This window comes from Pedobacter paludis, from assembly GCF_003173575.1.
GTDB classification, from domain to species: Bacteria; Bacteroidota; Bacteroidia; order Sphingobacteriales; family Sphingobacteriaceae; genus Pedobacter; species Pedobacter paludis.
In genome coordinates this window covers 230687-288357 of sequence record NZ_QGNY01000002.1, presented here as the reverse complement: position 1 = coordinate 288357, position 57671 = coordinate 230687, and the positions used below count along the sequence as shown (strand labels likewise).

The 57671-nt window shown below is 36.8% G+C and carries 43 protein-coding genes, 1 tRNA gene and 2 pseudogenes; 23 read left to right on the top strand and 23 right to left on the bottom strand.

The genetic code is table 11. The features are described 5' to 3' along the window. Positions 1-208: 208 nt before the first annotated feature. The 10 genes and pseudogenes from DF947_RS05770 to DF947_RS05725 all read right to left on the bottom strand — a co-directional run. On the bottom strand, positions 209-955 hold the full coding sequence (locus tag DF947_RS05770) for a hypothetical protein (RefSeq protein ID WP_109928756.1): 747 nt from the start codon (positions 953-955) through the stop codon (positions 209-211). A 1-nt stretch (position 956) separates the two neighbouring features. Beyond that, entirely contained in the window at positions 957-1574 is a 618-nt protein-coding gene (locus DF947_RS05765) for a hypothetical protein (protein ID WP_109928755.1), read from the bottom strand. A gap of 25 nt (positions 1575-1599) precedes the next feature. Beyond that, a complete protein-coding gene (locus DF947_RS05760; protein ID WP_109928754.1) occupies positions 1600-2262 on the bottom strand; it encodes a hypothetical protein in 663 nt (220 codons plus the stop codon). A gap of 19 nt (positions 2263-2281) precedes the next feature. Then, a complete protein-coding gene (locus DF947_RS05755) occupies positions 2282-2743 on the bottom strand; it encodes a GyrI-like domain-containing protein (RefSeq protein ID WP_109928753.1) in 462 nt (153 codons plus the stop codon). Positions 2744-2833: 90 nt separating this feature from the next. Beyond that, a complete protein-coding gene (locus DF947_RS05750) occupies positions 2834-3493 on the bottom strand; it encodes an XAC2610-related protein (protein WP_109928752.1) in 660 nt (219 codons plus the stop codon). A 5-nt stretch (positions 3494-3498) separates the two neighbouring features. Continuing rightward, positions 3499-4380, bottom strand: coding sequence for a DUF6694 family lipoprotein (locus DF947_RS05745; protein WP_109928751.1), 882 nt, complete (start codon positions 4378-4380; stop codon positions 3499-3501). Between the two features lie 33 nt (positions 4381-4413). Beyond that, the gene (locus DF947_RS05740; RefSeq protein ID WP_158526234.1) at positions 4414-5169 is read right to left on the bottom strand and encodes a DUF2931 family protein; all 756 of its coding nucleotides are present in this window, start codon (positions 5167-5169) and stop codon (positions 4414-4416) included. 72 nt (positions 5170-5241) lie between these two features. Further along, positions 5242-5481, bottom strand: coding sequence for a hypothetical protein (locus DF947_RS05735; RefSeq protein ID WP_109928749.1), 240 nt, complete (start codon positions 5479-5481; stop codon positions 5242-5244). Positions 5482-5600: 119 nt separating this feature from the next. Continuing rightward, on the bottom strand, positions 5601-5948 hold the full coding sequence (locus DF947_RS05730; protein ID WP_109928748.1) for a zinc-ribbon domain-containing protein: 348 nt from the start codon (positions 5946-5948) through the stop codon (positions 5601-5603). 26 nt (positions 5949-5974) lie between these two features. Beyond that, a pseudogene (locus DF947_RS05725) lies at positions 5975-7129 on the bottom strand (YifB family Mg chelatase-like AAA ATPase); the annotation flags it as partial. A 261-nt stretch (positions 7130-7390) separates the two neighbouring features. On the opposite strand from DF947_RS05725, the gene DF947_RS05720 reads away from it, so the two are divergent. Continuing rightward, on the top strand, positions 7391-8389 hold the full coding sequence (locus DF947_RS05720) for an IS110 family transposase (protein WP_109928747.1): 999 nt from the start codon (positions 7391-7393) through the stop codon (positions 8387-8389). Between the two features lie 135 nt (positions 8390-8524). Here DF947_RS05720 and DF947_RS05715 read toward each other — a convergent pair. Beyond that, positions 8525-8908, bottom strand: a pseudogene (locus DF947_RS05715) (magnesium chelatase domain-containing protein); the annotation flags it as partial. Positions 8909-9032: 124 nt separating this feature from the next. Between DF947_RS05715 and DF947_RS05710 the strand changes: the two are divergent. After that, positions 9033-9461, top strand: a complete 429-nt coding sequence (locus tag DF947_RS05710) for an energy transducer TonB (protein ID WP_109928746.1) — start codon at positions 9033-9035, stop codon at positions 9459-9461. 65 nt (positions 9462-9526) lie between these two features. Here DF947_RS05710 and ffh read toward each other — a convergent pair whose 3' ends face one another. Further along, complete coding sequence (gene ffh / locus DF947_RS05705; protein WP_109928745.1) at positions 9527-10864, bottom strand: signal recognition particle protein; 1338 nt, start codon at positions 10862-10864, stop codon at positions 9527-9529. Positions 10865-11251: 387 nt separating this feature from the next. Between ffh and DF947_RS05700 the strand changes: the two genes are divergently transcribed. After that, complete coding sequence (locus DF947_RS05700; RefSeq protein ID WP_109928744.1) at positions 11252-13669, top strand: DUF5916 domain-containing protein; 2418 nt, start codon at positions 11252-11254, stop codon at positions 13667-13669. 798 nt (positions 13670-14467) lie between these two features. On the opposite strand, the gene DF947_RS05695 is transcribed toward DF947_RS05700, so the two are convergent. The 7 genes from DF947_RS05695 to ruvX all read right to left on the bottom strand — a co-directional run bounded on the left by DF947_RS05695 (position 14468) and on the right by ruvX (position 19425). After that, positions 14468-15475, bottom strand: coding sequence for a DUF3078 domain-containing protein (locus tag DF947_RS05695; protein ID WP_109928743.1), 1008 nt, complete (start codon positions 15473-15475; stop codon positions 14468-14470). An 85-nt stretch (positions 15476-15560) separates the two neighbouring features. Next, a complete protein-coding gene (locus tag DF947_RS05690) occupies positions 15561-15893 on the bottom strand; it encodes a hypothetical protein (protein WP_109928742.1) in 333 nt (110 codons plus the stop codon). Continuing rightward, positions 15890-16642 (bottom strand): hypothetical protein, encoded by a 753-nt coding sequence (locus DF947_RS05685; RefSeq protein ID WP_109928741.1) that lies wholly within the window; start codon positions 16640-16642, stop codon positions 15890-15892. The genes DF947_RS05690 and DF947_RS05685 overlap by 4 nt, the downstream gene beginning before the upstream one ends. Before the next feature lie 48 nt (positions 16643-16690). Beyond that, positions 16691-17548, bottom strand: coding sequence for a glucosaminidase domain-containing protein (locus DF947_RS05680; RefSeq protein ID WP_109928740.1), 858 nt, complete (start codon positions 17546-17548; stop codon positions 16691-16693). 57 nt (positions 17549-17605) lie between these two features. Further along, positions 17606-18280 (bottom strand): glucosaminidase domain and LysM peptidoglycan-binding domain-containing protein, encoded by a 675-nt coding sequence (locus tag DF947_RS05675; RefSeq protein ID WP_109928739.1) that lies wholly within the window; start codon positions 18278-18280, stop codon positions 17606-17608. 81 nt (positions 18281-18361) lie between these two features. Further along, positions 18362-19000: an O-methyltransferase gene (locus DF947_RS05670; protein WP_109928738.1), complete on the bottom strand. Its 639-nt coding sequence runs from the start codon at positions 18998-19000 to the stop codon at positions 18362-18364. A gap of 8 nt (positions 19001-19008) precedes the next feature. Then, positions 19009-19425: a Holliday junction resolvase RuvX gene (gene ruvX / locus DF947_RS05665; protein WP_109928737.1), complete on the bottom strand. Its 417-nt coding sequence runs from the start codon at positions 19423-19425 to the stop codon at positions 19009-19011. 275 nt (positions 19426-19700) lie between these two features. Here ruvX and DF947_RS05660 point away from each other — a divergent pair, with 275 nt between their 5' ends. From DF947_RS05660 to DF947_RS05650, 3 genes are read left to right on the top strand one after another with little or no spacing between them, the layout of a single operon-like run. Beyond that, the gene (locus DF947_RS05660) at positions 19701-20849 is read left to right on the top strand and encodes a DNA polymerase III subunit (protein ID WP_109928736.1); all 1149 of its coding nucleotides are present in this window, start codon (positions 19701-19703) and stop codon (positions 20847-20849) included. Positions 20850-20851: 2 nt separating this feature from the next. Then, positions 20852-22363 carry a PSP1 domain-containing protein gene (locus tag DF947_RS05655; protein WP_109928735.1) on the top strand — a complete coding sequence of 504 codons (1512 nt, stop codon included), beginning with the start codon at positions 20852-20854 and terminating at the stop codon, positions 22361-22363. Beyond that, complete coding sequence (locus tag DF947_RS05650) at positions 22332-22823, top strand: gliding motility lipoprotein GldH (RefSeq protein WP_109928734.1); 492 nt, start codon at positions 22332-22334, stop codon at positions 22821-22823. Before DF947_RS05655 ends, DF947_RS05650 begins: the two co-directional genes overlap by 32 nt. A 90-nt stretch (positions 22824-22913) precedes the next feature. Here DF947_RS05650 and DF947_RS05645 read toward each other — a convergent pair whose 3' ends face one another. Further along, complete coding sequence (locus tag DF947_RS05645; protein WP_205940745.1) at positions 22914-24215, bottom strand: UDP-N-acetylmuramoyl-tripeptide--D-alanyl-D-alanine ligase; 1302 nt, start codon at positions 24213-24215, stop codon at positions 22914-22916. Between the two features lie 85 nt (positions 24216-24300). On the opposite strand from DF947_RS05645, the gene DF947_RS05640 reads away from it, so the two are divergent. The 11 genes from DF947_RS05640 to DF947_RS05590 all read left to right on the top strand — a co-directional run bounded on the left by DF947_RS05640 (position 24301) and on the right by DF947_RS05590 (position 48210). Then, complete coding sequence (locus DF947_RS05640) at positions 24301-26796, top strand: M14 family metallopeptidase (RefSeq protein ID WP_109928733.1); 2496 nt, start codon at positions 24301-24303, stop codon at positions 26794-26796. Between the two features lie 176 nt (positions 26797-26972). Next, complete coding sequence (locus tag DF947_RS05635) at positions 26973-30122, top strand: SusC/RagA family TonB-linked outer membrane protein (RefSeq protein ID WP_109928732.1); 3150 nt, start codon at positions 26973-26975, stop codon at positions 30120-30122. A gap of 21 nt (positions 30123-30143) precedes the next feature. Beyond that, a complete protein-coding gene (locus DF947_RS05630; protein WP_109928731.1) occupies positions 30144-31697 on the top strand; it encodes a SusD/RagB family nutrient-binding outer membrane lipoprotein in 1554 nt (517 codons plus the stop codon). 521 nt (positions 31698-32218) lie between these two features. Continuing rightward, a complete protein-coding gene (locus DF947_RS05625; protein WP_109928730.1) occupies positions 32219-35401 on the top strand; it encodes a SusC/RagA family TonB-linked outer membrane protein in 3183 nt (1060 codons plus the stop codon). An 18-nt stretch (positions 35402-35419) separates the two neighbouring features. After that, on the top strand, positions 35420-36883 hold the full coding sequence (locus tag DF947_RS05620) for a RagB/SusD family nutrient uptake outer membrane protein (protein ID WP_109928729.1): 1464 nt from the start codon (positions 35420-35422) through the stop codon (positions 36881-36883). Positions 36884-37364: 481 nt separating this feature from the next. Next, the gene (locus DF947_RS05615; RefSeq protein ID WP_109928728.1) at positions 37365-40538 is read left to right on the top strand and encodes a SusC/RagA family TonB-linked outer membrane protein; all 3174 of its coding nucleotides are present in this window, start codon (positions 37365-37367) and stop codon (positions 40536-40538) included. 26 nt (positions 40539-40564) lie between these two features. Continuing rightward, positions 40565-42085, top strand: a complete 1521-nt coding sequence (locus DF947_RS05610) for a RagB/SusD family nutrient uptake outer membrane protein (RefSeq protein ID WP_109928727.1) — start codon at positions 40565-40567, stop codon at positions 42083-42085. Positions 42086-42503: 418 nt separating this feature from the next. Further along, the gene (locus DF947_RS05605) at positions 42504-45533 is read left to right on the top strand and encodes a SusC/RagA family TonB-linked outer membrane protein (RefSeq protein ID WP_109928726.1); all 3030 of its coding nucleotides are present in this window, start codon (positions 42504-42506) and stop codon (positions 45531-45533) included. Positions 45534-45542: 9 nt separating this feature from the next. After that, positions 45543-46982, top strand: a complete 1440-nt coding sequence (locus DF947_RS05600; RefSeq protein WP_109928725.1) for a RagB/SusD family nutrient uptake outer membrane protein — start codon at positions 45543-45545, stop codon at positions 46980-46982. 12 nt (positions 46983-46994) lie between these two features. After that, positions 46995-47498, top strand: coding sequence for a hypothetical protein (locus tag DF947_RS05595; protein WP_146202874.1), 504 nt, complete (start codon positions 46995-46997; stop codon positions 47496-47498). 43 nt (positions 47499-47541) lie between these two features. Beyond that, complete coding sequence (locus DF947_RS05590) at positions 47542-48210, top strand: hypothetical protein (protein ID WP_109928723.1); 669 nt, start codon at positions 47542-47544, stop codon at positions 48208-48210. A gap of 76 nt (positions 48211-48286) precedes the next feature. Here the strand turns inward: DF947_RS05590 and DF947_RS05585 are convergent, their stop codons facing one another. After that, on the bottom strand, positions 48287-48694 hold the full coding sequence (locus tag DF947_RS05585; RefSeq protein WP_109928722.1) for a DoxX family protein: 408 nt from the start codon (positions 48692-48694) through the stop codon (positions 48287-48289). A 2-nt stretch (positions 48695-48696) separates the two neighbouring features. After that, positions 48697-49596, bottom strand: coding sequence for a S66 peptidase family protein (locus tag DF947_RS05580; RefSeq protein ID WP_109928721.1), 900 nt, complete (start codon positions 49594-49596; stop codon positions 48697-48699). A 41-nt stretch (positions 49597-49637) separates the two neighbouring features. Between DF947_RS05580 and metG the strand changes: the two genes are divergently transcribed. The 3 genes from metG (at position 49638) to DF947_RS05565 (ending at position 52735) form a co-directional block, all read left to right on the top strand. Beyond that, entirely contained in the window at positions 49638-51746 is a 2109-nt protein-coding gene (metG, locus tag DF947_RS05575; protein WP_109928720.1) for a methionine--tRNA ligase, read from the top strand. Between the two features lie 70 nt (positions 51747-51816). Next, a tRNA-Arg gene (locus DF947_RS05570) sits at positions 51817-51888 on the top strand. A gap of 157 nt (positions 51889-52045) precedes the next feature. Beyond that, positions 52046-52735 carry a hypothetical protein gene (locus DF947_RS05565; protein WP_109928719.1) on the top strand — a complete coding sequence of 230 codons (690 nt, stop codon included), beginning with the start codon at positions 52046-52048 and terminating at the stop codon, positions 52733-52735. Between the two features lie 74 nt (positions 52736-52809). On the opposite strand, the gene DF947_RS05560 is transcribed toward DF947_RS05565, so the two are convergent. Continuing rightward, complete coding sequence (locus DF947_RS05560) at positions 52810-54621, bottom strand: glycoside hydrolase family 2 protein (protein ID WP_109929195.1); 1812 nt, start codon at positions 54619-54621, stop codon at positions 52810-52812. 250 nt (positions 54622-54871) lie between these two features. On the opposite strand from DF947_RS05560, the gene DF947_RS05555 reads away from it, so the two are divergent. The 3 genes from DF947_RS05555 to DF947_RS05545 all read left to right on the top strand — a co-directional run bounded on the left by DF947_RS05555 (position 54872) and on the right by DF947_RS05545 (position 57627). Beyond that, positions 54872-55477, top strand: a complete 606-nt coding sequence (locus DF947_RS05555) for a GIN domain-containing protein (RefSeq protein WP_109929194.1) — start codon at positions 54872-54874, stop codon at positions 55475-55477. 179 nt (positions 55478-55656) lie between these two features. After that, the gene (locus DF947_RS05550; protein WP_109928718.1) at positions 55657-56661 is read left to right on the top strand and encodes an aldo/keto reductase; all 1005 of its coding nucleotides are present in this window, start codon (positions 55657-55659) and stop codon (positions 56659-56661) included. Between the two features lie 69 nt (positions 56662-56730). After that, the gene (locus DF947_RS05545) at positions 56731-57627 is read left to right on the top strand and encodes a helix-turn-helix domain-containing protein (protein WP_109928717.1); all 897 of its coding nucleotides are present in this window, start codon (positions 56731-56733) and stop codon (positions 57625-57627) included. The last annotated feature ends 44 nt before the right edge of the window (positions 57628-57671 follow it).

Genomic DNA, 57671 nt, shown 5'->3' with positions numbered 1-57671 from the left:
TGAATACGCCATAAAATAGGCAAAAACAAAATGTTAACTGCAAGAATAAGTTAAGTGCTCCTACAAATGAAAACTGATCTTCCCGAATATATTCTGGCAATAAGTAGTCGGCAAAATTGTAAAAAATTAGAATTGCAAATGCTAAAATCAGTAATCTGATTATACAATAAGTTCCTGCCCTTAATTTTGAATTTTGTACGTTCATTGATTATTTCACCCCGTTTACATCAAAAGCCTTGATCACAATATCTTTAGGATTGCTGTTTTCAAAAAGGACCGTTCCAATTTTATACTTCTTGGTTTTGGTTTCGCTAGGCATATCTTCTTTCATTGTATTGGTATTAGTTTCTTTGTAAATTCCCTTCAAAATATCCAAATCTAATTCAGTATGTCCGCCAGCTCCCATGCTGTAGCTGTTTATATTTATCAGCATCAATTTATTATCGATGTACTTATAGCTGCTAAATAGATTTCCGGATGGGCCGACGCCATACATTTGAAATGTTAAAGTGCCTAGGCTATCTATGTCAACATCTTCAGTTTCGTAAATTTGATAACCATCTGCTGTATATTTTGGCTCAACTGCAGCGAAAGATTTTTGATCGAGTTTATATGTGTTATCCTGTTGCTTTAACAGAATTAACGTAACCCTTTTGTCGGTTGTATCCGTTTTATTGATCAATACAATAACTTTATCCTTTAAATTATCATGATTTAAATCGCCCTCTGTTTCCAAATCTATTTTGTAATTGTTGGGTACAAAATGCTGTGCATCTACACCTGTAGAAGGAAATTTTGGATCGCCTGTTTCTATAGTTTTTGATCCATTTAATAAAGCAGAATCGGTTTTAACAACTGTTGTAGTTTCTGCGTTGGCTGATTGCTTTTTCTCGTTTCTACAAGCCGAAACAATCATTATTATAGCGAATAAAAGAATTGTTATTTGTGTTTTCATTTTATTTCTTTAAAAATTCATCTTCATTTTTGATGCTGTTAAATTCTTTTTTATCCTCATTCCATAAATAGGCTAGGTAATAAACTTTTGTAGATTCTGGCTTTTCTTTGCAGATGCTGGATATAAATAGCCGACTGTTTGTTTTGCATATGGCTCTATCTTCGGCAAATGAGCAGGAGTTTTCTTCGCCTAGTGGCAAATCGTAAATTTTTCCATCTCTTACATCTACCATGAAGCCCATTATACAGCTTGCGCCACATCCAAATCTTGCCAAAACATAATTTCCCGCAAAACTGACTTCATTTGATGTATAGGCCTCTGTAATTCGTGTTTTAAAATCTTTTGCCTCTGGATAGCTCGACCAATCGATAGGCGCTTTAACTGTGCTTGGTTTTGCATCAAGGGCAAATTTTTCGAAATTAACACTATCAGCATGATAAATCTCTTCGTTATTATTTGAGTCTGAAGGATCAATTGTCGAAGTATCTTTAACTATTGTTGTACTGGTGATAACGGTATCTTTTTTTAAAGAATCATTTAATGGGTGATCGAGTTTAGACTTGTTTTTGCAACCGAATACACACAGTGTAAGTATGATTATGGCTTTATTGATTTTCATGTTTTGAGAATTATGGTAATGATGGTTAATAGTAAAAATATTTCTTTGAGTTCGGAATTTTGATCTCTGTTTTGCCTGCAGTAAATCCATCCATTTTTGGAATTGATTTGAATGGGTATTTAAATTTTAATTGGCTGTCTTTGGGGATGGGCGTATTATCATCACAATCGCCAAAAGTATAATCTACAAAGACCTGCTTGGTCGAAAAATTAATGTCGTATTTAAAATCGAAATCGCAGGTATCATAATCATTATAGCAGGAACCTATAACATACCAATCTCCATTTTGATAGCGAAAAATATTACGATTGGTACTGTAATGCCTAGAATTATGTTGAAACGTTTGCGCTATAATTATCCTGTTATTTTTAATATTTAGAGATAGATTTACGCCTTCATCCAGGCAAAAACCACAATCATTACTATTCCAAAGAACCGACGAATTTTGTTTCCAAAGCTTGAGTGAACCGCCAAAAATTTTATAGATGCATAATTCTCTTTTAAACCCTATGCTGTCGTTTTTCTTATTGGTATTATAGGCTATAACCACTTCATTTATTCCATCCTGATCTAAGTCGCCGGTTGCTTCTAAAATTTTTGTATAACCCACAGGCGCAACAAGCTTTTTCGATATTTGGGCAGAAGTATTTAAAGAGAAAAATAAGATGAGCACAGGAAGTAGTTTCATTACGGCTTTCAGTATTTAGTTAATCAAAATTATTTATTGCGATAAATATTTCTACCATCGCATCTTCTGGATTCTGGGATTTTTCATCATACACCTCGAAATCGGCAGTGTAAGCCCTATTCAAATCCATAGTCCAAATTTTTTCCCATTCTTGGTATACCACGCCCTGCATTAAATTCCCTTTCGCTTCAAATTTTTGGTACAAACCGGCATCAATTTTTTTACCGACCATTCCCTCTGGAATTTCATCTAAATTTTTTACTTCACAACCAAGTATTGTGGTGTACGGCTTTGTATAATCGAGTTCGTAATCGGTGTAAATGCCATAAACCGTAGTTGATGTTTTATTCGGGATCTTCGCTAAAATATTATCTGTCATAAATGTTGTCCACATGGCCTGAATATCTTTTCCAGCTTGTCCATTTTCGTTAGTGGTTCTAACAGCAATACCGATTACGTAAAATGATTTTAGTTGTAGCATATTCTTATATGTTTTTTTTCATAAAAGTAGTTTGGTATGTTGACAGCCCTATGTCAAGGCTTTGTATTACGTATTAAAAAATTGGGTAAATTATTTATTATATCTGTTCAAAATTTTAGTGATTTCTTTATCTAAAACATCAGCATTGCTCTCAAAAGTATCTTCAAAACTTTTACCAATTTGGTAGACTTTATGGTCTTTAGAAATTTTATATATGCTGTAATTATTTGTTCCCGATAAACCATAAGCGACAATAACCTTATGCTTTTTATTGTACTCCGGATTAACAACATTTTCGAAATCCTTTACACGGTTTATCGTTTTATTTTTGGCATCTACCAGATATAAATAACAAAAGGAATTTCCGCCTCGGCCTCCAGTTTCAGAAAAAATGAGAATGTCTTTAATGCCATCACCATTAAAATCCTTAAAGTCTACAAAATCATTTTGAATTTTGATGAATAGGCTATCTTTTAAAAACACCTGTTTTCCCTTGCTAAACGTAATTGTTGCATTATGTTCTAACTCTTTATACCTTTCAGGGCAATTTTTTATTGTAACCACATAATTCGTATCTGCAAAGGGGTGATAATTTTGAAAAACACAATTTGTATCCAATTGATTAATAGTTTTTGCTGATGCTTGTTTTTTTGGAATGGCATCTGCTTGTTGTATGTTTTTTTTCCGTAGAGCATTACCTCTACAAGAAAAAATGATTAATAAAATAAATATGGAGAAGAAGATTTTCATAACATTTACGGTGTTAATTCCAGCTCATCTAAGGTGCCTTCGGTTTTGTTTAGCTCAATCAATTGTTGGTTTAGTTCTTTGATTTCTTTCTCTAAATCTGCCAGGTTTTTTGGGCGTTCCAATGTCCCTTCTTTCGTGGTAAGTTTTACCGGATAAGCCTTAACAACCAAATCAAATTTTGATAAATCTGTTGTTGGATACTTAACCGATTTCCATAAAGTACTGTGGGCAATTGCTTCACTTAATAAAGGTTGGTGATAAAGATCTTCTTCATTGGGATTTACTCCAGCTCCTTCATTAAAACCGCCTCCTTGTTGCTGTGATGCAATTAACTTTCCGGTGGCTTTCGAATAAATATCGATTTGATACATGTAATCGCCAATAATTTTTCTTCCGGTTTGATTTAAAAAAGTTAAATCTAAAAAAGGTGTTGGTCCAAAGAAATCGTCCTCACTAATGCTGATTTTGGTCAGCTTAAATTTATCCAGATCTTTTGTTTTAGCTTTGAGCTGTATTAACTCCTTATTTAACGAATCAAGCTCTTTTTTTCCGTTTGTTATTTTTTCTTCTTTGTCTTCCTTCAGAAAATCTTCGGCAAATTTTACAATACCAGAATAGGTTTTACCATCAATCATTTTTAGCGAAATGGCATCGAAAGATTTTCCCTTATAGCGTTCATCGGTTGAATGATTCCATTTTTCTTTCATGGCTTTTAACACCACAATGCGTAAAGCTTTTTCCAGATTTTCTTTTTCAGCTTTGCTTAATTTCTCTTCCATTTTTGCTTTGGAAGATTTGAAAGAAGCTTCGTCCTTTCCCGAGATTTTGGGGCCACAACTACTGAGCAGAATGGTGCAGATAAATAAGATTAAAATGTTGTTTTTCATGGTAATTTATAGGTTAAGGATCGATTTCTTTTATCAGTCTATGTATTTGTTTTTCTTTTGATATTCCCAGAGTTTCCGGTTCTTTTCTATGTAATATGTCGGACTATCGATGTAATTTACTTTTGCATCGAAGCCACTGTTTAGCTTAGTTTTAACGCTATCTGGTAAATCCTCGAACATCTTTTTTAAGTACGCAGCCTTTGGCAAACGTTTCTCAAAATAGGTTTCGTCACCTTGTGGTTCATGTGGTTTTATCTTTCCCTTAAAAATTACTTTTTCAAGAAATACGCCTCTTAACCAAACGATGATGTTTCCATCATTTGCAATACCGACCAAAAAATTTAGTCCTTTTTTAACCATTCCGCCACCAGAAGAAAAGGCGATTGCTGTCTTGTTTTTCAAGGCAGATTTAAAAATATTCAAAATCTTTTTTTGAGGTAAGTCCAAGGTATCGCTATAAAATTTCTGATCGCGGTAGGAGGCATATTGCAAAACCAATTTGGTTGGTAATCTTAATCGGTCGCGTGCCTCTTGACTGTAATATTCTTCGCCCCACTTGGACGTAAAGTTTTTTACATCTTCGAAATTTATCCAGGCAAAATCGTCCTCACCCTCTCCGGTAAGGAAATAAGCATCATGAATGGCAATTGGATAGTTTTGGGGTGCACAAATGCTTGTAAAATAATAAAACCGTTCCCAGCCTTTATAATTTAAAATCTTAATTATGGTTGCCACAACCAATGTAATGGAAAGCACAATATAGATTTTATTTAATCGGTTTATTTTCATCTGCTTAGTTATGAAAAGCATGTGCCAAGCCTGTAGCCATAATTAACAGGGCCAAAAAGCCCAAAGAAACAATTAACGAGAGGGCAAATAGCCATTTTCCCCACCTGTAATCTTTGCCATGTAAGTAAAAGCAAATCCACCCAATAAAAAGGTTAAACTCCCCGCTAACCAAACATAATTGATATAGGTTTGATCTTCGCTGTTATCGGTTACGTTTGCATAAAGTAGAGCCAAAAAAACATTAACAACAATAAGGACAACCGTAAGGCCACTATTTCTCTTCTTTTGAATTTCAACTGAATTTTCTTCCATAAGCGATAAAAATTTAAGCCAAATTTTCTTGTCAATTTTACTTCATAATAAAAATACAGTTAACTAAGCTAATAGTTTTGTTTATTGTTTTCATTTAAATACCCCATTTATAAGAATTTCTAGTGCGTAATTTTAGCAATTATGCCAATAAGTATAGGCACTGCTATACAAACTCCAATAATCATAAGTCCAGCGAATTGCCAAACTGGAGTTTTGGCCTTTGCAGCCTGATCGGCAATGGCTATCCTATATTCTTGAGGCATTTGATTTATTGATAAAGTTTGCTTGCAATGATTACAAACCGTATACGTGCTTTTGCCTATTGGAAACATCGGAATCCAAAAGAAATGGAAATATCTTGAGCTGATTACTAGATACATTCTCTGTTCGCCGCAATATTGGCAGGATAAATTGGGCACAAGTTCTGTAAGTACCGATGTAGCTCTGGTTCCAAAAAAGAAAATCATAATATATTTTTATTTAAGTTTTATTATTAACCCGCCCAGCCATCTCTATCTAAGCTTCTATAATTAATAGATTCGGCTAAGTGTTCTAATTCTACGTTTTCGCTTCCATCTAAATCTGCAATTGTTCTGGCTACCTTTAATATCCTATCATAGGCTCTCGCCGATAAACCCAAGCGTTCCATGGCAGATTTTAAAAGTGTTGTTCCATCATCGCTAATCTGGCAAACCTTGCGAACCATTTTAGGACTCATTTGCGCATTATAATGTAAGTCTTCTTTATCCGCAAAGCGATGATCTTGAATCTCTCTAGCTTTAATTACCCTAGCTCTGATTAGTTCGCTTTTTTCCGCTTCGCGGGTTGAGGCCAGCTCTGAAAAATTAACGGGCGTAACCTCTACATGTAAATCTATTCTATCCAACAGCGGGCCAGAAATTTTGCTCAGATATTTTTGAACCACACCCGGAGCACAAACACATTCTTTTTCAGGGTGATTATAAAAACCGCAGGGACATGGGTTCATAGAGGCTACAAGCATAAAACTTGCCGGATATTCTACCGAAAAACGAGCTCTTGAAATGGCCACTTTCCGATCTTCCAATGGCTGACGCATTACTTCTAAAACTGTGCGTTTAAATTCTGGTAACTCATCCAAAAAGAGCACTCCGTTGTGTGCCAGGGATATTTCGCCGGGAGCCGGGTTCATGCCCCCGCCAACCAAAGCAACATCGCTAATGGTATGGTGGGGCGATCGGTAAGGGCGAATCGTCATCAACGCATCAGCTGCAGAAAGTTTGCCGGCTACAGAATGAATTTTGGTGGTTTCTAAAGCTTCGTAAAGGTTTAATGGGGGAAGTATTGTTGGTAAACGCTTGGCCAACATGGTTTTGCCTGCGCCTGGCGGACCGATTAAGATTACATTATGACCACCGGCGGCCGCAATTTCTAAGGCTCGCTTTATATTTTCCTGTCCTTTAACATCCGAGAAATCGTGTTCGTAATTTCCAATATTTTTTAAAAATTCTTCTTTTGTATCAACTTTTGTAGGCGCTAGTGTTTCTGATTTATTGAAAAAGCGAATAACCTGTGCTAAATTTTCTACACCATAAGCAGTTAGTCCATCAACAATGGCTGCTTCCCTAACGTTTTGTTTGGGTAATATAAATCCGGTAAAGCCATCTTGCTATTACCTTCGTGGTAATCAATTCGCTTCAGTGCTAGTATGATTTGAAACTCGTAATTCTTGATGTTATTAAATAATTTTTTAAAGATTTTGGCGTGAAACGGGGTGAACTATCCATCTTGCTAGGTTTAAAGACCTTATGTGCAGTATTAGTCCCTGTTTCAGCCTTAAACGTTGCCAAAAGACCAGTTAGAATTTTAGGCGAAAGGGCCTTGTAATAGTTTTAGTCTCGCAACACTTTATAACCAATAAACAACCAATATGCATTACACAACTTTTATTGGAATTGACGTATCGAAGGCAACAATTGATGTCTATGTACACAAAACCAATCATCACAAAAAATTCCAGAACGGCAGACGCGGTTTTGATTCAATGATCAGTTGGATTCAGAAAATAGATCCTGATCTCAACTTGAACAACATGCATGTCACATTCGAGCATACCGGTCTGTATTCGCTTCATGTTGCACTTTTCTTAGAAGAGATCAATATTGATTATTCAATGATGAGTGCTCTTCAGATCAAACGGTCATTAGGTATAACCCGTGGCAAAAACGATAAAATAGATGCCAGGCGGATAGCAGAATATGGCTATCTGTATCGCGAAACGTTACAGCTTACCAAGTTCCCCTCACGGCAGATTATGCAGCTCCAACCATTGCTTGCCCTTCGTGATCGTCTGGTAAGGCAACGAGGTGGCTTTGAGGCCACCCAGGGCGAACAGGCACGATTTCTGGATAGAACAGCTGCGTTAGATATGTCTGATGTTTATCAACAGGTGATTAATACTTTAAAAGAACAAATTCGCCGCATTGATGACACAATGAAGCTTATTATTGATAGCAATCCGGAATTGAAGCTCAACTATGATCTGGTAACCACCATTAAAGGCATTGGAAAGACCATAGCAATTCATCTGATCGTTTTTACGCACAATTTTAGCAGGTTTTCTAACTGGCGAAAGTTTGCATGTTATGCTGGGATCGCACCATTTGAGAACCAGTCTGGAACAACATTTCTCGGCAAGACAAAAGTAATTTCACTGGCCAACAAGCAAATGAAGAAAATGCTCCATTTGGCGGCTCTGTGTGCTTCCTTGCATGACACCGAAATGCGGTCCTATATGGCTAGGCGTGTTCAGGGCGGAAAGAGTAAAATGTCCGTTATGAACATAATAAGGAACAAAATGCTTGCTCGGGCGTTTGCCGTTGTGGCTAGAAAGACCCCGTATGTCGATATAGTCAAATATGCGGCGTAGCTAGCATTAGGTTGGCAAATATCCAAATCAACGTCATCATGATTTTTGACGTAGGGGTTTGTAATGCCTTTATTTTCTACCTGTAATTGCTTTTTTTTCATAAAAAAATAAAAATGTTGTAAAAGTCTTAGAATACTGCGCTTGAATTGCGATAGGCAATGCACCTTTAATGGGTTGAATGTTTCCATCCAATGAAAGCTCGCCCATGATGAAATATTTATCGAGTTCTTCTGAAGGAATTTGCCCCGAGGCCGCTAAAATTCCAATAGCGATGGGCAAATCATATGCAGAACCTTCTTTTCTAATATCAGCTGGTGCCAAGTTTACAACAATTTTTTGCCTTGGCATTCTAAAACCCGAAACATGAATGGCACTTTCTACGCGTTGCAAACTTTCTTTTACGGCGTTATCTGGCAAACCAACCATAAAGTATTTATTTCCCCCACTAATGTTAACCTCAATTGTTATAGTAAGTGCATTTACCCCGAATACAGCACTTCCGTATGTTTTTACAAGCATTAAAAAAAATCGTTTCTAGAAAATTAAAGCGGGATGTTGGTTTATTCTGGGATGAATAATTGGTTTTATGCTAATATAAGAATATGATTCTTAATCCATATTTTTAGTTTAATATTTAAAAATTATGTTTAAAACGCTTTTAGTTATATTCTTCTTATTGTTAAACACACAATCTTATTCCCAGATAAGAACTCAAGATGTTGTAGTTGATTGGAAGAAAGCAAAAAAGAATCATGTTTATAATAGCAATGAAGTTGACGAGAGGGCTCATTTTCCCCATGGAGAATCTGCTTGGAGAAAATATCTTTTAGATAAATCCAGATATCCCAAAATGGACAAAAAGTTTCAAGTTAAGGGAAAAGTATATTTATCAATGGTGGTAGAAAAAGATGGAAGTATCACCGATCTCGTAATCTGGAGAGGTTTAAATTCCCAATGCGATGAAGACGCACTTTGGTTGATAAAATCTTCCGGAAAATGGATACCTGCAGTTTTAAAGAAAAAAATGGTGAGATCAAAAGTACATCCTGCAATTAATTATGGCTCCATTTAAACAAAAAATCCCAACCATTGCGGATCGGGATTAGAATATTTAAATTATTTTATTTTCGCTTAAGCTTATCTTCCAAATGGCATTTTCGGCATACCTTTCATCATTGCGGCTGCTGCTGCCGGATTAGAAAACTGCTTCATCATTTTGCGCATATCTTCAAATTGTTTAATCAGCTTGGTTACTTCTTCTACCTTGCTGCCAGAACCTTTTGCAATACGCAAACGGCGGCTTTGCTGAATGCTATCTGGATTTTCTTTTTCGAAAGGCGTCATGGAATTGATAATTGCCTCGATAGATTTAAACGCATCATCCTGAATGTCTACATTCTTCATCATTTTGCCAACACCAGGAATCATGCCCATCAAATCTTTCATATTTCCCATCTTCTTAATCTGCTGAATCTGGTTATAGAAATCGTTAAAATCGAATTTATTCTTGCGGATTTTTTTCTGTAATTCTGCAGCCTCTTTCTCGTCGAACTGCATCTGAGCACGTTCTACAAGTGAAACCACATCACCCATACCTAAAATACGCGATGCCATACGATCTGGATAGAAGACATCCAATGCTTCCATTTTCTCGCCAGTACCAATAAATTTAATCGGCTTGTTTACAACCGATTTAATAGAAAGCGCCGCACCACCACGGGTATCGCCATCTAACTTGGTTAAAACAACACCCGTAAAATCAAGGCGATCGTTAAATACTTTTGCGGTATTAACAGCATCTTGCCCAGTCATCGAATCGACAACGAATAAAATTTCGTGCGGTTGGGTTTTGGCTTTAACCTCCGAAATCTCGTTCATTAAAGATTCATCGATTGCTAAACGCCCGGCGGTATCAATAATAATTACGTTATTTCCATTTTGCTTACCATGAGCAATACCTTCTAAGGCAATGGCAACAGGGTCTTTTGATTCGCGGTTTGCGAAAACAGAAACCCCAACCGAAGTACCCAAAACCTCCAACTGATCTACCGCTGCAGGGCGGTACATATCGCCAGCTACCAATAAAGGTTTTTTGCCTTTGCCCTTTAAATGCAAAGCGAGCTTGCCGGCAAAAGTAGTTTTACCCGCACCGTTTAAGCCCGCAATTAAGATAATTGTTGGGTTTGCTTTCGTATCTAATTCGGTAACCTCGCCACCCATTAAGGCAGCAAGCTCATCGTTCATTATTTTGGTGAGCAATTGCCCAGGCGAAACGGCTGTTAATACATTTTGCCCCAATGCTTTTTGCCTTACATCATCTGTAAATGCTTTGGCGGTTTTATAGTTAACGTCGGCATCTAATAATGCTTTACGAATTTCTTTCATGGTTTCTGCCACGTTGATTTCCGTAATGCTGCCTTGTCCTTTTAATACTTTAAATGCTCTGTCTAGCTTGTCCTGTAAATTATCAAACATGTTTTTTTAAGCTATAAGCTATTACCAATGGTAAAAGCCAATGTTTTTAATAAAAGGCAAATGTATCAAATTTTGATTGTAAATCTTTGCTACTCAAAGTCAAAAATATTTAGCTGAACGAATGCGAACGATTATTTTTTGGAAATGAGCTGCAATTCGCATCTGGCAGGCTACAGTCCCGCAATTCGCTATAGCCCTAATAGCCCCGATGTAAAATTGGGATGGGGCTAACGCTACTTTCGGGTTTAGGTACAATGGCTTATCATTCAAACCGTTAAAAATGTCAAATTAAATGGCTAGCAAAAAGATCAATTCAAAAATCATATTTTTTGGTTTTGATGCAACATTTTGGAATGATTGCAGTCTTATATAAACTAAACCAACCAAATGAAACGCTACGCATTCCTATTTCTCCTCTTCGCTTATTCCTTTTGCCAAGCTCAAAACCCTGCTATACAAAAACAATTGGTTGCCGTTAGAACTGCTCAAATGCCTAAAATTGATGGTGTTTTGGATGATGCATGTTGGGTTAATGTACCCATTGCGACAGATTTTTTTGAAATTAGGCCAACTCCTGGCCGTGTAGAAGGACAGGCAAAGCGTACAGAGATGAAAGTGCTTTATGATGATGTGGCCATTTACGTTTATGCCCGCATGTACGATAATCCAGATAGCGTTTCGCACGAACTGGTTTCTCGTGATAATGTTGGTAACGCCGATTTTATCTCCATTATTTTTGATCCATTTTACGATAAAATGAATGGTAACGGTTTCTTTGTAACCGCTGCAGGCGTGCAGTTCGATGCCAAATACTCGCAGATTGGGGATGAAGATCCAAACTGGAATGCGGTTTGGGAAAGCGAAGTAAAAATAGACGATAAAGGCTGGACTTGTGAGATGAAAATTCCCTATTCTGCCCTGCGTTTTTCGAGTAAGGATATCCAGAACTGGGGATTAAATTTTAGTCGCCGAATCCAAAGAACAAATACGCAGACTTTTTGGAGTTTTGTTGATCCTAAAGTTAATGGTTTTATCAATCAAGAAGGCCTTTGGATGGGTGTTAAAGATATTAAGCCACCATTGCGTTTATCGTTTTCACCCTATGTGTCGGGTTATATCAATCATTATCCAATTAATTTACCAGGCGTAAAAAATACCACTACCCGATTTAACGGTGGTATGGATGTAAAATACGGAATCAATAACAGCTTTACTTTAGATATGACTTTGGTTCCCGATTTTGGCCAGGTGCAATCTGATAATCGCATTTTAAACTTAACCCCATTTGAGGTAAAGTTTAATGAGAATAGGCAATTTTTTACAGAAGGAACTGAACTCTTTAATAAAGGAGATTTGTTTTATTCCAAGCGAATTGGCTCCATTCCATCGTATTACGATTATAGCCAAATTACCAGCGGAGATAAAATTGTAAAAGATCAAACAGAGGCGAAGGTTTTAAATGCCACAAAAATTTCTGGGCGTACGGCAAAGGGTTTGGGCATTGGCATTTTCAATGCAATAACCAATGGCATGCAAACCGAGGTAGAAGATGCAAATGGAAATCTTCGTGAGGTAGAGACACAGCCGCTAACCAATTATAATATTTTGGTTTTTGATCAATCGTTAAAAAACAACAGCTCGGCTACTTTTATAAACACAAACGTTTTAAGGCAGGGAAGTGCCTACGATGCAAATGTAAGTGCGCTACTTTTCAGTTTAAATAATAAAGACAATAAATACTTTGTTAGCGGTGGGGGCAAAATGAGTTATTTACGAGGCACAGAAACGAGTACTGGTTACAGCTATACTTTAAGATTTGGGAAGCAAAGCGGAAATTTTACCTGGAATTACAATCAGGTTTATGCTGATGATAAATTTGATCCATCAGACATGGGCTTTTTTACCAATAATAACTTTTTAGATCAGCGATTGGGTTTTGGATACAATATTTTTAAACCCAGCAAATGGTATAATGAATGGCAGAATTGGCTTAACATTTTATATTCGAGAAGAACAACTCCAGGTGATTACCAAAGTTTTGGCTTGAATGGAGGCTCTTATGTAAGATTCAAAAACTTATGGTCGGCAGAGTTGGATCTTAATTATGATGCACAAAGAAACGATTTTTACGAATCGAGAAACGGACAGGTATATAAAGCTCCGGAAAGCTTCGGGATAGGTTTGTACATTAATCCAAACCGTGCAAAAGCCTATAACTTTGGCGGAAATATTCGCTATCAGGAACAACAGCTTTTTAATGGAAGATCGTATAATTTTTACTTTTTCCAAAACCTCAGATTAAACGATAAGATCGCCTTTGGTTTGGATTTAAACTTTAACCCAAATTACGATTATGTGAATTGGGTAACATCGCTTGGTGGTCAGTCTATATTTTCGCGTTACGATAGGAGAACGGTAGAAAATTCTTTTGATGCAAAATATACCTTTACCAATAAAATGGGTTTTACGGTTGTGTTAAGGCATTATTGGAGTGACCGGAGAAACAAAGAATTTTTCTTGCTTAAACCTGATGGGAACTTAACCAATTATCAGGGCGCCCCACTAACCGGAACCGATAGAAACTACAATGTATTTAACATCGATTTAATTTATACATGGCAGTTTGCTCCGGGAAGTACACTTTCTGTTTCTTATAAAGATGCCGCAGAAACCTATGATACTTTTTATACGCAACGATACAATAGAAATCTAGATGGAATTTTATCGGCACCGCAAAACAACAGCCTATCGGTAAAGGTGCTGTATTACATCGATTATTTAGATTTTAAAAAGAAGAAAAAATAGATTTTTGAAAGCTCAGTCAGATGAAGTATTCATTGCGTTGGTTTCCACCAACGGATAATGAGTTATTTATTTTGGCTAAAGCCTTGTATTCCTCAGTAAACAGTCAGCTGAAGCAGACCGCAATGAAATCTGGTTAGAGCGCCAAACAATTCATTGCCGTTGGTTTCAACCAACGGATAATGAGTTATTTATTTTGGCTAAAGCCTTGTATCCCTTAGTAAACAGTCAGCTGAAGCAGACTGCAATGAAATCTGGTTAGAGCGCCAAACAATTCATTGCCGTTGGTTTCAACCAACGGATAATGAGTTATTTATTTTGGCTAAAGCCTTGTATCCCTTAGTAAACAGTCAGCTGAAGCAGACTGCAATGAAATCTGGTTAGAGCGCCAAACAATTCATTGCCGTTGGTTTCAACCAACGGATAATGAGTTATTTATTTTGGCTAAAGCCTTGTATCCCTTAGTAAACAGTCAGATGAAGCAGACTGCAATGAAATCTGGTTAGAGCGCCAAACAATTCATTGCCGTTGGTTTCAACCAACGGATTTAATAGATTATTTATTTTGGCTAAAGCCCTGTATCCCTTAGTAAACAGTCGGCTGAAGCAGACTGCAATGAAATCTGGTTAGAGCGCCAAACAATTCATTGCCGGTTTCAACAAACGGATTTAATAGATTATTTATTTTGGCTAAAGCCTTGTATCCCTTAGTAAACAGTCAGCTGAAGCAGACTGCAATGAACTCCGGTTAGAGCGCCAAACAATTCATAGCCGGTTTCAACAAACAGATTAAATAAAAAAATTACCTCGGAAATGTAAAGCCAAAGCCAAGCGCCAAAGTTTGGTTAGCCTGAATTTTATTGGTACCAGTATCCGCATCAAAAAGCATAACGCCAGTTAAACTGGTGTTCATAAAGCGATTTATTTTGGCTGTTATTGCGATATCTAAACGGTGATCAATTTTAGACCAGGTAATGTCTTCATAAGGAACGAACATCAGGTATCTTGCCTTTAAATTTGTGTTCGGAAAAATATCCTTATCAAATGAACTTACAACCTGAAAGGCGAGTTCGTTACGAAATTTTTTCCCTTTATCTACACCATAAACGTTGGTTTTGCCATCGTAAACCGTACTATCAAGCACAAAAGTTTGTCTTGCTGTACCCGTACCAATTCTGGTAGAAAAATATTTTACAGGCTTATATTCAAAACCGATAGATTCGGTTAAATACCCAGGTGCCATAAACCTAGAAATTAAAACCTGTTGTTCTTCTTGGGTATTGTTATCTCTATAATATCTATAGCCGTTATCAAACTGAGATTCAAAACTTACCGATCCGAAGAAAAACCAGTTTTTTGATAATTGGAAGGAAGCCTTATTATCCCAAAAAATTCTATCGTTGGTTTTCTTTTGCAGTTGATCCTTGTTTTTTACCTTACCATACTGCAAAATAACCTCAGTTACATAGCTATAGCTATTTTTATTGTATTCTGCTTTGTAGTTTAATAATCCACCTACAGCAACAGAATTTACGCCACCACCCTTCCAGTTGTTGCTAAACTGTGCTTGGTTAACGTTGATGCCAATATTGGTTCGGGTTTTCCAATAGTTAACTTTTGCGTTAACTACATAAGGCTTAAGTTTTACGGGTTCGAAGTTTAAAGGACCCTGTCTGCTAGGCAACGGACTACGTTTAAGCTTAATGTTAAGGTCTTTGGTATTGATCGGAATTGTATCAATCTCCTGAGAGTATGATCTTACAGAGCAGATGCTGAGAATGATAACTAGGGAGGCTACAAGTTTCTTCATTGGTTACAAAGAAAATGAAAAATTTTAGAGATTAAAAGGTTTTAGTGAAATGAATAACGATCGAGGCTTCAAATTTCAGGTCAAATTATGGTGTTTTGCTTATCCTCAACCAGCCAAACCAATTTCCTTTTTTTAAATAATTTAAATCTTTTTCATGGTCATAGGCCTCTTTTTCGAAGATAATATTTCGATAAGCCAAATAATGTTCTCCATACTTTAAACGATTAAATAGATAATTTAAGACGTAGAAAACATAGAAGGGCAAAATCAGTAATTCGAGTTGCTGGCGCAGATGAATTTTTTCATGATTGATAATTTCTTTATCATTTTTTAATCGTTCTGATTTTAACAATATAAATGGAAATATGGCCATCCCTGAAGCGGGTAAATGTTTAATAACCAAAATTGGCGCTTTCACAGTTTATCAATGGTTAGTTTGGGCAAAGGCGGTAATTGTAAGGCTTTTGGATTTAAGCGATAACTTTTATATGCGTTGCGAATAAATAGATTAAAGGAATAATCTGTAGCATCGAGCACGAACTGGTAAGTTGGCCTGTATTGTTGCATAAAATCAGTCAGCTCATCGTCTTTAATGCCTAATATTTTTTGAACTAAAGTCGCATTGAACCGATAATCAATTAGATCTTCCCTATAATCCTTTTCCAGGATCTTCTGTAAATGGCGGGCATTTCTTCCCTGTCTGCTCAGCAAATTGTAGATCGCATCTATTCCTAATCCAACGCCTCCATTACTTAAATTTAAAAGGTCTTTACTGCTTCCCTTAATGGTTGCATACCGATATTCCTTTACCGACTTTTCATATTGCTGTTGTGGCGTTAATCTTTTTTGCTGAATAATTACATCCCTTAATCTAATGCCTAAAGATTTTAACTGGAAATAGGCCGCCGGCTGACCTTTAAAAACCATGGTATCTACACCATACCCCGAAAGCGCCGCCACCAATGTATCGCCAGGAACAGCAAAAGTGCTAAATTCGCCTTTGGTATTGTTATAAAGCCCATCGCCGGTTCTAATGTTATAAATGTAAACCTTTGCTAACCGCTGTTTGGTTTCTTTATCAATAACAATCCCAGCCAAAGGTTTGGTTTGGGCATACAGCATCGCCGAAAGGCAAAAAAAGAAAATAAACGCAGTAATAAATTTCATTGGGTTACAAAACTACAAATAAGCTTTAGGCAATAATTAGGATTAACATTATTTAACCTTAAGGATTTGTCCTAATTTTATTGCATCGGTTGCCATGCTGTTTAGCATTTTAAGCTCATCAACGGTTAAGTTAAAACGTTTTGCAATATTATACAAAGTATCTCCCTTTACAACAGTATACGTTCCATCGGCCAAAATTGGTTTAGCGCCTACGGGAGGTGTTTCAACAGGTGTAAATTTCTTTTTTTCCTGCGGGATATTTTGATTGATCTCTGTAAATACGCGATCCTCACGGGCAATTTTCTGTTTTTCGCTTTCCGATTGATCGTACTGATACAGCTGATATTTCTCGATCGTACTAATTAACAGATCTGGATATTTCGGATTGGTGGCATAACCTGCAGTTTTTAAACCCTGAGCCCAGCTTTTGTAATCATTTTTATCCAGCTGAAAAAGAAAACTATAGCGTTTGCGCTTTAAAAACTCAGAGTGGTCTTTAAACGATTCGCGGGCATCTTTGTAAACCCTAAAACAATCATTTTTTTGGTCATCATCTCTAAAATAATTTTTCCCCTTCCAGTCTGATGTACATTTAATGCCGAAATGGTTGTTTGCGTATTTAGCCAAATCGCTGTTTCCGCTACCCGATTCTAAAATTCCCTGAGCCAAAGTAATACTGGCCGGAATTCCATAGGCATTCATTTCTTCTATCGCCACCGCCTTAAACTCATCTATATAACTTAAAGTATTATAACTTTTGTAGCTGTTGTTGTTGGCCTTATTGGCGGCTTTCTCTATCTGTTTATTGTTTTTAGAAAACTTTCTTGATGAACAGGAACTCAGAAAAATTACTACAATGGCAATACAAATGAAAGGACGAGAAACGGAATGAATAAACTGGCGCATTTATATGTTAGTGAAAAGGTAATGATTAGTAAATGATATAATGATTTAAAATTTTTGTTAAAGCTTAATTTTTTGCCCGGGTTTTAAGTTGGCTTTCTTTAAGCCATTTTTCTTCATAATGGCTTTTACCGTAGTTCCTTTTTTCTTGGCAATCACACTTAAATTATCACCAGCTTTTACGGTATAACCCTTAGTCGTTTTTGTACTTCTTTTTTTGCGGTGATAAACTGGAGAAACATAAATTGGCTCTTCATAACCTTCGGGGCGCTCATCATACTGGTAGAGCTCGTATTTTTTTACAAGTGCAATAACCTGACTTGCCCAGCTTCTGCTATGCGCATAACCAGAACGTTGAATTCCTCTGGCCCAGCCTTTATAATCGTATTGATCGTATTTTGCGAAAAGATTGTTAAAAGGAGAACGGGTTTCCATAATTTCTACAAAGTGACTATAAGACTCATCCGCATTTAAGTAATCGCGATAGGATGAACGGATTTCATCATTATTGTTGGGCCCTTTTACACCAAAGTGATTGTTTAAATGCTGGGCAATTCTACTGTTGCCAGAGGCTGACTCGTGAATGGCAACCGCTAAAATTAAACTTGCCAGGATTTTATGATCACGCATTAACTCTTGGGCATAGCCTACATGTTCGGCAATATAATCTTCTGTGTTTTGGGCTTTAGCAATCGTTCCTGTTAAAAGGAAGAGGCAAAGAATAAATATTTTCATATTTGTTTAGTTAATTTGGTTAATTGTCTAATTGGTTAATCGGTGGCAAAAATCATGTACCCGATTTAACAGTTTTTGCAATTAACCTAGTTTCCTGATCACAAACAAACCATCTCTAACGGGCAGAATTAATTTTTCTACACGCTGGTCTGCAGCTATCTTATCATTAAAATTAGTAATATTCTTGGTGTCTTTATCTTGTTGATCCTGAAGTACTTTTCCACTCCACAGCACATTATCAACAATGATGATCCCGCCTGGGCGAACGCGGTCAAAAATTAAATCGTAATAAGTGCCGTTGTTTTTCTTGTCGGCATCGATAAATACGATATCAAAAACCTCATTTAAATTATTAATGGTTTTGGTTGCATCGCCTAAAATATAATTGATCTTTTCGTTGTAGGCCGATTGAGCAAAGTTGCTGCGAACCATGTCCTCCAGCTCTGCATTAATATCCAAAGTGTAAATAAGCCCATTTTTTGATAAGCCCTCGGCCAGACAAAGCGTAGCGTAACCTGTAAACGTTCCGATTTCTAAAATTCTTCTTGGCGAAACCATTTTGCTTAATAAACTAAGAACACGACCTTGATAATGGCCAGAAAGCATACGTGGCATTAAAACCTTAAGATTGGTTTCGCGGTCTATTCTTTTAAGCAATTCGCTTTCGGGCTCGCAATAATTAATTAGAAGTTGTTGTAAATCGTCGTTTATTAGGCTCATATGTTCGATTATAAACGGTTGGTTTCCATAAAATATTGTAAAATAATGGTTGCTGCAATGGTATCTACCCGATCTTTATCTCTTCTGTCCATTTTTTTTAAACCGCTTTGCATAATGGTTTGATGGGCTAATTTAGAAGTAAAGCGTTCATCAACCCAGTGCTGCGGAATAGCTGGAAATGCTTTTTTTAACAAAGTTGAAAACCCTTTTACGTGTTGCTTAGAATCAGAATCTGTACCATCCATTTGCTTCGGATCGCCTAAAACAAAAGCTTCGACCTGTTCGGTAAGCAAATATTTTTTAACATACTCGATCGCATCTTTAGGGTGTACGGTATCTAAGCCGGTTGCAATAATCTGCAAGGGGTCGGTAACGGCAATGCCGATCCGTTTGGTTCCGTAATCAAAAGCAAGAATTCGAGCCATATTAAATTAAAAGTTTCAAAGGTACGGATTTTTAAGAAATGGGTTTTTTTAACAGAAAGGCATATTTCCAGGCCACCTAAACCCTATTGCATCGGCATCCCCCAATTTTTTCAATTGGGAATACAGCGAAAAGAGGGACAGGAACTAAAATATGGATTGCCGAACCTTGCTTTTCTAAAAAATAAATGTCTTAAATTTTTAAAAAAAACAGTTAATGAAACAAGTTCAGAATGCCGAGGCATTGAATATCATATCTATTTCTTATTTTGCACCAAATGCAGTTTAAAGAAATCATCGGTCAGGAAAGAGTTAAGCAACAATTGGTTCAAACGGTTAAAGAAAACCGTATTAGCCATGCGCAACTGTTTTTATCGCCGGCTGGGTCTGGTGCTTTGCCCTTGGCAATTGCTTATGCACAATACATAAACTGTTTGGATAAAGGCGAAACAGACAGCTGTGGCGAATGCTCTAGCTGTAGAAAATATGAGCGCTACATTCATCCAGATTTACATTTTTCTTATCCATTCTTTGCCTCAGCAAGTGTTAAAACTGCTATTGATGTTTTAGACGACTGGCGAAATATGCTGCTTCAGGATGCCTATTTTGATTTGGATATTTGGCGTTCAAAATTGGATGCAGCTAACAAACAGGCCAACATAAACATCGCCGAGTGCCACGATATTATCAAAAAACTGAGCTATAAGGCTTTCGAGGCGCAAACCAAGGTTTTAATTATGTGGTTGCCCGAATATTTGGATAAGGCGGGCAATGCGCTGTTAAAATTAATTGAGGAACCGCCAGCAAATACGCTGTTTATTTTAATTGCGCAAAGTCAGGATCAAATTTTGACGACCATTTTATCGCGTACTCAAATTGTTAAAATCCCAAAACTTTCTAGCCATGAAGTTTCTGATTATCTGCTAAACACAAGCGGGCTAAATGAGCACCAAGCCATTGATTATGCTTTTTTAGCAGATGGAAATTTAATTGAGGCAAAGGCATTGGCCGCGGATACGCAAAGCGATAGTTCTGGCACTTTTACCAGTTGGTTACGGATGGGTTTTGGAAACAAAGTACCCGATTTAATTGATTTTACAGACGAAGCCGCGAAGTGGGGACGGGAAAATCAGAAGAATTTTTTAAAATATGGTGTAAATTATTTACGTGAATGTTGTTTAATAATTAGTGGTGCAGAAGCATTGGTAAAACTGCCCCCATTAACCTTAGATACCGCAAAAAAGCTAAGTACGCACGTGCTTACATTGCCTATGGCCGAAGCCATTATTGCCGAGCTGGAAAAGGCGCACTACCACATTGAAAGGAATGCAAACCCAAAAATTCTGTTTTTAGATGTATCTTTACAGTTGGTTAAAATTATAAAGTTTAAAACGCTCCCTCAGGGGACTCAATATATATACAATTAATTATGGGATGTGGAAGTTGTTCAACAGGTGGTGGCTGCACCCCTAATGGATGCAAAAGTAATGGCTCATGCGGCACCGGTGGTTGCCAAACAATGGAAGTTCACGATTGGCTATCCAACTTGGATATGCCTTCTAACTATAAACCTTTTCAGGTTACAGAAATAAAATTTAAAGGCTCTAGAAAAGAGTTTTTTCTCAACAACGATAACATTTATCTGGAAATTGGGGAGCTGGTTGCTGTAGAAGGCCCAACCGGAGGTTTCGATGTTGGCCACGTTTCGCTTACGGGCGAATTGGTGCGCATCCAAATGAAGAGACGCAAGACACCATTAGATCAGGTTACCAAAAAAATCTACCGTAAGGCTACAGAGGCTGATGTAGAGAAATGGAATGCGGCCAAAGAAATGGAATGGGAAACCATGCACAAGGCTCGTAAACTAGCCCTTGATTTGCGTTTGCAAATGAAAATCAGTGATGTGGATTATCAGGCAGATAAAACCAAAGCAACCTTTTTTTATACAGCAGACGGACGTGTCGATTTTCGTGAACTGATTAAAAAAATGGCCGAAAGTTTCCGGATTCGGATTGAAATGCGCCAGATTGGAATGCGCCAGGAAGCGGGCAGATTAGGCGGAATTGGATCTTGTGGCCGCGAATTATGTTGTTCTACTTGGTTAACCAATTTCAAAACGGTTTCTACCGCCGCGGCTCGTTATCAAAACCTTTCTCTAAATACATTAAAGCTTGCCGGACAATGCGGTAAGTTAAAATGTTGTTTAAATTACGAGCTTGATACTTACTTGGATGCCTTAAAGGATATTCCAGACCGAATCGAAAATTTGGATACCGAAGCTGGATATGCCCGCCATCAAAAAACAGATATTTTTAAAAAAATAATGTGGTTTAGCTATCAGGGCGACGAAAACTGGATTCCGGTTGCTGCTGCTCGTGTTAAAGAAATTATGGTGATGAACAAGGCGGGTAAGAAAGCACCTAACTTAAAAGAGGAAGCCATTCAAATTTCTGCGCCAGTGGTGGTTGAAAAATCTTTTGATTATGAAAATGTTGTTGGTCAGGATAGCTTGACCCGTTTAGATGAACGTTCTAAAGGCAAAAACAACCAGAACAGAAACAACAACCAAAAAAACAACCGCAATAATAATCCGAATAGACGGGATAGAGTTCCTACCGGAGATAAAAACGTTGCACCAAATCAAAAACCGCAACAAGGACAAAAACCCCAACATTCGGGGCCGAAACCAGCTCAGGGAAATGCTAAACCGCAACATGGCAATGGGCCAAAACCCCAGCAACAGAACGCACCAAGACCTCAAAACGGGCCTAGGCCACAGCAAACGCAAATACCAAAACCGGTTTTAAGGGCAGAAGGTGAAGCTGGCGTAGAAAGCATCAAACCGGAGCAAAGCAAAAATAAGAACAGAAATAACCGTAGAAAAAACAATAACCGTCGAAACAATAACAATGGCTCAGAAAATAAACCGGCTGCTGAATAAAAAATCGATTTTAAGGTTTGGCTTTTTATTGGTTTCATCTCTCATTTTGGGGTGTACTTCTAGTGTTATTGATTCGAATGTTGAAATTCCTGAACGTAAATGGACCTATAGAAATCATATTATTGCTCCATTCGAAATAAAGGATAGCAATAAAGCGTATAATATTTATTTTAAGTTAAGGCATACCGCTGATTATAAATATTCGAATATTTTTGTTTTGGCCCATTTTAAGGATGGAAAAAGCAAAACAACAAGGAGATATCAGTTCAAATTGGCTAAAAATGATGGCGAATGGCTAGGAAGCGGGTCTGGAAATGTATTTAGTTATACTTTTCCAATGTTAACCAACTATCGTTTTCCTCACAATGGGAAGTTCGAAATTGAAGTTGAGCAAAACATGCGTGATAATCCGTTAATCGAAATTAGCGATGCAGGTGTTTTGGTAGAAGAATCAAAATAACCCTATTGATGTTTTTGTCTAAAACTTTCGCATCCAACTTTGTGTTCTTTGCGCCTTTTCTGCGTGTACTTTTAGGTTAAATTAGTTTTCTTATAAAAACTGCAACAAGCTCTCTAATTTCATTCCTCTTGAACCTTTTAATAAGACAAGATTATCTTCAATTCCATTTTCCTGTAAATAAAGAGAAGCTTCAGCCGGAGTTTCAAAGAAGATACCCTTGAATTGATCTTTAAAAGCATAAAAGTGCTTTCCTATAAATATAAGATCGTTCAAACCACTTTCGTTTGCCTGTTTTGCAATGAGTTGATGTTGTGTTGCAGATTCTGGTCCTAGCTCAAACATATCGCCAAGAATGGCTGTTTTTTTATCGGCCGTTAAAACCGAGATATTGTTCAAAGCGGCAGTCATACTGCTCGGGTTGGCATTATAAAAATCGCAGATTACGGTATTTTTTTCGGTTTTGCTAAGCTGAGAACGATTGTTTTTAGGTTGATAATTGGATAATCCACCGTTGATTTCTTCAGGATTTAAATCAAAGAAATCTCCAATGCAAATCGCAGCCAGAATATTTTCGAAATTATAACTTCCCGTTAGGTTTGTTTTAACACTTGATGAAACATCGTGGTTGGTCCAATCTACCTCAATAAACGGATCGCTACTTTTTAATGTTCCTTTAATGGTATTTCCGTTTTCGGTACCATAAAATATAAGCTTATTTAAGCCAGCTGTTTGGCTCATTTCCATTAAGTTAGGATTGTCCCTATTGATGAAAGCATAACCTTGAGTCTCTTTTATATAAGCATAAAGTTCTGCCTTACCTTTCTTTACGCCCTCAAATCCTCCGAAGCCGTCTAAATGTGCCATGCCAACATTGGTAATAATTCCATGGGTAGGTTGAGCAATGGTACACAAAAGCTCGATTTCCTTTTGATGGTTTGCACCCATTTCTATCACGGCGATTTCTACATTATCGTTGATAGACAATATAGAAAGCGGAACACCAATGTGGTTATTCAGATTTCCAAAAGTTGCAAAGGTTTTATACCGCTCTGCCAAAACCGCATTAACCAATTCTTTACTAGTCGTTTTACCATTACTCCCGGTGAGGCCAATTACAGGAATATTTAATTGTTTTCTATGGTAACGAGCCAAATCCTGTAAAGTACTCAATACATCATCTACCAATAAGCAGTATTCATTTAGTGCAAATTCAGCCTCATCTATTACCACAAATGAAGCACCTTTCTCTAAAGCCTGATTGGCAAACTCATTCGCATTAAAATTATCGCCTTTTAGGGCAAAAAAGATACAACCATTACTAATGTTTCTGGTGTCGGTAGAAATTAATCTGCTTTTTAAATAGTAACTATAAAGTTTTTCGGTGGTAATCATGCTTTTGGTAAAAAATCTGCTGTAAAATTAAACTTTCGTAACAACAAAAAACAAAATTAGTACATTAGTTGAAATTATTGTTTTTATGAAGAAAAGCCTAACGTTCTGCCTGTTTTTTATTAGCTCAATTTTATTTGTTAGTGCACAGGTAAAATCTCCCGATCAATTTCTTGGCTACGAATTGGGAAGTCATTTTACACCTCACTTTAAAGTAGCTGAATATTTCAGACAAACCGCTTTGGCCTCTTCCAAAAATGTTAAACTTATAGAATATGGCAAAACCAACGAGGGAAGACCTTTAATGGTTGCTGTAGTTTCTTCGGCTGAGAATATTGCCAAGCTGGATCAAATTCGAGCCAATAATTTGGCTTTAGCAACAGGAACGAGCAATACTGTAGACTTAGCTGCTCAGCCAACGATTTTATGGTTGAGTTATAATGTTCATGGCAATGAGGCAAATTCTACCGAAACCTCGATGAAAATGCTGTACACTTTAGCCTCTGGAACCAATCAACAAGCAAATGAATGGCTCAAAAATACAGTAGTTGTTATCGATCCATGTTTAAATCCGGATGGAAGAGATCGTTATGTAAACTTTTTTAATAGCGTAGTTGGCAAAACACCAAACTCAGACCCTTCATCAAGAGAACATATTGAGCCTTGGCCAGGAGGCCGGCCAAACCATTATTATTTCGATTTAAACAGAGACTGGGCTTGGCAAACACAAATTGAAAGTCAGCAGAGGTTAGCCTTGTATAACCAGTGGATGCCTCAAGTTCACGTAGATTTTCATGAGCAAAGTTATAACGAACCTTATTATTTTGCACCTGCTGCAGAACCTGTTCACCAAGACATTACACCTTGGCAAAAAAGCTTCCAAGTAGTTGTAGGCAAAAACAATGCAAAATATTTTGATGCAGAAGGTTGGGGCTATTTTACAAAAGAACGCTTCGATTTGCTTTATCCATCTTATGGTGATACTTATCCTTTATATAATGGCTCAATCGGTATGACCTATGAACAAGGTGGAATTAGAGCCGGATTATCTGTGGTAACAAATGATGGAGATACATTAACCTTGAAAGATCGTATCGCTCATCATTTCACAACAGGAATGTCTACAGTTGAAGTAACCTCTTTAAATCACAATAAACTTTTAGACGAGTACAAAAAATATTTCCAGCAAGAATTAACAACGGCTCCGGGCGTTTATAAAAGCTATGTTATTAAACCAACCAATTTATCGAGATTAAAAAAACTGGCAGAATTATTAACTAAAAATAAAATAGAGTTTGCCTACGGCGGAGATAAAACCGGAAGAGGTTACGATTATGATACGCAAAAAGAAGATAATTTTACCGTTGGCCGAAACGATTTGATCGTGAATATATTTCAACCAAGAGCGGTACTGGCAAATGTGCTTTTAGAGCCTCAAACCTTTGTAACCGATTCTAATACCTATGATATTACCGCATGGGCACTACCGTATGTATATGGTTTGAAGGCTTATGCAAGTAAGGAAAGCTTTAAAGGTAAATACTCCAGCCTAGAGGAGAACAAAATTGCATCTACAAACGTAGATAAGCCTTTGGCCTGGTTATTTGCCTGGGGAAGTAGCGAAGATGCGCAGGTTTTAATCGCCTTACAGAAAGAAAACATTAAGGTTAGACAGGCAGATCAGCCTTTTTCGGTAAACGGAAAAGATTATCCGGCTGGAACACTTATCGTATTAAGAGTAGAAAACGAAAAGATAGGTAAAGATGTAAAAAATAAAGTAGAGCGGATTGCTGTGGCATTAGATAAACCAATCCAGGCTGTTACCAGTGGTTTTGTAGAAAAAGGGAAAGATTTTGGTTCTAATGTGTATCCATTATTGGTGCACCCAAAAATTGCAATCGTTTCGGGTAACGAGGTATCTTCTTTGGCCTTTGGAGAAGTTTGGTTCTACTTAGAGCACGATTTGAATTTAACGCCGAGCATTATAAATACGCGAGACATTAACAATTTAGATTTAAGCAAAATAAATACTTTGATTCTGCCAGATGGTAGTTACAGCGCTCTAATCGGCGATGGCTTAACCGCCTGGTTAAATAAGGGCGGAAAACTTATTCTTATGGAAGATGCGATTGAAGGTGTTTTGGAGAAAAAGGGTTTCGACATTAAAAAGAAAGAAGCTATAGTTAAAAAGGATGAAAAGCCAGAGCCAAGCCGGTTGCTTTTTAAAGATAAGGATAGAGATGATTACGAAACAACCATTCCTGGTGCAATTTATAAAATCAATTTAGACGCCACTCACCCATTTTCATACGGCTTGGGCAAATGGTACTACAGCTTAAAAACAGATCGCAAAATTTACGAACCTTTTGTTAAGGGCTGGAATGTTGGTTTGGTAAATGATAAAAGTTTAATGGCGGGTGTTGTAGGCAAAAAGGCCAGGGAAGAACTTAAAACCGGTTTATTAATTGGTGTTCAAGATTTTGGACGTGGACAGGTTATTTATTTAGCAAATGATCCACTTTTCAGAAATTTTTGGGAAGGTGGCAAAACTTTATTTGGCAACGCTATTTTTTGTAGTTATTAAAATCTTTCAGAGTATTCTAAATAGGATTAAAAATAGACAACACACATCAACCTAAGATTTGTTTTGTCATTTTTTATGTTAATTGTTAAAAATTGTTAAAATAAATTTGGTGGTATTGCCAACTAACTATATTTTAGCGCATTATTAAATATCATTAACTAACCTATTTTCAAATTATGAAAAAACTTCTACAAAGTTTGTTCATACTTATGTTTGTTGCTTTTTCGGCGATGGCACAAGATCGAACAATCACAGGTACTGTTACGTCATCAGAGGATAATCTTCCGATTCCAGGTGTAACAGTAAAAATCAAAGGTGCTACAGGTGGTGCAATTACAGGAGCAGACGGGAAGTATTCCGTATCAGTTCCTTCAGGCGCTACAGCATTAGAATTTAGCTCTCTCGGCTTTACAACCCAAACTAGAACAATTGGTTCTTCAAATGTAATCAGTCTTTCTCTTGCTACAGATGCTAAAATCTTAAACGAGGTTGTGGTTACTGCTGTTGGTATTGAAAAAAGCAAGGCTTCTTTAGGTTATGCTGCAGATAATATCAAAAGTGCAGATTTAACTACAGGTAGACAGACCAACTTAATTAATGGTATTACTGGTAAAACTCCAGGCGTACAGATTGGTCGTTCAAGTGGTGGTGTTAATACAGCTACACGTATTACAATGAGAGGTACAAGATCTTTACAGGGTGAAGGTCAACCTTTATTCGTAATTGACGGTATTCCGATTGATAACTCAGCTACTCAACCATCAAGCAGTTCTACAAATCAGGTTGATGTTGGTAACCGTGTTGGTGATATCAATCCAGATGATATTGAATCAGTAACAGTTTTGAAAGGCCCAAATGCTGCTGCATTATATGGTTCTCAAGGTAGAAATGGTGCAATCATCATTACTACAAAAACTGGTAAAGATGCTGCATCTAGAAACAAAAAATTAGAAATCAACGTAGTTTCATCATTCAACTTAGATAACGTCCAAAAATTACCAGAATTGCAAAATGAATTTGGTTCAGGTTATGAAAATGGCACTGGAAATCCTCCAATTTATGATGAGATCGAAAATACAAACTGGGGCCCTAGATTAGATGGTTCAATTGTTCAATCAGGACCAACATTAGCTAATGGTCATAAATTGATGATTCCATATAGTGCTGTTCCAGATAACGCTAAAAACTTTTTTAATACAGGTTCTAATATTCAAAACTCAGTATCATTCTCTGGTGGTAGCGATAAAGGATCTTTCTATGCTTCACTATCAGATAACGAAGTTAAAGGTGTTGTTCCAATGGATAAATTCCGAAGAAACACTTTTAAATTATCAGGATCAACTAAATTGGCCAATAATGTAAATGTAAGTGCAAACATTTCGTATAACAAAAACTTAACCAATACCTCTTTTAGTGGTACAGGAAATGCAACAGTTATTAATGATGTGCTGAACGTGAGTCGTCAAATTAATTTAGAAGACTTTAAAGATTGGAGAAATTATGAATTTGCACAAACTCAGGGTTTCTTCAATGGTTATCAGCCAAATCCTTATTATGCTTTAGAGAACAACAGATTTAACAGTAACCTTGACAGATTTTTAGGTAGCTTCCAAGTTACTTACGATCCAGCAAAATGGTTAAATGTTACTTATCGCTTAGGTACGGATTATACATCTGATAGAAGAAAACAAACTTTTGAGAAAACTACATTTGGTTCAGGACAACGCCCTACAGCCACTCCCGGTGCAATTACGGAAGATGCTTTTTCAAACAGAATCGTTAACTCTGATTTATTGTTAACCTTCAAAAAAGATATCAACAAGGATTTTAATGCAACTTTGATCTTGTTAAATAACGTTCGTCAAAACGATAGCCGTAATTTAACAGCTTCTGCAAGTGCAATTTCTACACCTGGATTCTTTAACTTATCTAATCGTGTAGGTGAACTTGGTGGCGGTGAGTCTTCTTTCAAAAACAGAATTATCGGTTTTGCTGGAGATTTAACAGTTGGATATAAAAACTATGTTTATTTAAATGGAACTTTAAGAAATGATATTTCTTCTACACTTCCAAAAGATAACAACTCTTATTTCTATCCATCAGCTAGTTTAAGTTTCATTGCTACTGAAGCAATTGATGCATTAAAAAACAGTGATGTTTTATCTTATGCTAAATTCAGAGCAAGTTATGCTAAAGTAGGATCAGATGCTAATCCATATAACTTAGTGCCAACATTTGGTGCTGGTACTGGATTCCCATTCGGTTCGATAGCAGCTTTTACCTTATCAAATACTACGCCTAATCCAAACTTAAAACCAGAATTTACAACTTCGTATGAGTTTGGTACAGAACTATCTTTCATTAAAGATAAATTAGGCTTAGATTTTACATATTACAAAACTAGTACTGATGGACAGATTATCAATGTTGGTATCCCTTCATCTACTGGTTTTACTGCAGCAACAGTTAACGCTGGTGTAGTAAGTAATAAAGGTATTGAAGTTGCTTTAAAAGGAAACCCTTTCAGAAATCGCGATGGTTTTTCTTGGAACTTCAGTGTTAGTTACACACACAACAAAAACTTAGTAGAGTCTTTATATAATGGCGCACAACAACTTCCGTTAGGTGCAGGAGATCCAGTTCCAACAGCTATTGTTGGTCAGCCAATTTCATTGTTAGGTAGTGCATATTTGCGTGATCCACAAGGAAACGTTGTTGTAGACGCTACATCTGGTTATATCAGATTAGACCCTACCTTGAAAAATTTAGGACAGGTAAGCCCTAAACACATTTTAGGATTTAACAATACTTTCTCATACAAAGGCTTCTCATTATCAACAACATTTGATTATAGATCAGGTAACGTTATCTATTCAGGAACGAAGAGTACGTTAACATTTACCGGTTCTACTGAAGAAACTACTCAATATGGAAGAGAAAGATTTATCTGGCCAAATTCAGTAATTGAGACTTCTCCAGGTGTTTTCACTCCAAATACTACAGTTAAAACACGCAGTGGTAACTTTGACTTCTGGTATGGTAACTTTGATAGTTTTGCAGAATCGAGTATTGTTGATGCGGCTTTCTTGAAATTAAGGGATATTTCATTCGGATATCAGATCCCAGCTAAATTTTTAAATAAAACACCTTTCGGTAGAGCAAGTTTAACAGTTAGTGGTGCAAACATTTTATTATGGACACCGAAATCTAATAAATATATTGATCCTGAAGCAAGTATTTTCGGAACTAATAATTCTCAAGGTAGAGAATTTACCAGTATCCCATCTACAAGAACATTCGGTGTAACTTTAAATGCTACTTTTTAGTATTTATAAATAATCAGACATATGAAAATTAAAAATATCATAAAGGGAATAGCACTGGTATCGCTTACATTAGCGGCAACAGGCTGTGAGAAGAATTTTTTGGATATCAACGATAATCCAAATACCCCAACAACAACAACTCCAGAGCTTGTTTTGCCTGCGGCATTATCAAATACAGGTTCAAACGTTAATAATAATTTAAATGTTCTTGGTAATTTATTAACAGGAAACTGGGCCCAATCACCAGATTTCTTGTTCTATCAGCCTCAAGAAACCTATCAATTAACACCGAATACTTATGATGCCGTTTGGACTTCACTATATGCTGGCGGTCTTAATGACTACAAGTATGTTGAGCAGCAAGCGACGGCTTCAGGAAAGAAGAATGCTTTAGCAATCGCTAAAATAATGCAAGCATATAATTTTCAGTTGCTTGTTGATACTTGGGGTGATGTACCCTTTAGTGACGCACTTAAAGGAACTACAGTTGTAGCGCCAAAATATGATAAAGCGGAAGACATTTATGATGGTATTCTTACATTGTTAAATGATGGAATAGCGAATATAAACGTAACGGCTACAGGTGATAATCCTTCGGCGGCTAGCGATATTATGTTTGGTAGTGGAACAATCACTTCGTCTCCAGCTACTGCAATGAATAAATGGTTAAGGTTTGCAAATACTTTAAAACTTCGTGTTTTATTAAGACAATCCTTAATTCCTTCTCGTGCAGCTAAGGTAACTGCAGGATTTGCAACTTTGGCAGGCCAAACATTCTTAGGCGCTGGTGAAAACGCAGGTGTTAATCCTGGTTATATTAACCAAGCTGGAAAATTCAACCCATTATACGGTCAAATTGGATTTAGTGTTACAGGAGCTGAGAGTTCTAATTATCAAGCAACTAGAGCAAATAAATTTGCTGTTGATTATTTAAATTCAGTTGCTGACCCAAGGATTGGTTTAATTTACAGACCCGCTGTAGCGCCAATTCCCGCAACTCAAACTTACACTGGTGTTTATCCAGGAACGACAGCTACACCAACAACTAAAAAGGATAATTATTCTGCTGTTGGAGCCGGTGTTTTACCATCAAGTGCGAACAGTGGTTTTGCTAAGCCTGCTTATTTGTTAACTGCTTCGGAAGGATTTTTCTTACAAGCCGAGGCCATTTTAAAAGGATATCTTCCTGGTGGGGCTACTGCTGCACAAGCTGCATACCAAGCTGGAATTGATGAGTCATTCAAGTTATTGGGTTCTACTGCAACGGCAGCAAGTGCTTATTATACAGCTTCAACCTCACCACTTGTAAACTGGACTTTAGCAACAACGGCTAATCGTCAGTTTGAAGCAATTATTACTCAGAAATGGATAGCAAATAATGGCTTCAATGGTAATGAAGCTTGGGCTGAATATCGCAGAACAGGTTTCCCTACAAATATTCCGGTAGGTTTAAATAATGTTAGTGGAGGTAAATTGCCATTACGTTTACCTTATCCTCAAAATGAATTAGCGAGTAATGGAGGTAATGTTCCTGTAATTAATATCTTCAATAATAAAATTTTCTGGGAGAAATAATTTCTTTCTAGCAATTAAAAAAAAGCCGATCTTCTTATGGAGATCGGCTTTTATGTTTTAAAACCATAGCATTTTAATAAAGAATTAAGGAACATAATTAAATTATAATTATAAATTTTGAGAGCACTAATTCATTTTAAATTAATATTGTTTTTTACTTAACAAGCTTGTGAGATCAGATCTTAAATTATGTCATAATTTTATATAAATTGAAATTTTCGCAAAGTAAAATGCATATTTCTTATAATTGGGCTTAATTTTTGGTTTGTATCAGTTATAATGATTTGCTTGTGCTGTTTTTTGCTCCATTAAATATATTATCATTTATTTTTGTTCTCCAAAACTGCATTATTTCACGTTTTGTAGTTTCATAAAATGATTTTAAGCTTGTTAGGCTTCTATTTTGAGATATGTTTCAGGTTATTCTCATTTTCTTCTCATTTTTCTTATTGTAAAATTTGCATTACAGTATACTTATTTTATATTAGTGTTTTATTAACTAAACTAAACTTAAATTTTTTATGAAAAAACTTCTACAAAGTTTGTTCATATTGCTATTTATTGCAGGCACTGCAATGGCGCAAGAAAGAACAATCACTGGAACAGTTACGGCTAAGGATGATGGTATGCCCCTCCCTGGAGTAAGTGTTAAAATTAAAGGTGCTTCGGGCGGAACCACAACCGGAGCTGATGGAAAATACTCTGTTAGGATATCTGCTAGCGCAACAGCACTAGAATTCTCTTCTATAGGTTTTGCATCGATAACAAAAACCATTGGCTCATCCAATACTTTGAATGCCACTTTAGAAAACGATTCAAAAACACTTACTGATGTTGTTGTTGTTGGTTATGGCACACAAAAAAGAGGAGAAACTACTGGTAGTACAGCTTCTGTTAGCGGATCTGCAATCGCTCAAAAGCCAATTCAAAGTTTGGAATCTGGATTAGCCGGTAGAGCTGCGGGTGTTCAAATTACTGTTCCTGCTGGTTTATTAAACACACCTCCGGTATTTAGAATAAGAGGTACCAACTCTATCTCTCTTAGTTCACAGCCACTATTTGTTATTGATGGTGTTGTAGCTACAACGGGCGATCAAGGATTAACAGCTTCGGCAGCAAATCCATTAGCAAGTATTAATCCTAACGATATTGAAAGTATTGATATTGCCAAAGATGCGGCATCTACAGCTATCTATGGTAGCCGTGCTGCTAATGGTGTTGTTTTTGTAACAACAAAACGCGGTAAAACCGGTGCTCCAAAAGTAAATTATGATTTTTGGGTTGGATGGTCTAAGGCCTATCGTTTACCAGAACTATTAGATGCATTTCAATATACTGATTATAAAAATGAAGCCATTGCAAATGCAAATGCAATTCGTTCTGGAAGTGTTAACGTAACTTTTAATGGTGTTTCGCAAATCCAGAAGTTTGTTTTAACAAATGGTCCCGATGGGCAGCCAATAAATACAAAATGGTATGACTATGCATATCGCACAGGTGTTTCTCAAAATCATAATGTTAATGTATCTGGCGGAACTGATAACACCAAATACTATATGGGCTTTGGTTATACCAACCAACAAGGTATTTACCAGAAAAATGATTTTAAAAGATTAAACGGACTATTCAACATTGATAGCAAGCTTAATAAATTTATAACTATAGGTGGTAAATTATCTTATTCTAATGAAAAAAACTTAGCTGCAATTTCTTCCGGTTCATTAAATGGTGAAGCTTATGGAACTTCAGGTATTGCTAGAACAGCATTAGTAAATGCGCCAAACGTTTCGCCATACAACAATGATGGATCTTTTAACCTAGGCGCAACTTTCGTTGGCCCAATGAACAATATTGTAACTGGTAACCAAGTGGGTTTTTACAATTTTGCTCAAGTACTTTCTTTAAATAGAGAAAATAATGAATTAGACCATTTACAATCAAATGCATACGTACAGTTAACGCCATTAAAATGGTTAAATCTTAAATCGATGTATGGTATTGATTACATTAATAGTGATAATGATATTTTCTATAATCCAGTACACGGGCCTGGTCAAGGTGTTGGTGGTGAAGGAATAGGGGCTTTTAGAAAAAGAAAGAACTGGACTTGGACCAACACGGCACAAGCAACTTATGATGTTTCGGAACACAATTTCAACTTATTGGTTGGCCAGGAGCAACAAAGAAATACTGTAACAGGTTATGGTATTGATCGTCAGGGTTTAACAGATCCTGCCTACGATGTTGTTCAGGCTGGATATACATTAAATAACTCAACTGCGGCAGCTTATGGTGAAAACTATCTGTTATCGTATTTCGGTCGTTTGAACTACAATTATGCAGGAAAATATTTTTTAAGCGGTAACTTAAGACAAGATGAGTATTCTGCATTGGGAATCAAGAAAGGAACTTTTTGGGGTGCATCTGCAGGATGGGAAATTACAAAGGAAAATTTTTGGACTACTTCAGGATTAGATAAAATCTTCAGCAGTTTTAAAATTAAAGGTAGTTATGGTAAAGTTGGAAACATCTCGGGAATTGGTGATTATGCAACTTTCTCAACTTATGGTTCTGCATTGTATGGTGGAATTGCTTCATCAATCTATAGCGCATCAGGAAACAAAGAGTTAACATGGGAAACTAGTAAAAAAACAGATGTTGGTCTTAATTTTGGAATCTTAAAAGGAAGAATTGAATTTGAAATTGATTATTACAAAAATAATATCGATGGACTAATTTTAAATGTTTCCCAATCACCATCAACAGGTGTTCCTTCGAGTGTTGCGACAAACATTGGTTCTATGTACAACAAAGGATTCGAATTTAATGTAAATGCAACGCCGTTAAAATCTACAGAGTTTTCTTGGAACAGTAATTTTAACATTGCTTATAATAAAAATGAGGTTACTGCACTTGCTCCAGGCTTAACTGAAATTATTACTCCAACGGGTTCTACAACAACTGGTGAAAATGTAAACCGTTCTATCCCTGGATATTCAATTGGATACTTATATGTTGTTAGAACAGGTGGTGTAGATCCTGCAACTGGAAGAAGAATTTTTTATAACGCTGCTGGTAGAGCAGTAACTTATCAGCACATAGTTCCTACAGGACAATCTCAATGGACATACTTAGATAATGGTGCTACAGCCCCAGCCATCACTCAAGGTGCAGATGCTGTGATGTACCATAATACTGCCCCTAAATTTTATGGTGGTTTTGATAATACTTTCCGCTACAAAAATTTTGATTTAAATGTAATGCTTACTTATCAATTGGGATTCTGGGTTTCTTACGGAACCAATGCTGGTTTACATGATCAACGTTATTGGAACAATGCTGTTGATGTTTTAGCTCGTTGGCAAAAACCAGGTGACATCACTCAATTCCCGAGGGCAGTTTACACTGATAATGTTTCTTATGGTAATACTATTCCATTGGATATCAATATATTTAAAGGAGATTTCGTTAAATTAAGAAATGTTAGCATCGGTTATACAATTCCTCAAACAGCATTCGGAAAAACGAGTATCAATAGACTTAGAGTATATGTAGCTGGTCAAAACCTTGCAATTATGACAAAATACCCTGGTCCAGATCCTGAAGTTTCTTCAAATGGTTCAAGTTCTTCTGGTCAAGGCTCGGATAGAAATTCTGGTCCAAATGCAAGAACTTATACAATGGGACTTAGCTTAGGTTTTTAAAGTAAAAAAGAAGAAATCATGAATAAAAGAAATTTATATATAGCTATTTTATGTTCGGTTGCCGTTTTTACAAGTTCTTGCAAGAGAGAATTTCTAGATCCGTCACTTAAAACTTCAGTAGCTGCAGAAAATGCTTTTGATACTCAATTTCGTATTGAAAGCCAAGCAAACTCTCTATATGGTTCATTAAAAAATGGGTCTTTTTATGGAGGTCGTTATTTAGTTTACGGAAACGTAAGAGGCGAAGATTTTATAAATGAAACTGGAAACTTGGTTACAGCTTCAGATGTTTGGAGCATGAATTTGGCCAATAGTGCAACTTCAGTAAAAAGCCTTTGGTCTCAAGCCTATTTAACTATTAACAGATGTAACGTATTTATAGATGGGATGGTATCTAAAGGTAATTCTGTTGTAGGAGATGCCGTGGGGGCCAAATACATTGCAGAAGCTAGACTAATTAGAGCATTATCTTATTATAGCTTGTTGCAACTTTTTGCTAGACCATATGCTGATGGAAATGGAAGTAAACCAGGTTTGCCGCTTAGATTAGTAGGTATAACCGGTCCTGGATCATCAGACTTAGCAAGAAGCACTGTAGATCAGGTTTATACGCAGGTTATTGCTGATTTAAATTATGCAGAAACAAATTTACCATCAACAAACGGTTCGGCTGTTTTAAATACAACAAGAGCGCACAAAAATACAGCAATTGCTTTAAAAACTAGAGTATATTTAAGTATGGGCAAATGGGCAGAGGTAATTACTGAGGCAAATAAGCTTGTTCCGGCAGTTGCACCTTTTAAAGCTAAAGCTAACGTAGCCAATGATCTAGTTGCCGATATTGCTTCCGTATTTAAAACACCATACACAACGGCAGAATCAATCTTTTCATTGCCAATGACATCGTCAGCTAGTCCGTTAGATTATCCGGGCACACAAAATTCATTGGCATCATATTTTTACTTTACCAATGCAACACCAGGAACTACAGAGTTTTCTTTAAATCCTGTGGGAATTGTAGCCAACACGAGCTGGAAGGCAACGGATAAAAGAAGAGCATTACTGTTCACTTCTGCTGCTTCAAAGCAGTTTGTTGCAAAATTTACTACTGCTAGTCCGTATACAGATTGGGTACCTGTAATTAGATGGGCAGAGGTATTATTAAATCTGGCTGAAGCGAGAGTTCGGAGCACAAATACTGTTGATGCACAAGCATTGTTATTACTTAATGCTGTTCGCCAACGTTCTGATGCAACAACTACACTAGCTCCAGCTACTGTTGCCGATTTTACCGATGCATTATTATTAGAGAGAAGAATAGAGTTTTTAGGCGAAGGCTTAAGGGCACCAGATTTAACTCGACTATTATTAACAATCCCATTAAAAGGAAGTGCGCCATCTAAAGGCCCAACCGAAAATGGTTATATATGGCCAATTTCATCAGAAGAACTTTCTCTGAATAAGTTAATGACAGATAACTAAAATTTAATTAGGAAAAAGGGGTTGCGGTTGCAACCCCTTTTTTTATGGAAATAATGAGTTGTACAATAAGTTGCCATTAAATCTATCAAGAAAAATGCCAGAAGCTAAATGTCTTTAATTATCAGAAGCAGTCAGTTTCATTCTAAAAATTAGATGGTTACCATAAAATTATATAATATTTTATAGGTGTATTAGTGCGGTAATTATTTTTTAAAAGACTTTAATTTTGCATTATATTCTATTAAAATTTTTACCTAATAAATTATAAAACTAATGTTTTAGGTTTAAATATGTTTAAAACGCACTAACAACTATATTGTTAGTTATTTTAAATTGTCATAGAAACGTTAAAAACCCAAGTTTTTGCTGCACTAACCTGAAATAAGAATCTTTTTTTTATTTGTAATATTTGAATTACATTGCAATAAAACTTAGTTTAGCAAATTATTAAGTAACCAAACAAATAACTAATCTTAATTTCATGAAAAAACTTTTACAAAGTTTGTTCGTGCTTCTGTTTGTTGCATTTACTGCATTAGCACAAGATCGAACAATTACTGGCACTGTAACGTCTTCAGATGATGGCTCTCCACTTCCCGGCGTTAGTGTAAAATCAATTGGCTCCTCAAGTACAACCATTAGTGGAAACGATGGTAAATATACTTTAAGAGTACCAACATCAACTAAAAGTATTCAATTTTCTTATGTTGGATATTTATCAAAAACCGTAAGTCTATCTGCCTCGAATGTTTTAAATGTTAGTATAAACCCCGATACTAAAACATTAAGTGATGTTGTTGTTGTAGCCTATGGTACGGCAAAAAAAGAATCTATCACTGGATCTGTTTCGAGCATAAGTTCCAAAGATCTAGAAAAAAGAGTAGTAACTAATATTACTGCTTCATTACAGGGTTCTGCACCAGGTATTTCAGTATTGGCCTCAAATGGTCAACCTGGCACTAGCTCCACAATTCGTATTCGTGGTTTTGGTTCATATTCATCTTCCAGCAGTCCACTTATTGTTTTGGACGGATCTGTATATGATGGGAATATTGGTGATATCAATCAAAATGATGTTGAAAGTATTTCAGTATTAAAAGATGCATCATCATCAGCTTTATATGGTTCAAGAGGCGCGAATGGTGTAATCATTGTGACTACAAAAAGAGGTAAAGCCGCAGAACCAGCGATTAATTTTAACTTTAGTCAAGGTTTTTCAACTCGAGGTATTCCCGAATATAGCCGTTTAGACGCTTACCAATATTACCCGGCAGTTTGGCAAGCTATTAAGAATAACTTAATGTTTTCTGCCTCTCCAGCACTAACAGATGCTGCTGCATCTACCAGAGCTTCTGCAGATGTATTTACCAACTTGGTTTATAACCCTTTTAATGTTCCAGGCGGTCAAATAGTGGGTACAGATGGTAAAATTAATCCTAATGCATCCTTATTATATGACGACTTTAATTGGTATGCACCTTTAGAGCGTACTGGTAAAAGAACTGATGCAAATATTAGTACTTCAGGACGTAGCGATAAAACTGATTATTTTGTGTCTTTAGGTTATTTAAAAGACAGCGGTTTTATTCTTAAATCGGATTTTGAGCGTTTTAATGCACGCGTTAACGTAAATACAAAACTTAGATCATGGTTAAAAACTGGTTTAAACTTATCGGGAGCAATGTCCGATGCCAATACAGCTAGTGATGCATCTACAGGAAACGGATCAAGTTTTGTCAACCCATTTTCATTTGCAAGAGGAATTGGCCCAATCTATCCGGTTCATGCATTTACCACTGCTGGAGACCCAATTCAAAATCCGCTCACCGGAGAACAATGGTATGATTATGGTATTCATCCGGGAGCGATAAACCGCCCAGCTGGTGCTTCACCTGGTCGTAACGTAGTGTATGAGACTATACTTAATGATAACAAATACAGAAGAAGTCAATTAAGTGCAAGAAGTTATCTTGAAGTGAAATTTCTTAAAGACTTTACATTCACTCCAACAATTAGTATGGATTTGAGAAACAATAATGTTGATCAGTTTCAAAATCCAATCGTTGGTGATGGTGCTGGCTCTAATGGTTATAAGTTTCAAAGTAATTCAAATACTCGATCTTATACCTTTAATCAAATCTTAAATTATAACAAAACGATTGGTAAACATACAATTTCAGTGTTAGCTGGTCATGAAAACTATAATTTCAAGTATAAAATTTTTCAGGCTGACAGAACAAATATGGTTGCTCGTGGCAATACTGAATTTGCTAATTTTGTTACTGCATCTAGTTCTTATGGTAGAGAAGATAACGACCGTATTGAGTCTTATCTATCTAAAGCAAGTTATAGCTATGATGATAAATACTTTGTTGATGGATCTTTAAGACGTGATGGTTCTTCTAGGTTCGCTGCAGATCAAAGATGGGGAACATTTTTCTCCGCTGGTGCTACTTGGGCTATCAAGAAAGAAAGTTTCTTGAAAAACGTAAGCTGGCTAGATGATTTGAGATTAAAAGTTTCATACGGACAAGTGGGTAACAATGCCTTGCTTGATGGTAGTGGTAATAGCAGGTATTATGGAGATAGAGCCTTTTTTGATCTTGGCTCGAACAGTAACACAGAAGGTGGTGTACTATTAGCCTCAATTGCTACACCTAATCTAACTTGGGAAAAACAAAATACTTTAAACACCGGAATTTCATTTTCATTTTTCGGCAGAAAATTATATGGTGAATTAGAGTATTACAACAAACAGGTAGATGATTTAATCTTTAGTGTTCCTCAGCCATTATCTGCAGCAGTAACAAGCGTTTATCGTAACATCGGTTCAATGTATAATAGAGGTGTTGAGCTTCAATTAGGTAGCGATATCATCCGTAATCAAGATTTCACATGGAATTTGTTAACAAACTGGAGTATCTTCAAGAACAAAATCACCAAGCTTCCTGATGAGACACCAACTATTATTAGCGGAACCAAGAAAAGAGAAGTGGGCCATGGTATTTACGATTATTGGTTAAGACAATATGCAGGCGTTGATCCAAATGATGGTTCTGCTTTGTATATCCCTGCTGAGGGCACGGCTGCCGCAAATATTCGTACTGTAAACGGGGTTCAATATGTAACCAATCAATCATTTGCTAAATTTGATTATTCTGGATCAGCAATTCCTGATTTGATGGGCTCGTTTGTAAATACATTCAGTTACAAAAACCTATCGTTATCATTTATGATCAATTATCAGGTTGGAGGAAAAGCTTATGATTCAGTGTATCAAGGCTTAATGAGTACAGGATCATACGGTGGTGCATTACATACAGATATCTTAAATTCATGGACACCTGCAAACAATACATCAGATATTCCAAGAGCTGATTTTGGAGCTTCAACCAATACAAATGCAACATCTAACAGATGGTTAGTCGACGCCTCTTATTGGAGTTTACGTAATGTTAACTTATCGTATAGCCTACCTAAGGCTTGGTTAAATAAAATTAAAGTACCAAGTGCCCGCATTTTTGCAACTGGAGAGAATTTATACCTACATTCAAAAAGAAAAGGATTAAATCCTTCTGAATCTTTTGATGGCGTAAATGGTAATACTTATCCTCAAAGCAGAAACTTTAGCTTAGGTATTAATTTAACTTTATAATATTTAAAATTAGTGTAGAAAGAGATATGAAAAAGCTTTTAATATTAACCGGCTTAGTGGTAGCTTTAATTGCTCCAGGCTGTAAAAAAGAATACCTTGAAACAAAACCAACTGATCAGGTTGCTTTAGAAGAGGTATTTAGTTCAACTACAAATGCAAGTGCTGTAATTAACGGTATTTACGCCTATATGAATACAAGAACTACAACAACCACATCAAATGCACAGGGTAAACCAGGTGTTGGTGGTATTTTGTTGGGTATTGATTTTATGGGTGAGGATTTGCACCAAGCGGCAGCAACTTGGTTCACTTCTACTGGTGAAGGTAACTACGTTGCACCTCGTACCGATAATGCAGCTAGTAATCTATACTATTATCGTACATTTTATCGCATGATCAATAACGCTAACTATGTGTTAGATAACATTGATGCACCAACTGTAACGGGATTAGATTCGGAAAAAATTAGATTAAAAGCTGAGGCTTTAACAATTAGAGCTTATGCATATTCGTATTTAGTACAGTTTTACGGTACAAGATATAATGCCGCAGTGGTACCAAATACTCAATTAGGTGTTCCATTAGTTTTAACTTCTGCTGATCTTATAAAACCGCGTGCAACTGTAGAAGATGTTTACAAACAAATAGTGGCTGATTTAGATAAAGCAATTAGTTTAAATTCTACTACCAAAGCAAACAAAACACATGCTGATGTTTGGGTGGCAAAAGGATTAAGAGCAAGAGTTGCCCTAACTATGCAAGATTATCCAAATGCGATAAAATATGCAAAAGATGTAATTGATGGGGGTAAATATCCATTGATGAGCCAAAGCGATTATGTAAGTGGTTTTAATAATAATGCATTATCTGAATTTATGTGGTGCGCAATGCCTACAACGGAACAAGGAGATACTTTTGGATCATTTTATGCTCAAATTGCCTATAATGCAAACACTACTTACATGCGTGGTACGCCAAAAATGATCAATTCAGCATTATATAACCAGATACCGGTTAATGATGTAAGAAGAAAATTATGGGAACCAGCTCCAACAGCGGCCAACTTTCCGCTTCCTACAACAGCCTTTACCCGTCGTGCGTACATGAGTAGAAAGTTCTCTGTAAAAACGGTAGGTGATCCTTCTTTGGGGGATACTCCTTGGATGAGAAGTGCAGAGATGTATTTAATTTTGGCAGAAGCGTATGCAAGAAGCAGCCAAGATTTACTTGCGCAAAGTGCATTGTTTGATTTAGTTAAGGTAAGAGATTTAACGGCAGTTAAATCAACCAAAACCGGAACTGCCTTGGTTGATGAAATCATGATTAATCGTAGGGTTGAGCTTTGGGGAGAAGGTTTTAGATACTTAGATTTAAAACGTCTAAACTTACCTTTAGATAGAACCACAGCAAATGTTCCTAACTACGTAGGTACATCAGTGGCTAACCTTTTGACTATTCCAGCTGGTGATGTTAAATTTTTATTCTTAATCCCTCGTGATGAGTTAAATGCAAACCCTGCTATTCCTCAGAGTGCTCAAAATCCTTAAGAATTAAACTTCTTATAAATCAAAAAAGGGGTTGCAACTTGCAACCCCTTTTTTTTGCACAAATTCTATCATCATATTTTATAACCATCAGGTAATAATAACAAGTAATAATAATAGTTAATTTAAACATAGTGTATTTTATATCGATGCTTATAATAACTAAATATTTAGGTTTGTTATATTAATGTTTAAAAATAATTACTAAAAACTAATAATTTAGGTGTTTATTTTGTTAAAATTAACCAATTACTATTCTTTTAGTTAATTATTTATGATAGAATTATGAGAAAAATATATTTTTATATACACTAACTCCAAATTTAACTGCAAATTTGCCCTAAATAATTTGATTTTTGTATAAATAACACTAGTTTAGTAATCAGATAATTAATCAAACCTAAAACTAAACTAAATTTTTATGAAAAAACTTCTACGAAGTTTGTTCATTCTTATGTTTATTGCGTTCGGCGCATCCGCACAAGAAAGAACAATTACTGGTACAGTTACATCTCAAGAAGATGGCCTCCCGGTACCCGGTGCAACAGTAAGGGTTAAGGAGATCCCAAATCTAGGTACCCAAACCGGGTCAAATGGAAAATTTTCTCTTCGAATTCCAGCAAATGGGAAAACATTAGTGGTAACTTTTTTAAGTTACGAAACTAAGGAATTTATTATTCCGTCTAATAACATTGTAAATGCTGTTTTAAGCTCAGATTCTAGATCTTTAAATGAGGTTGTTGTAACCGGTTATGGTACTCAAACTAAGAAGGAGCTAACTGGTGCGGTAGCCAGTATTAGTGGTGATAAGATTGAAAATATGCCTGTGCAGACTTTTGATAAAGCCATGCAGGGACGTGCAGCTGGTGTTCAAGTAACTACAAATAGTGGGCAGCCCGGATCTGGCATTTCTGTTCGTGTAAGAGGTGTAGGTACTATTAATGGAAGTGCTGAACCATTATATATTATTGACGGAGTACAAGTAAATGCAGGTGGCCTTTCAACTGCAACTACTCAAAACGTATTAGGTGCTATCAATCCAAACGATATAGAATCTATACAAATCTTAAAAGATGCAGCTACGGCAGGGATTTATGGGTCGCAAGCAGCAAACGGAGTTGTCATAGTTACTACTAAACGCGGTAAGCAAGGTAGAACAGCAGTTAAGCTTTCCGTTCAGCAAGGAGTAAACTCCCAGATTAATCCTTATGAACTTCTTAATTCTCAACAATATTATGAATTAAGAAGAGAAGCGATTGTAAATAGGGCCTTGCGTTTAGGTAATTCTGTTGCAACGGCAGTTACTAATTTTAATACTGCATCTTTTGGAGCTGCAACAGTTGATCCTACTACATTAACAACGACCGATTGGTACAATGAAGTGTTTCGAGATGCTAATTTTGGAGAGTATAATCTTTCTTTTAGTGGAGGTGCTGAAAAAACAAAATTCTTCATTTCGACCAACTTTAATAATACTGACGGTGTTGCAATCGCTTCTGATTATAAAAAGGGGGGCATTAGAGGGAATATTGATAATCAAATCACAGATAAACTTTCACTTGAAGCAAACTTAAGTTTAACCTACACAAAGTCTGGCGGACCAAGTACTAATGCAGGATTTTTTACAAATACTCCTTTTACAGGAGCGTTATATATTCCACCTTATAACACGGTTTATTTGCCTGATGGATCTTATCGTAACGGAGCCAACTTGCGTAATGCTCAGAACGTAAACGTAATCCAGCATTTAAATGAAGAGTTAAGAAGTACAAAATCGATCCAATCAATTAGTAATGTAGCCTTAAATTACAAAGTAATTCCTGGCTTAACCTTAAGAGCCTTCGGTGGTATTGATTTTGCAGATGCAGCCAACTATAACTACAGACCAACTACCATACCCATTTATGCTCCAACGGGGGGGTCTGGAAGTGAAAGTTCGATAAGAAATTTTAATTTCAATACAAGTGCAACGGCTTCTTATACCAAGTCTATAAACAATGATCATAATTTTTCAGTTTTAGGAGGCTTTGAATACAGGTCTGCTACTCAAGAGCAATTAGGTGCTTCTGCACAGGGATTTCCTAGTCCCCTATTTGTTTTAATTAGTAGCGCATCAACCCCACTTACAACAACCTCAACCTTTACTCAATATAAAATTGCGAGTTTAATAGGAAGTCTGAAATACGACTACAAAAGCAAATATCTGTTTTCAGGTAGTCTTCGTTACGATGGATCTTCAAGATTTGGAAACGATTACAAATTCGGTCTTTTCGGTGGTGTATCTGGGGGATGGAGAATTTCACAAGAGGAATTTTTGAAAACTTCAAAAATTATAAGTGAATTGAAACTTAGAGGAAGTTTCGGGGTTGTAGGTACACAACCTACTACAGATTTCGGAGCTTTAGCACTGTATGGCTCTCCAGGTTCAACCGGGGCATATAATGGTGGAGGTAGTATTCGTCCAACTCAATTGGCAAATCCTGAGTTAACTTGGGAGCAAACACAACAAACAGGTATTGGATTGGATTTCGGTTTTCTAAACAATAGAATCACCGGCGCAGTTGATATTTATAAGAAAAAAACTACAAAACTATTATTGGATAGAGCTTTACCTATTAATAGTGGTTTTACTTCAATTAGAGAAAATGGAGGGAGATTAGATGGAAAAGGATTGGATCTAGAATTAACAACAGTAAATTTAGATTTGCCGAATGGTTTTAAATGGACCACAACATTTAACATTGCTTTCTTCAAAAATAAGCTTATAGAACTTAATAATGGTGCTACAAGAATTGGAAATACCCAAATAGTTGGTTACCCTACCAATATTTTATACACATTTAAGTACGCAGGTGTAAACCCTGCAGACGGTAGGCCGATGTACTTTGATAAAAACAACAACATTACCTATGTTCCTGTGGCTGGAATTGATGCTGATGATAGAATCATTGGTTATGGAAATCCAAAATCTTTTGGTGGTTTTGGCAATACGTTTTCTTTTAAAGGATTTAGTTTAGATGTACTGTTCCAATATCAATACGGAAATTCAAGTTATCTTCAAACAGCACAAATACTCGAAGCATCTGGTATGTCAATAGAAAACCAAGTGGTAAGCCAGTTGGGTAGGTGGACAGCCCCGGGCCAGCTTACGAGTATTCCAAGAGCTTACGATGGTTATACAGAACCAGGAGGTTATGATCCAACTAACTTATCTTCAAGATATATTCAAGAAGCATCATATATTCGTTTAAAGCAGGTTAGCTTGAGTTATAGATTGCCACATTCTTTAACTTCAAAAATTGGATTGCAAGGAATTAATGTGTTTTTACAAGGCTTAAATCTTGCAACAATCACAAACTACAGAGGCGAGGATCCTGAGAATACAGGAAACAATTTAAATGGTTACCCTCAACCAAAAACTATTTCTGGTGGTATAACGATTGATTTATAACGGACAAACATGAAAAGGAAATTAATAATATTTAGTATGTCGCTGGGCCTATTTTTAAGCTCATGCGATAAGATGGTCGAGGTAGAACCAAAAAACTCCGTATCGGCAACAGTTGCATTAGGAACAATATCCGGTTTCGAATCTCTATTAAACTCAGCTTATGTAAGATTTATAGCTTTTACCTATTATGGTAGGGATTTTACACTTCTTCCTGATGTAATGTCTGATAACTTATATACTGAATTAAGTGTAGCTAATGGCCGGTATATTGCTCAAAATAGCAATCAGATTAACTCACATATGAATTTGTGGACAAACAGTTATTTAATTATTAACGAGGTTAATACCATACTCGATAATATTGACAAGCTGAGTGATCCTAAAGTGAACCAAATTAAAGCAGAAGCTTACGCTCTAAGAGCATTAGCTTATTTCGATTTAGCACGAGTTTATGGTTACGAGCCTGTAAATGTGGCTACTGCGGGTGGTGGTTTTGACAAAAGTGTGCCCTTAAGATTAAAATCTACAGCTGTTGTTGCTGATGCTGCGCAGGCACAAAGAGCCACCGTAACAGAAGTTTACAAATCAATAGAATCTGATTTAAGATCAGCAATTGCATTATTTGGGTCTGGTGCTACAGCATCAAGATTTAGATTTAACAAAGGTGCTGCTTACGGTTTATTGGGTAAGGTTTATTTGTATTCTGGTAGATGGGCAGAAGCTGTAACTGAATTGGATAATGCAATGAGTACAACGAATACAGGAGCAAGGTTGGCTGCCGCAGGTACTTACGTTGCCGCATTTAAAGCTTCTCCAAATACAGAGTCGTTGTTGGAATTTGTAATTAGTCCAACCGCACAATTATCAGGTGTCGTTGGTGGAAATGACTCTATGTATTCATATACCCACCCTAACGGTTATAATGCAATATCTACATTTGGTGGTCAAACATCTTCCGATGAATTATTTGCACTTTTTAATGCAGGAGATGATCGTTTGAATATGTTTTTTAAATATGGCGGAACATCTGCCAGTCCGGCACCATTATTTAATTGGGTAGATAAGTATTCTGCAGCGCTTGGTGTTTATACAGACAATGCTAAAGTTATTAGATTTTCAGATTTATTATTAATGAAAGCCGAAGCACTTGCAGAACAAACCCAATATGGCGCAGCTGCAACCATAGTTACTCAGTTACGTGCAAATAGAAATGCAACTGGTGTTACGGTACCTATAGATATAAATATTAAAGAATTCATTCAAACAGAAAGAAGAAGAGAACTGTTTTTTGAAGGTCACCGCTGGTTTGATTTAAAACGTAGAGCTGTCGGAATTTCTAAACCAGCTAAAACTGGTGTTGCAACGCTGCTTCCTACAGATTTTAGATTACTTGCGCCAATTCCTAATGCTGAAGTATTGTTAGGAATTCAAAAAAACCCTGGATATTAACTCAAGAAAAAGATGAAAAGATTATTATTATACGGATTGGCATTTGCATCTATTTGTACAATTTTTACAAGTTGCATGCCAAAGGATGAATTGGTTTATACTGGTCCAACTGTTATCGAATTTAAAAATCACCTACTCAGTAGAGTTACGGCAAAACAACCAGCCGGTGTTACTGCAAATGCAGTATTATCAAGAACAGCTAGCGTAAATACACGTGGTACTGATACGATTTATGTACAGCTTGTTGGGCCACAAAGGGCTGCGGCAACAGAAGTGGGATTTAGCGTGGTTGGTACAAGTACAGCTGTTGCGGGTACTCACTATAATTTCAGACCTGTTGGATCTACAAAAGTAACTATTCCTGCTAACTCTTCGGTAGGATACCTTTTAGTTGATATGATACCAGGATCAGTTACAGGTACAGCAACATTTCCATTAGTGCTCACACTAACAGGAAATGGCGACACTTTTCCTAGTGAAAATTATAAAACATTCACATTAACGCTTAGAAACTAAATTTATTAACTATCCTCCATTTTTGGAGGATAGTTTTTTGCTTATGAAATATTTACTAAATATTTTGCTCGCTACTACTGCTTTTTTAAGCACATTGAATTGCTCTGCTCAATTTCTATCCGATTTTAGAGGTAAGCCTGTAAACGAACAGCGTTACGTACAGGTATCCGGTTCGCCCTTTTACAATAAAAATTTTTTGAAAGGCGAGGTAACTTTTACGAATAAAAACATCAAAAATGTAAAGGGCTATTTAAATTATGATCAAGTACAGGATATTATTCTCTTCAAGCCCAACTATGAAGATAAAGCGGCTATAGAAATTACAGATCAAATAGATAAATTTAGCATGTTAACGGAGAATGGAGATGCTATAAACTTTATTCGTTTGGAATCCATTGGTTTAACAGATGCCTTACGTTTTGCAGAAGAACTGCTATCGGGAAAGTTACGTCTTTTAAAAAGAACAAAAAAGAAAATATTAGAAACTCAGGTTTATAATTCTGCAAACATAGAAAAAACTGTTGTTCAGGAAACAAGTTATATTTTAGTGAAAGACAACAAGGCTATCCTACTCAAACAAGATCGAAATAGCTTTTTGTCAGCATTATCAGATCAGGAGGAAACATTAAAAAAATACCTTAAAGATCAGAAGATCAATTTTAAACAGGATCAGGATGTGGTAAAATTATTAAAGTATTATTTAAGCCTATAATCAGATTTTCATCATGTTGCTACCCGGAGATGATTAACTGATAACTAAATTTCTTTTGGTTACAGTAGAAATACCCTTACTTCTTATCTACACTATATTTTCCAGGGCCAATAAAAATTAAGCTAAAAAATACAATACCCATTTCAATCGCATGGCTTGCGCCTTGAAGCCCATCGCCCTTAGCAAAATGAACCAAGGAAGCGATAATCATGGTGAAAACCAAAAGTTTACATGCCGGACGGAAAAACAAGCCAACGATTAAAAGAAAACCTCCAAAGGTTTCTGTTGCCGCCGCCATAAAGCCCCAAAAAATAGGCAGAAAATCTATTCCAATTACTTTCATGCTGCCGCCTAAACCTCTCCAGCCACTTGGCCCCCCAGCAAGTTTTGGAAAACCGTGGATGATAAACAAAATTCCGATTCCGATGCGCAATAAAAGTAAGCCTGTATTGCGGTATTTTCCTAAATTATCTAAAATTGCCATTGTTATAAATATCTAAAATTTACGGTGTTTGTATCTACTGCGAGTTCTACTGTTGCGCCCAAAGTCATGCTTAAATTATTGTCTATATGTCCCGTAGGGAAATTAAAACAAATTGGAAACTCATATTCTTTAACAATTTCCCAAATCACTTCATCGGCTGTTTGCCCAAAAGAAATCTTTTCTTCCGCTATTTCATTAAACGCACCGATAATCAAGCCTTTTAATTTGCTCAGTTTTCCAGCACGCTTTAACATCCTCAGCATTCTATCAATGCTATATTCATGCTCTCCAACATCTTCCAGAAAGAGAATTTTATTTTCAAAATCCATTTCAGAAACCGAACCCTGCAACATGCACAACAAAGTTAAATTCCCTCCAATTAATACACCTTCGCAAATGCCTGTTTTGTTTTTGAATACACTTTTATAAGAATACGCTTCCTTTTCGCCGAATAACGTTTTCTTTAACGATAATAAGGATGCTGGAGTAGCATCTTCAAAAGTATAAGGCATTTGGGCATGCAAACATTGAATTCCGGTGGTTGCGATAATATGCGAAAGTAGTACGGTAATGTCGCTAAAACCAACAAACCATTTGGGGTTTTGTTCAAATTTGGTAAAATCAAGTTCATCAATTATCCGAATGGTTCCATATCCGCCACGTCCAGAAATAATCGCTTTAATTGTTGGATCATCCAAAAAACGCTGAATATCTTTGGTACGTAATGTGTCGGTTCCGGCAAATTGGTGGTGACTGGCGTAAACGCTATCGCCGATAATTACTTCCAATCCCCAACTTTTTAAAACGGTTAAGGCATAATCAATTGATTTGGGTAATTTCTTTGCCGGACAAACCAAGGCAATCTTATCTCCTATTTTTAAATACGGGGGCTGCTTAATCATTCTTCAAAACACTTATCTTTGCCAAATTAATAAAAATTGTTTTGGATAATAGTAAAATAAAAAGATATACCGTAACGGCAGCACTTCCATACACCAATGGACCAGTGCATATTGGGCACTTGGCTGGCGTTTACATCCCTGCAGATATTTATGCCCGCTATTTAAGATCGAACAAACGCGATGTAAAATTCATCTGCGGATCTGACGAGAATGGAGTGCCCATAACTTTAAAAGCCAAAAGAGAAGGCATTACCCCACAAGAAGTGGTAGATAAATACCACAAAATTATCGGCGATTCTTTTAAAGAGTTTGGCGTTTCTTTTGATATTTACCACCGTACATCGTCCTTAACCCACCATCAAACTGCAGCCGATTTTTTTGAGACCCTGTACGATAAAGGTGTGTTTACCGAAGAGATAACCGAGCAGTATTACGATGCAACAGCCAAACAGTTTCTGGCCGATCGATACATTACCGGAACCTGCCCAAACTGTGGCAACGAGAATGCGTATGGCGATCAATGCGAAAACTGTGGTACAACTTTGAATGCGACAGATTTAATTAATCCAAAATCTACGCTTTCTGGCGATAAACCCATTCTTAAGGAAACCAAAAACTGGTTTTTGCCTTTAGAGAAATACGAAACCCGACTACGCGAATATATTGAAAGCCACAAAGAATGGCGACCAAATGTTTACGGACAGTGCCAAAGCTGGTTAAATGCCGGCCTGCAACCTAGAGCCATGACCCGCGATTTAGATTGGGGCGTTCGTGTGCCACTTCGCGATGCTGCCGGTAAAGTTTTATATGTTTGGTTTGATGCACCGATTGGATACATTTCGGCAACTAAAGAACTTTGTAATTATGCCAAACTCGATGTTTGGAATCCAAAGGCAGAGGAGTATTACATCAGTAATTTCGAAAGCGATAAATGCGATTGGGAAGAATATTGGAAAAGCGATGAAACGAAATTGGTTCATTTTATCGGTAAGGATAATATCGTATTCCACTGCATCATTTTTCCGGCTATGCTTATGGCGCATGGCGATTACACCTTGGCCGATAATGTGCCTGCAAACGAGTTTCTAAATTTAGAAGGTCAAAAAATATCGACTTCTAAAAACTGGGCGGTTTGGCTTAACGAGTATTTAAGAGAATTTGAAGGCAAGCAGGATGTTCTGCGTTATGTATTAACAGCAACTGCTCCAGAAACTAAAGACAATGATTTTACCTGGAAGGATTTTCAGGCCAGAAACAATAATGAGCTGGTTGCTATTTTTGGCAACTTTGTAAATCGTGTAGTGGTGCTTACCCATAAATATTTTAATGGAATAGTACCCACCATGATGGAAATTACACCTGTAGATCAGGCAGTAATCGACGAGCTGGCTACTTATCCAGCAAAAATAGCATCATCAATAGAACAATATCGTTTTAGAGAAGCCTTATCAGAAGTGATGAATGTTGCCCGTTTGGGAAATAAATATCTTGCTGAAACCGAGCCTTGGAAACTGATCAAAACAGATGAAGATCGGGTGCGCACCATCTTAAATATTTCGTTACAGATTGCAGCAAACCTTCAGATTTTAATTGAACCATTCTTGCCTTTTACAGAAGAGAAGCTGATGAAGATGCTGAAAAGCGGTGGCTTTACCTGGGATGCTGCCGGCGGAATCAATCTGCTGAAACGCGGTCATGAAATTGGCGAAGCTGTATTGCTGTTCGATAAAATAGAAGATGCAGCAATTGATTTTCAGATCGAAAAATTAAATCAAAGCAAAGCAAGTAACGCCGCTGGTACGGCAGAAGCATTGCCTGTTAAAGAGAATGTCCAGTTTGATGATTTCGCTGCAATGGACATTCGTGTAGCCACCATCGTTGCTGCAGAAAAAGTGGCTAAAACCAAAAAACTTTTAAAACTTACCGTAAACACGGGTGTTGATGAGCGTACGGTTGTTTCTGGCATTGCAGAACACTATCAACCCGAGGATATTATCGGTAAACAGGTAAGTATTATTGTAAACTTGGCTCCCCGCGAAATCAAGGGGATTTTATCCCAAGGGATGATTTTAATGGCCGAGAATGCAGCAGGCAAATTAACTTTTGTAGCACCAGTAGATAAATTTCAAGAAGGAAGTGTGATTAGATAATCACATTTCTTTTAATAAAATCAGTTTTAAAGGCTGATGTGATTTTTTATTATCTTTGCTCGCATTGCAAGGTCCCGTAGTTCAACGGATAGAATAGAAGTTTCCTAAACTTTAGATATGAGTTCGATTCTCGTCGGGACCACTAAAACTACCAAGCCTTTGGATGAAAATCTGAGGGCTTTTGTTTTTTAGTTGTAATCATACTAAGCATTGATAACGAAAAAGCCATGGTATAAAATTGCTTAGTCATTTTATTACTTTAGATTATTATTAATTAGTTTCTAGAAAATAATGTAATCATGTTAAAAAATCTTTCATTTTTATTTTTAACAATTTTTATTTTGCAGTTTGGATGTAAATCCGTTCAAGAATCTAAGCAAAAAGAGGTCAAAGAATTTGAAGGGGTAATCACATATCACGAGCTTGAGAAAATTAGCGATGGAACTGTGGATGTAGATGATACTGTGAGGTTATATTTCTCTCGCGGAAATTATGTAGCCTTTCATTCAGAGAAGAATTCAAAATTCCATATAGTTAAAGATTATTATTTTAACGGCTCCAAGCCCTTAAGGTTGTTTGTTGATAATACATCCGATACTTTACGTTCGTTAAGGCTAGATTCTTCGATAGGAAAACTTGACAGCTTTAAAGTAAAAAAACAGGATAAAAAAATATTTTTACGTGAGTGCGAAACCATTGAACTTAATATAAGTTTTGACGAAAAAAGCGTTAGGACTTATACAACTACAACCTTTACATTTTCAAGAGGATATTTACCAATAAATAAAGAACATTTTAAGAATTGGAAATTAGGGTTTTTTAATAATTTTATTGATGAGTCTGGAGCATATTATTTAGATTTTAAATCTATTCATTTTGATCGTTCACACAAAAATATTTTATCCAGTAAATCTTATGAGGTTATTTCTGTTAGCGAAGAAAAGATAAATCCAGAAATATTTATTATTGATTCATTGAAAATCAGATAGTTTATTAAGTATGTTTTTAATAAAACTTTAATACTATAGATCAAAAGAGACAAAAATTACTCCTTACCCTAAAACTACTGGAGCTTTTTACCCTCTTCAATAATTGCCTTGTTAATTTCGCTAACCCTTTCGATTTCCATTTTTTCCACGGCACGGTCATAAGTTAAAAGGCCATTTATTTCATGTTCTACATCGGTGGTTTGCGTGTAAACTGCAACACTTAAACCTTTGTATTTCATAAGTTGTTCAACTTGAGTCATCAACAGTACATATTTATCGGTTAAAGCAGTTTTGGTTGGCTCATAACCATAGGCATTGTTTTCCACTGGCCACATGTGGTTCCGAACAAAAAGTCCCACACCACCAAACTCACCTAACGAAGCTGCCCTTTTACCATCTGGTACAGAGGCATCGTATGGACCTATGTAAATATGGGTATCTACAAAGTCTCCATTTTTGGGATCTCCTGCGGCTTTCTGATATCCCGGATTATTATTAAAGCCCGAATTTCCATTAACCAGTCTGGATGGATCATATTTTTTTACCCAATCGGTAATTTCGGGCACATCGAAAGCACCCCAGTTTTCGTTAAATGGTACCCAGGTTATAATCGAAGGAGAATTGTAATGATCATCTATAATCGCTTTGAGTTCTTTTCTAAATGCAGGGCGAGTTTTTGCGGTATCTTCATGCTGATACCACATCGCAGGCATATCCTGCCAAATCAGCATCCCCAGTTTATCTGCCCAATAATAAAAGCGCTTGGGCTCGGTTTTCATATGCTTTCTAATCAGGTTGAATCCCGCTTTTTTGGTAAACTCGATATCCGATTTAAGCGCTTCTTCTGTAGGGGCGGTCAAAATCCCATCGGGCCAATAACCCTGATCCAGTAGGCCAACCTGCATCATAAACCTTCCATTTAGCAAAGGCCTGATTACGCCGCCTACTTTGCCCAGCTTAATCTCCCGCATGCCGAAATAGCTGTTCACTTCATCTGTAATCATACCCTTATTATCCTTGATTCTAATTTTTAAATCATATAAAAAAGGGTCATCTGGCGACCACAATTTAGGATTTTTGATCGGGAGGTAAAATGCCGTACCAGCAAATCCATCGGCCTGCGCAACAATTTCCTTTCCGTTTTGGGCTATGGCCGTAACCGAAGCCGAACCCGCCTCTACCAAAACTTTAAGTCTACTGTTTTCAAGATCGGGAAGCAGCTTAATATTTTTGATGTAATTCCGATCAATCGGTTCCATCCACACGCCTTGCCAAATGCCTGAGCTAAAAGTATAGTCTCCCCGTGGGCCATTCTTGCCCGAGGGCGTTCTCCCATCATTAGGATCATGTGCCGCAAGAATTAAGGTATTCTTGCCCGCGTTTAAAAGCGAGGTAATGTCAAAAGAAAAAGAATCGTAACCACCTGAGTGCGAGCCAGCCTTTTTTCCATTTACAAATAGGGTAGCATCATGATCCACCGCTTCGAAATTTATCAGAATCTGTTTGCCCTTCCAGCTTTTTGGGATTTCAAAGGTTTTGCGGTACCACATATTAATTTCCTGCTTCCGCTCAATTCCCGATATTACGGATTCGGGGCAATATGGTACAAGAATCTGTTCTGGTTTTTCTGCAAATGTTATGGCCGATTTTGGATTTAAAGCAGTTGTTTTATCCTTTCCACCAATATAATCCCATTTCCCATTTAACGACATCCATTCCTTACGCACGAGTTGCGGGCGTGGATAATCAGAAAAAGGACCATTGGCTTTCATGGCCTCAAAGGTCCATTTAGTAGGTAATTTGGCTGTCTGTCCATAAGCATTTCCTAGGTAAGCCAAGCTTAACAGAATTGAAAAGAAGATGGTTAGATACTTGGTGTTTTTCATTGTGTTTATGATATTTCCCTTAAACATAAAACCCTAAGATACCAATTTTGAAAACTAAATCGATTTATCTTGCGTGGATTTTTATTTTCATCGCAAAGGTTCTATGCATTAATGCCCATTGGTCGAGAAATTACGGGCGTTGGTCTATAAGGTTATGCTTCTGGTATAATAACGGCCTTGTGCCTGCAACGTTTTGAAGTTCGTGTCGTCTTATAAACAGAAAACAAAAAGAAACTTAAAACATACAGTCATGAAAACATTAGCCAAAACAGTATTCGCAACAGCATTAACAGTTGTATTATTTGCTTCATCAGCAACCACTACTTTCGCAGCAGAACCTGCACCATTGGTAAAAACTTCTTCCATCAAAAACGTAAACCGAATCTGGGTAAGCGGGAATGTAAAGGTGGTACTTACCCAGGGCGATCAGGAAAGCATTAACGGTTCTGAGAATTACGATGCCGAAAAAACTTCCGTAATTAGTAAAGGTGGAAGCTTGTACATCAACTCGATGGAAACCCAACAGGTAACCCTAAACATTACCCTTAAAGATTTGGAGCGCATTGAAGCTTACGGACAATCGGTTGTGGTAACCACCAATAACTTCGATGTTAAATACCTGCAACTGTTCTTATACCAAAGCGCAACCGCAAAAATTAAAACCACTACCAGTAGTTTATACACCATTGTTAAAGAAGATGCAGTACTTAAATTAAACGGTACAGCCTTACACAGTACCCTGGTAGCCAGCAATATGAGAAATGTTAAACTGAACAATTTTGCAAGTGCAAGATCAGAGTCTTTCGCATCTGAAGATTTGATGGCCGATAAAACCGCCATGGTATTATCAAAATAGAAATTCTATTGCTTCGAAAAACATACAGCTGCCCAATTGGGTAGCTTTTTTTGTTTAACGGCATCCCATTTATGGTCTGGCTTTTTTAAATTCCTTGTTTTGCATACAGCATTCGTGACTTTGCATACATGGAGCCGAGTTGCCTTTTGCAATTTTGTATCATAAAAAGAGCAAAATTTATGGACATTAAAAAGATAGCATTGGGTAGTGAAGGCCTAAGGGTTGCCCAAATGGGTTTAGGCTGTATGGGCATGACGGGTTTTGAAGACGCACACATGTACGGGCCGGCCGATGAGCAGGAAGCAATTGCAACCATTCACCGTTCGTTAGAACTGGGCGGAAATTTTTTGGATACTGCCGATTTATATGGCCCTTTTAAAAACGAACAGCTCCTAGCCAAAGCCATTGCCGGAAAGCGCAATGAATACACCATCGCCACAAAGTTTGGATGGGAAATTAACGATCAAAACAAAGTAACCTGGGCCATTAATGGTAAAAAGGACTATGTTAAAAAAGCAGTTGAGCGCTCGCTTAAAAACCTGAACACTGATTACATCGATCTGTATTATATGCATCGCTTGGATAAAAATACACCCATTGAGGAAACAGTTGGTGCCATGGCCGAGCTGGTTAAAGAAGGGAAGATTGGCTACATTGGTTTATCGGAAGTTTCATCGGAAACGGTGCGTAGGGCGCATGCCGTTCATCCAGTAACTGCGGTGCAGAGCGAATATTCTTTGTTTGAAAGAACGGTTGAAGAACGCGGCGTATTGGAGACTTTAAAAACCTTAGGCATTGGTTTTGTAGCCTATTCGCCATTGGGCAGGGGATTTTTATCGGGTCACATTAAAAGCATAGATGATTTGCCCGAAAATGATTTCAGAAGAGCGATTCCGCGTTTCCAGGAAGCTCATTTTCATAAAAACATCCAATTGGTAGAAGCGATTGAAACTTTGGCCAAGCAGAAAAACATCACTCCTTCGCAACTGGCTTTAGCTTGGATAATGAGTAAGGGCATTTTGCCGATTCCTGGAACAAAAAGAAGAAAATACCTGGAGCAGAATTTGGCCTCAACAGCTATTGTACTAAACGATGCCGATTTAGCCCAACTGGAAAGTATTGTACCCTTGGGAACAGATACGGGTAAACCTTATGATGAATTTAGCATGAGGCTGATCGACTAAATTTTACACGGTTGCATTTTTTGACCATGCAACCGTAATTCTATTTTCCTTTATCCTTAAATTAGTAACATGAACACCATACAATCCATTTCCCAGTTTCACCGTTTGCTGTCTCTGCCAGAACCCTTGCACCCCTTGGTGAGCGTAATTAATTTAGACCATTGTATTTTTCTGGAAGATGAGATTTGGAAAGGTTTTGTAAACCGTTTTTATTGTGTTGCCTTAAAGCGTGAAGCGACGGGCAAAATAAGATACGGCCAGCAACATTATGATTATGATAAAGGCGTGTTGAGTTTTACGGCGCCCAATCAGGTTCAATATCTTGATTTACAGGCCACGGAATGTGGTTCGGGTTATCTATTAATTTTTCATCCTGATTTTTTGTTAAAGCACCCGCTTGCTTCGGCGATAAACAATTATGGCTTTTTCTCTTATGCGGTGAACGAGGCCTTGCATTTATCGGCCGAAGAAGAAGAAAACCTGATGACGATCCTGGATAAAATTAATAAGGAATGCGCTCATATTGATCGGCATACTCAAGAAATTATTCTTTCGCAGATAGAGCTTCTGCTTAATTATTCCAATCGCTTTTATGAACGGCAGTTTATTACCCGAAAGAACAACAATCACCAATTGCTGGCAAAGTTTGAACAACTATTGCACGATTATTTTGATGCGCAAGCGACAGAGGGGCAAGGTTTGCTTACTGTTCAGCATGTTGCCGGTTTAATGAACCTTTCGCCCAATTATCTGAGTGATTTGTTGCGGGTACATACCGGGCAGAATACCCAACAGCACATTCATGAAAAACTGATTGAGAAAGCAAAGGAAAAATTGGCCACAACGGGATTATCGATTAGTGAAATTGCTTATGCGCTTGGTTTTGAGCATGCGCAATCTTTTAGTGCTCTTTTTAAAAAGAAAACGAAGCTTTCGCCATTGGAATTTAGGCAGGCTTTTAATTAGGAAAAGATTTTTTATAAAAGTCCTTTATCACTACATCCCTTGTT

What these genes read in the sequence shown, in the direction of transcription:
- DF947_RS05730 (WP_109928748.1), bottom strand. Translation starts at nt 5,948, where the DNA reads ATGATTTTCTTTTTTGGAACCAGAGCTACATCGGTACTTACAGAACTT.
- DF947_RS05675 (WP_109928739.1), bottom strand. Translation starts at nt 18,280, where the DNA reads ATGAAAATATTTATTCTTTGCCTCTTCCTTTTAACAGGAACGATTGCT.
- DF947_RS05680 (WP_109928740.1), bottom strand. Translation starts at nt 17,548, where the DNA reads ATGCGCCAGTTTATTCATTCCGTTTCTCGTCCTTTCATTTGTATTGCC.
- DF947_RS05600 (WP_109928725.1), top strand. Translation starts at nt 45,543, where the DNA reads ATGAAAAGGAAATTAATAATATTTAGTATGTCGCTGGGCCTATTTTTA.
- DF947_RS05740 (WP_158526234.1), bottom strand. Translation starts at nt 5,169, where the DNA reads ATGAAAATAAACCGATTAAATAAAATCTATATTGTGCTTTCCATTACA.
- DF947_RS05765 (WP_109928755.1), bottom strand. Translation starts at nt 1,574, where the DNA reads ATGAAAATCAATAAAGCCATAATCATACTTACACTGTGTGTATTCGGT.
- DF947_RS05625 (WP_109928730.1), top strand. Translation starts at nt 32,219, where the DNA reads ATGAAAAAACTTCTACAAAGTTTGTTCATATTGCTATTTATTGCAGGC.
- DF947_RS05655 (WP_109928735.1), top strand. Translation starts at nt 20,852, where the DNA reads ATGGGATGTGGAAGTTGTTCAACAGGTGGTGGCTGCACCCCTAATGGA.
- DF947_RS05670 (WP_109928738.1), bottom strand. Translation starts at nt 19,000, where the DNA reads ATGAGCCTAATAAACGACGATTTACAACAACTTCTAATTAATTATTGC.
- DF947_RS05580 (WP_109928721.1), bottom strand. Translation starts at nt 49,596, where the DNA reads ATGATTAAGCAGCCCCCGTATTTAAAAATAGGAGATAAGATTGCCTTG.
- DF947_RS05610 (WP_109928727.1), top strand. Translation starts at nt 40,565, where the DNA reads ATGAAAAAGCTTTTAATATTAACCGGCTTAGTGGTAGCTTTAATTGCT.
- DF947_RS05710 (WP_109928746.1), top strand. Translation starts at nt 9,033, where the DNA reads ATGTTTAAAACGCTTTTAGTTATATTCTTCTTATTGTTAAACACACAA.
- DF947_RS05645 (WP_205940745.1), bottom strand. Translation starts at nt 24,215, where the DNA reads ATGATTACCACCGAAAAACTTTATAGTTACTATTTAAAAAGCAGATTA.
- DF947_RS05735 (WP_109928749.1), bottom strand. Translation starts at nt 5,481, where the DNA reads ATGGAAGAAAATTCAGTTGAAATTCAAAAGAAGAGAAATAGTGGCCTT.
- DF947_RS05560 (WP_109929195.1), bottom strand. Translation starts at nt 54,621, where the DNA reads ATGAAAAACACCAAGTATCTAACCATCTTCTTTTCAATTCTGTTAAGC.
- DF947_RS05620 (WP_109928729.1), top strand. Translation starts at nt 35,420, where the DNA reads ATGAATAAAAGAAATTTATATATAGCTATTTTATGTTCGGTTGCCGTT.
- DF947_RS05745 (WP_109928751.1), bottom strand. Translation starts at nt 4,380, where the DNA reads ATGAAAAACAACATTTTAATCTTATTTATCTGCACCATTCTGCTCAGT.
- DF947_RS05685 (WP_109928741.1), bottom strand. Translation starts at nt 16,642, where the DNA reads ATGAAATTTATTACTGCGTTTATTTTCTTTTTTTGCCTTTCGGCGATG.
- DF947_RS05595 (WP_146202874.1), top strand. Translation starts at nt 46,995, where the DNA reads ATGAAAAGATTATTATTATACGGATTGGCATTTGCATCTATTTGTACA.
- DF947_RS05590 (WP_109928723.1), top strand. Translation starts at nt 47,542, where the DNA reads ATGAAATATTTACTAAATATTTTGCTCGCTACTACTGCTTTTTTAAGC.
- DF947_RS05760 (WP_109928754.1), bottom strand. Translation starts at nt 2,262, where the DNA reads ATGAAACTACTTCCTGTGCTCATCTTATTTTTCTCTTTAAATACTTCT.
- DF947_RS05550 (WP_109928718.1), top strand. Translation starts at nt 55,657, where the DNA reads ATGGACATTAAAAAGATAGCATTGGGTAGTGAAGGCCTAAGGGTTGCC.
- DF947_RS05615 (WP_109928728.1), top strand. Translation starts at nt 37,365, where the DNA reads ATGAAAAAACTTTTACAAAGTTTGTTCGTGCTTCTGTTTGTTGCATTT.
- DF947_RS05640 (WP_109928733.1), top strand. Translation starts at nt 24,301, where the DNA reads ATGAAGAAAAGCCTAACGTTCTGCCTGTTTTTTATTAGCTCAATTTTA.
- DF947_RS05770 (WP_109928756.1), bottom strand. Translation starts at nt 955, where the DNA reads ATGAAAACACAAATAACAATTCTTTTATTCGCTATAATAATGATTGTT.
- DF947_RS05650 (WP_109928734.1), top strand. Translation starts at nt 22,332, where the DNA reads ATGGCTCAGAAAATAAACCGGCTGCTGAATAAAAAATCGATTTTAAGG.
- DF947_RS05695 (WP_109928743.1), bottom strand. Translation starts at nt 15,475, where the DNA reads ATGAAGAAACTTGTAGCCTCCCTAGTTATCATTCTCAGCATCTGCTCT.
- DF947_RS05545 (WP_109928717.1), top strand. Translation starts at nt 56,731, where the DNA reads ATGAACACCATACAATCCATTTCCCAGTTTCACCGTTTGCTGTCTCTG.
- DF947_RS05605 (WP_109928726.1), top strand. Translation starts at nt 42,504, where the DNA reads ATGAAAAAACTTCTACGAAGTTTGTTCATTCTTATGTTTATTGCGTTC.
- DF947_RS05700 (WP_109928744.1), top strand. Translation starts at nt 11,252, where the DNA reads ATGAAACGCTACGCATTCCTATTTCTCCTCTTCGCTTATTCCTTTTGC.
- ffh (WP_109928745.1), bottom strand. Translation starts at nt 10,864, where the DNA reads ATGTTTGATAATTTACAGGACAAGCTAGACAGAGCATTTAAAGTATTA.
- DF947_RS05585 (WP_109928722.1), bottom strand. Translation starts at nt 48,694, where the DNA reads ATGGCAATTTTAGATAATTTAGGAAAATACCGCAATACAGGCTTACTT.
- DF947_RS05660 (WP_109928736.1), top strand. Translation starts at nt 19,701, where the DNA reads ATGCAGTTTAAAGAAATCATCGGTCAGGAAAGAGTTAAGCAACAATTG.
- DF947_RS05720 (WP_109928747.1), top strand. Translation starts at nt 7,391, where the DNA reads ATGCATTACACAACTTTTATTGGAATTGACGTATCGAAGGCAACAATT.
- DF947_RS05750 (WP_109928752.1), bottom strand. Translation starts at nt 3,493, where the DNA reads ATGAAAATCTTCTTCTCCATATTTATTTTATTAATCATTTTTTCTTGT.
- DF947_RS05755 (WP_109928753.1), bottom strand. Translation starts at nt 2,743, where the DNA reads ATGCTACAACTAAAATCATTTTACGTAATCGGTATTGCTGTTAGAACC.
- DF947_RS05555 (WP_109929194.1), top strand. Translation starts at nt 54,872, where the DNA reads ATGAAAACATTAGCCAAAACAGTATTCGCAACAGCATTAACAGTTGTA.
- DF947_RS05630 (WP_109928731.1), top strand. Translation starts at nt 30,144, where the DNA reads ATGAAAATTAAAAATATCATAAAGGGAATAGCACTGGTATCGCTTACA.
- ruvX (WP_109928737.1), bottom strand. Translation starts at nt 19,425, where the DNA reads ATGGCTCGAATTCTTGCTTTTGATTACGGAACCAAACGGATCGGCATT.
- DF947_RS05565 (WP_109928719.1), top strand. Translation starts at nt 52,046, where the DNA reads ATGTTAAAAAATCTTTCATTTTTATTTTTAACAATTTTTATTTTGCAG.
- DF947_RS05635 (WP_109928732.1), top strand. Translation starts at nt 26,973, where the DNA reads ATGAAAAAACTTCTACAAAGTTTGTTCATACTTATGTTTGTTGCTTTT.